General features: G+C 38.2%; 73 protein-coding genes and 2 other annotated features (1 of these 75 cut by a window edge). Of the genes, 5 read left to right on the forward strand and 68 right to left on the reverse strand.

Annotated elements, in window-relative coordinates:
* Positions 1-108 precede the first annotated feature (108 nt).
* Genes CD003_RS16190 through CD003_RS16200 form a run of 3 tightly spaced genes read left to right on the forward strand, consistent with a single transcriptional unit; the run spans position 109 to position 3,335 of the window.
* Entirely contained in the window at positions 109-1,350 is a 1,242-nt protein-coding gene (locus CD003_RS16190) for a site-specific integrase (protein ID WP_096202091.1), read from the forward strand.
* Positions 1,343-2,326: a tyrosine-type recombinase/integrase gene (locus CD003_RS16195; RefSeq protein WP_096202093.1), complete on the forward strand. Its 984-nt coding sequence runs from the start codon at positions 1,343-1,345 to the stop codon at positions 2,324-2,326. Before CD003_RS16190 ends, CD003_RS16195 begins: the two co-directional genes overlap by 8 nt.
* On the forward strand, positions 2,313-3,335 hold the full coding sequence (locus CD003_RS16200) for a site-specific integrase (protein ID WP_096202094.1): 1,023 nt from the start codon (positions 2,313-2,315) through the stop codon (positions 3,333-3,335). Before CD003_RS16195 ends, CD003_RS16200 begins: the two co-directional genes overlap by 14 nt.
* Positions 3,336-3,392: 57 nt before the next feature.
* Here CD003_RS16200 and CD003_RS16205 read toward each other — a convergent pair whose 3' ends face one another.
* From CD003_RS16205 to CD003_RS16220, 4 genes are read right to left on the reverse strand one after another with little or no spacing between them, the layout of a single operon-like run.
* Complete coding sequence (locus CD003_RS16205; RefSeq protein WP_096202096.1) at positions 3,393-3,905, reverse strand: hypothetical protein; 513 nt, start codon at positions 3,903-3,905, stop codon at positions 3,393-3,395.
* Between the two features lie 12 nt (positions 3,906-3,917).
* On the reverse strand, positions 3,918-4,700 hold the full coding sequence (locus tag CD003_RS16210) for a replication protein (RefSeq protein WP_218838256.1): 783 nt from the start codon (positions 4,698-4,700) through the stop codon (positions 3,918-3,920).
* Between the two features lie 31 nt (positions 4,701-4,731).
* Positions 4,732-5,007 (reverse strand): helix-turn-helix domain-containing protein, encoded by a 276-nt coding sequence (locus tag CD003_RS16215; RefSeq protein WP_096202099.1) that lies wholly within the window; start codon positions 5,005-5,007, stop codon positions 4,732-4,734.
* Complete coding sequence (locus CD003_RS16220) at positions 4,994-5,263, reverse strand: helix-turn-helix transcriptional regulator (RefSeq protein ID WP_218838257.1); 270 nt, start codon at positions 5,261-5,263, stop codon at positions 4,994-4,996. Before CD003_RS16220 ends, CD003_RS16215 begins: the two co-directional genes overlap by 14 nt.
* Positions 5,264-5,396: 133 nt before the next feature.
* Here CD003_RS16220 and CD003_RS16225 point away from each other — a divergent pair, with 133 nt between their 5' ends.
* Complete coding sequence (locus CD003_RS16225; RefSeq protein WP_096202100.1) at positions 5,397-5,942, forward strand: helix-turn-helix domain-containing protein; 546 nt, start codon at positions 5,397-5,399, stop codon at positions 5,940-5,942.
* 22 nt (positions 5,943-5,964) lie between these two features.
* The gene (locus tag CD003_RS16230) at positions 5,965-7,116 is read left to right on the forward strand and encodes a tyrosine-type recombinase/integrase (RefSeq protein WP_096202101.1); all 1,152 of its coding nucleotides are present in this window, start codon (positions 5,965-5,967) and stop codon (positions 7,114-7,116) included.
* Positions 7,117-7,233: 117 nt separating this feature from the next.
* Here CD003_RS16230 and rpsI read toward each other — a convergent pair whose 3' ends face one another.
* The 64 genes from rpsI to radA all read right to left on the reverse strand — a co-directional run.
* The gene (gene rpsI, locus CD003_RS16235; RefSeq protein WP_096202102.1) at positions 7,234-7,626 is read right to left on the reverse strand and encodes a 30S ribosomal protein S9; all 393 of its coding nucleotides are present in this window, start codon (positions 7,624-7,626) and stop codon (positions 7,234-7,236) included.
* 20 nt (positions 7,627-7,646) lie between these two features.
* The gene (gene rplM / locus CD003_RS16240) at positions 7,647-8,084 is read right to left on the reverse strand and encodes a 50S ribosomal protein L13 (protein WP_096202103.1); all 438 of its coding nucleotides are present in this window, start codon (positions 8,082-8,084) and stop codon (positions 7,647-7,649) included.
* Positions 8,085-8,288: 204 nt separating this feature from the next.
* Positions 8,289-9,029 (reverse strand): tRNA pseudouridine(38-40) synthase TruA, encoded by a 741-nt coding sequence (gene truA, locus CD003_RS16245; RefSeq protein WP_096202105.1) that lies wholly within the window; start codon positions 9,027-9,029, stop codon positions 8,289-8,291.
* Between the two features lie 13 nt (positions 9,030-9,042).
* Positions 9,043-9,840, reverse strand: a complete 798-nt coding sequence (locus CD003_RS16250; RefSeq protein ID WP_096202106.1) for an energy-coupling factor transporter transmembrane component T family protein — start codon at positions 9,838-9,840, stop codon at positions 9,043-9,045.
* Positions 9,841-9,842: 2 nt separating this feature from the next.
* Complete coding sequence (locus tag CD003_RS16255; RefSeq protein ID WP_096202107.1) at positions 9,843-10,712, reverse strand: energy-coupling factor ABC transporter ATP-binding protein; 870 nt, start codon at positions 10,710-10,712, stop codon at positions 9,843-9,845.
* Positions 10,688-11,518: an energy-coupling factor transporter ATPase gene (locus CD003_RS16260; protein ID WP_306453954.1), complete on the reverse strand. Its 831-nt coding sequence runs from the start codon at positions 11,516-11,518 to the stop codon at positions 10,688-10,690. The genes CD003_RS16255 and CD003_RS16260 overlap by 25 nt, the downstream gene beginning before the upstream one ends.
* Positions 11,519-11,710: 192 nt before the next feature.
* Entirely contained in the window at positions 11,711-12,073 is a 363-nt protein-coding gene (gene rplQ, locus CD003_RS16265) for a 50S ribosomal protein L17 (protein WP_096202110.1), read from the reverse strand.
* Positions 12,074-12,164: 91 nt separating this feature from the next.
* Positions 12,165-13,109: a DNA-directed RNA polymerase subunit alpha gene (locus CD003_RS16270; RefSeq protein WP_096202111.1), complete on the reverse strand. Its 945-nt coding sequence runs from the start codon at positions 13,107-13,109 to the stop codon at positions 12,165-12,167.
* A 196-nt stretch (positions 13,110-13,305) separates the two neighbouring features.
* Positions 13,306-13,698: a 30S ribosomal protein S11 gene (rpsK, locus tag CD003_RS16275; RefSeq protein ID WP_096202113.1), complete on the reverse strand. Its 393-nt coding sequence runs from the start codon at positions 13,696-13,698 to the stop codon at positions 13,306-13,308.
* A 22-nt stretch (positions 13,699-13,720) separates the two neighbouring features.
* Positions 13,721-14,086 (reverse strand): 30S ribosomal protein S13, encoded by a 366-nt coding sequence (gene rpsM, locus CD003_RS16280; RefSeq protein WP_096202114.1) that lies wholly within the window; start codon positions 14,084-14,086, stop codon positions 13,721-13,723.
* 22 nt (positions 14,087-14,108) lie between these two features.
* On the reverse strand, positions 14,109-14,222 hold the full coding sequence (rpmJ, locus tag CD003_RS16285; protein ID WP_003322638.1) for a 50S ribosomal protein L36: 114 nt from the start codon (positions 14,220-14,222) through the stop codon (positions 14,109-14,111).
* 110 nt (positions 14,223-14,332) lie between these two features.
* Positions 14,333-14,551: a translation initiation factor IF-1 gene (gene infA, locus CD003_RS16290; protein WP_010896341.1), complete on the reverse strand. Its 219-nt coding sequence runs from the start codon at positions 14,549-14,551 to the stop codon at positions 14,333-14,335.
* A gap of 3 nt (positions 14,552-14,554) precedes the next feature.
* Positions 14,555-14,863: a KOW domain-containing RNA-binding protein gene (locus CD003_RS16295; protein WP_096202116.1), complete on the reverse strand. Its 309-nt coding sequence runs from the start codon at positions 14,861-14,863 to the stop codon at positions 14,555-14,557.
* 18 nt (positions 14,864-14,881) lie between these two features.
* Positions 14,882-15,628 (reverse strand): type I methionyl aminopeptidase, encoded by a 747-nt coding sequence (gene map / locus CD003_RS16300; RefSeq protein WP_096202117.1) that lies wholly within the window; start codon positions 15,626-15,628, stop codon positions 14,882-14,884.
* The gene (locus CD003_RS16305) at positions 15,625-16,278 is read right to left on the reverse strand and encodes an adenylate kinase (protein ID WP_096202118.1); all 654 of its coding nucleotides are present in this window, start codon (positions 16,276-16,278) and stop codon (positions 15,625-15,627) included. Before CD003_RS16305 ends, map begins: the two co-directional genes overlap by 4 nt.
* 76 nt (positions 16,279-16,354) lie before the next feature.
* Positions 16,355-17,647: a preprotein translocase subunit SecY gene (gene secY / locus CD003_RS16310; RefSeq protein ID WP_096202120.1), complete on the reverse strand. Its 1,293-nt coding sequence runs from the start codon at positions 17,645-17,647 to the stop codon at positions 16,355-16,357.
* Entirely contained in the window at positions 17,647-18,087 is a 441-nt protein-coding gene (rplO, locus tag CD003_RS16315; RefSeq protein WP_096202121.1) for a 50S ribosomal protein L15, read from the reverse strand. Before rplO ends, secY begins: the two co-directional genes overlap by 1 nt.
* 35 nt (positions 18,088-18,122) lie before the next feature.
* A complete protein-coding gene (rpmD, locus tag CD003_RS16320) occupies positions 18,123-18,311 on the reverse strand; it encodes a 50S ribosomal protein L30 (protein ID WP_096202122.1) in 189 nt (62 codons plus the stop codon).
* Positions 18,312-18,324: 13 nt separating this feature from the next.
* The gene (rpsE, locus tag CD003_RS16325) at positions 18,325-18,822 is read right to left on the reverse strand and encodes a 30S ribosomal protein S5 (RefSeq protein WP_096202124.1); all 498 of its coding nucleotides are present in this window, start codon (positions 18,820-18,822) and stop codon (positions 18,325-18,327) included.
* A 21-nt stretch (positions 18,823-18,843) separates the two neighbouring features.
* Positions 18,844-19,206, reverse strand: a complete 363-nt coding sequence (gene rplR / locus CD003_RS16330) for a 50S ribosomal protein L18 (RefSeq protein WP_096202125.1) — start codon at positions 19,204-19,206, stop codon at positions 18,844-18,846.
* A gap of 31 nt (positions 19,207-19,237) precedes the next feature.
* Positions 19,238-19,774, reverse strand: coding sequence for a 50S ribosomal protein L6 (gene rplF / locus CD003_RS16335; protein ID WP_096202127.1), 537 nt, complete (start codon positions 19,772-19,774; stop codon positions 19,238-19,240).
* Between the two features lie 31 nt (positions 19,775-19,805).
* Positions 19,806-20,204 carry a 30S ribosomal protein S8 gene (gene rpsH / locus CD003_RS16340; RefSeq protein WP_096202128.1) on the reverse strand — a complete coding sequence of 133 codons (399 nt, stop codon included), beginning with the start codon at positions 20,202-20,204 and terminating at the stop codon, positions 19,806-19,808.
* Between the two features lie 29 nt (positions 20,205-20,233).
* Positions 20,234-20,419, reverse strand: a complete 186-nt coding sequence (gene rpsN / locus CD003_RS16345) for a 30S ribosomal protein S14 (protein WP_047990173.1) — start codon at positions 20,417-20,419, stop codon at positions 20,234-20,236.
* Positions 20,420-20,450: 31 nt separating this feature from the next.
* Complete coding sequence (gene rplE / locus CD003_RS16350; RefSeq protein WP_096202130.1) at positions 20,451-20,990, reverse strand: 50S ribosomal protein L5; 540 nt, start codon at positions 20,988-20,990, stop codon at positions 20,451-20,453.
* A gap of 26 nt (positions 20,991-21,016) precedes the next feature.
* A complete protein-coding gene (rplX, locus tag CD003_RS16355) occupies positions 21,017-21,328 on the reverse strand; it encodes a 50S ribosomal protein L24 (protein WP_096202378.1) in 312 nt (103 codons plus the stop codon).
* Positions 21,329-21,382: 54 nt separating this feature from the next.
* Positions 21,383-21,751: a 50S ribosomal protein L14 gene (gene rplN / locus CD003_RS16360; RefSeq protein ID WP_096202131.1), complete on the reverse strand. Its 369-nt coding sequence runs from the start codon at positions 21,749-21,751 to the stop codon at positions 21,383-21,385.
* A gap of 37 nt (positions 21,752-21,788) precedes the next feature.
* On the reverse strand, positions 21,789-22,049 hold the full coding sequence (gene rpsQ / locus CD003_RS16365; protein WP_096202132.1) for a 30S ribosomal protein S17: 261 nt from the start codon (positions 22,047-22,049) through the stop codon (positions 21,789-21,791).
* A gap of 22 nt (positions 22,050-22,071) precedes the next feature.
* Positions 22,072-22,275: a 50S ribosomal protein L29 gene (rpmC, locus tag CD003_RS16370; RefSeq protein WP_096202134.1), complete on the reverse strand. Its 204-nt coding sequence runs from the start codon at positions 22,273-22,275 to the stop codon at positions 22,072-22,074.
* Positions 22,265-22,699: a 50S ribosomal protein L16 gene (rplP, locus tag CD003_RS16375; protein WP_096202135.1), complete on the reverse strand. Its 435-nt coding sequence runs from the start codon at positions 22,697-22,699 to the stop codon at positions 22,265-22,267. The genes rpmC and rplP overlap by 11 nt, the downstream gene beginning before the upstream one ends.
* A 2-nt stretch (positions 22,700-22,701) precedes the next feature.
* The gene (rpsC, locus tag CD003_RS16380; protein ID WP_096202137.1) at positions 22,702-23,361 is read right to left on the reverse strand and encodes a 30S ribosomal protein S3; all 660 of its coding nucleotides are present in this window, start codon (positions 23,359-23,361) and stop codon (positions 22,702-22,704) included.
* A gap of 3 nt (positions 23,362-23,364) precedes the next feature.
* The gene (gene rplV / locus CD003_RS16385; RefSeq protein WP_096202138.1) at positions 23,365-23,706 is read right to left on the reverse strand and encodes a 50S ribosomal protein L22; all 342 of its coding nucleotides are present in this window, start codon (positions 23,704-23,706) and stop codon (positions 23,365-23,367) included.
* A gap of 22 nt (positions 23,707-23,728) precedes the next feature.
* Positions 23,729-24,007, reverse strand: a complete 279-nt coding sequence (gene rpsS, locus CD003_RS16390) for a 30S ribosomal protein S19 (protein ID WP_096202139.1) — start codon at positions 24,005-24,007, stop codon at positions 23,729-23,731.
* A gap of 57 nt (positions 24,008-24,064) precedes the next feature.
* The gene (gene rplB / locus CD003_RS16395; RefSeq protein ID WP_096202141.1) at positions 24,065-24,895 is read right to left on the reverse strand and encodes a 50S ribosomal protein L2; all 831 of its coding nucleotides are present in this window, start codon (positions 24,893-24,895) and stop codon (positions 24,065-24,067) included.
* Positions 24,896-24,927: 32 nt separating this feature from the next.
* Positions 24,928-25,218, reverse strand: coding sequence for a 50S ribosomal protein L23 (rplW, locus tag CD003_RS16400; RefSeq protein ID WP_096202142.1), 291 nt, complete (start codon positions 25,216-25,218; stop codon positions 24,928-24,930).
* Positions 25,218-25,841, reverse strand: coding sequence for a 50S ribosomal protein L4 (rplD, locus tag CD003_RS16405; RefSeq protein ID WP_096202143.1), 624 nt, complete (start codon positions 25,839-25,841; stop codon positions 25,218-25,220). The genes rplW and rplD overlap by 1 nt, the downstream gene beginning before the upstream one ends.
* Before the next feature lie 25 nt (positions 25,842-25,866).
* Positions 25,867-26,496 (reverse strand): 50S ribosomal protein L3, encoded by a 630-nt coding sequence (gene rplC / locus CD003_RS16410; RefSeq protein WP_096202145.1) that lies wholly within the window; start codon positions 26,494-26,496, stop codon positions 25,867-25,869.
* A 99-nt stretch (positions 26,497-26,595) separates the two neighbouring features.
* Entirely contained in the window at positions 26,596-26,904 is a 309-nt protein-coding gene (gene rpsJ / locus CD003_RS16415) for a 30S ribosomal protein S10 (protein WP_096202147.1), read from the reverse strand.
* A 508-nt stretch (positions 26,905-27,412) separates the two neighbouring features.
* The gene (tuf, locus tag CD003_RS16420; protein ID WP_096202148.1) at positions 27,413-28,603 is read right to left on the reverse strand and encodes an elongation factor Tu; all 1,191 of its coding nucleotides are present in this window, start codon (positions 28,601-28,603) and stop codon (positions 27,413-27,415) included.
* A 122-nt stretch (positions 28,604-28,725) separates the two neighbouring features.
* Complete coding sequence (gene fusA, locus CD003_RS16425) at positions 28,726-30,804, reverse strand: elongation factor G (protein ID WP_096202150.1); 2,079 nt, start codon at positions 30,802-30,804, stop codon at positions 28,726-28,728.
* A 55-nt stretch (positions 30,805-30,859) separates the two neighbouring features.
* Positions 30,860-31,330, reverse strand: coding sequence for a 30S ribosomal protein S7 (gene rpsG / locus CD003_RS16430; RefSeq protein WP_096202151.1), 471 nt, complete (start codon positions 31,328-31,330; stop codon positions 30,860-30,862).
* A 35-nt stretch (positions 31,331-31,365) separates the two neighbouring features.
* Positions 31,366-31,788 carry a 30S ribosomal protein S12 gene (gene rpsL / locus CD003_RS16435; RefSeq protein ID WP_096202153.1) on the reverse strand — a complete coding sequence of 141 codons (423 nt, stop codon included), beginning with the start codon at positions 31,786-31,788 and terminating at the stop codon, positions 31,366-31,368.
* Between the two features lie 115 nt (positions 31,789-31,903).
* Positions 31,904-32,152 carry a 50S ribosomal protein L7ae-like protein gene (locus CD003_RS16440; protein ID WP_096202154.1) on the reverse strand — a complete coding sequence of 83 codons (249 nt, stop codon included), beginning with the start codon at positions 32,150-32,152 and terminating at the stop codon, positions 31,904-31,906.
* Between the two features lie 88 nt (positions 32,153-32,240).
* The gene (rpoC, locus tag CD003_RS16445) at positions 32,241-35,864 is read right to left on the reverse strand and encodes a DNA-directed RNA polymerase subunit beta' (RefSeq protein ID WP_096202155.1); all 3,624 of its coding nucleotides are present in this window, start codon (positions 35,862-35,864) and stop codon (positions 32,241-32,243) included.
* A gap of 191 nt (positions 35,865-36,055) precedes the next feature.
* Positions 36,056-39,598 (reverse strand): DNA-directed RNA polymerase subunit beta, encoded by a 3,543-nt coding sequence (rpoB, locus tag CD003_RS16450; protein ID WP_096202157.1) that lies wholly within the window; start codon positions 39,596-39,598, stop codon positions 36,056-36,058.
* Between the two features lie 282 nt (positions 39,599-39,880).
* Entirely contained in the window at positions 39,881-40,483 is a 603-nt protein-coding gene (locus tag CD003_RS16455) for a class I SAM-dependent methyltransferase (RefSeq protein WP_096202158.1), read from the reverse strand.
* Between the two features lie 154 nt (positions 40,484-40,637).
* The gene (gene rplL / locus CD003_RS16460; protein ID WP_096202160.1) at positions 40,638-41,000 is read right to left on the reverse strand and encodes a 50S ribosomal protein L7/L12; all 363 of its coding nucleotides are present in this window, start codon (positions 40,998-41,000) and stop codon (positions 40,638-40,640) included.
* Between the two features lie 65 nt (positions 41,001-41,065).
* Positions 41,066-41,563 (reverse strand): 50S ribosomal protein L10, encoded by a 498-nt coding sequence (gene rplJ / locus CD003_RS16465; RefSeq protein WP_096202161.1) that lies wholly within the window; start codon positions 41,561-41,563, stop codon positions 41,066-41,068.
* A 34-nt stretch (positions 41,564-41,597) separates the two neighbouring features.
* Positions 41,598-41,749 (reverse strand) — a sequence feature (ribosomal protein L10 leader region).
* Positions 41,750-41,825: 76 nt separating this feature from the next.
* Positions 41,826-42,521, reverse strand: a complete 696-nt coding sequence (gene rplA, locus CD003_RS16470) for a 50S ribosomal protein L1 (protein WP_096202162.1) — start codon at positions 42,519-42,521, stop codon at positions 41,826-41,828.
* A gap of 124 nt (positions 42,522-42,645) precedes the next feature.
* The gene (gene rplK / locus CD003_RS16475) at positions 42,646-43,071 is read right to left on the reverse strand and encodes a 50S ribosomal protein L11 (protein WP_066159521.1); all 426 of its coding nucleotides are present in this window, start codon (positions 43,069-43,071) and stop codon (positions 42,646-42,648) included.
* 163 nt (positions 43,072-43,234) lie between these two features.
* Entirely contained in the window at positions 43,235-43,768 is a 534-nt protein-coding gene (gene nusG, locus CD003_RS16480) for a transcription termination/antitermination protein NusG (protein ID WP_096202164.1), read from the reverse strand.
* Between the two features lie 63 nt (positions 43,769-43,831).
* Complete coding sequence (secE, locus tag CD003_RS16485) at positions 43,832-44,035, reverse strand: preprotein translocase subunit SecE (protein ID WP_096202165.1); 204 nt, start codon at positions 44,033-44,035, stop codon at positions 43,832-43,834.
* A gap of 116 nt (positions 44,036-44,151) precedes the next feature.
* Positions 44,152-44,301 carry a 50S ribosomal protein L33 gene (gene rpmG, locus CD003_RS16490; protein ID WP_096202166.1) on the reverse strand — a complete coding sequence of 50 codons (150 nt, stop codon included), beginning with the start codon at positions 44,299-44,301 and terminating at the stop codon, positions 44,152-44,154.
* A gap of 255 nt (positions 44,302-44,556) precedes the next feature.
* Entirely contained in the window at positions 44,557-45,207 is a 651-nt protein-coding gene (gene sigH, locus CD003_RS16495) for an RNA polymerase sporulation sigma factor SigH (RefSeq protein ID WP_096202168.1), read from the reverse strand.
* A 76-nt stretch (positions 45,208-45,283) separates the two neighbouring features.
* Positions 45,284-45,796 carry an NYN domain-containing protein gene (locus CD003_RS16500; RefSeq protein ID WP_096202169.1) on the reverse strand — a complete coding sequence of 171 codons (513 nt, stop codon included), beginning with the start codon at positions 45,794-45,796 and terminating at the stop codon, positions 45,284-45,286.
* 1 nt (position 45,797) lies between these two features.
* Complete coding sequence (gene rlmB / locus CD003_RS16505) at positions 45,798-46,547, reverse strand: 23S rRNA (guanosine(2251)-2'-O)-methyltransferase RlmB (protein WP_096202171.1); 750 nt, start codon at positions 46,545-46,547, stop codon at positions 45,798-45,800.
* Entirely contained in the window at positions 46,537-46,962 is a 426-nt protein-coding gene (locus tag CD003_RS16510; RefSeq protein ID WP_096202379.1) for a Mini-ribonuclease 3, read from the reverse strand. The genes rlmB and CD003_RS16510 overlap by 11 nt, the downstream gene beginning before the upstream one ends.
* Positions 46,963-46,964: 2 nt before the next feature.
* Positions 46,965-48,365 carry a cysteine--tRNA ligase gene (gene cysS / locus CD003_RS16515; protein WP_096202380.1) on the reverse strand — a complete coding sequence of 467 codons (1,401 nt, stop codon included), beginning with the start codon at positions 48,363-48,365 and terminating at the stop codon, positions 46,965-46,967.
* A gap of 66 nt (positions 48,366-48,431) precedes the next feature.
* Positions 48,432-49,058: a serine O-acetyltransferase gene (gene cysE / locus CD003_RS16520; RefSeq protein ID WP_096202172.1), complete on the reverse strand. Its 627-nt coding sequence runs from the start codon at positions 49,056-49,058 to the stop codon at positions 48,432-48,434.
* A 94-nt stretch (positions 49,059-49,152) separates the two neighbouring features.
* Positions 49,153-49,368 (reverse strand) — a binding site (T-box leader).
* Positions 49,369-49,371: 3 nt separating this feature from the next.
* The gene (gltX, locus tag CD003_RS16525) at positions 49,372-50,829 is read right to left on the reverse strand and encodes a glutamate--tRNA ligase (RefSeq protein ID WP_096202173.1); all 1,458 of its coding nucleotides are present in this window, start codon (positions 50,827-50,829) and stop codon (positions 49,372-49,374) included.
* A gap of 197 nt (positions 50,830-51,026) precedes the next feature.
* Positions 51,027-51,503, reverse strand: a complete 477-nt coding sequence (gene ispF, locus CD003_RS16530; RefSeq protein WP_096202175.1) for a 2-C-methyl-D-erythritol 2,4-cyclodiphosphate synthase — start codon at positions 51,501-51,503, stop codon at positions 51,027-51,029.
* Positions 51,503-52,195, reverse strand: coding sequence for a 2-C-methyl-D-erythritol 4-phosphate cytidylyltransferase (ispD, locus tag CD003_RS16535; protein WP_096202176.1), 693 nt, complete (start codon positions 52,193-52,195; stop codon positions 51,503-51,505). The genes ispF and ispD overlap by 1 nt, the downstream gene beginning before the upstream one ends.
* Before the next feature lie 122 nt (positions 52,196-52,317).
* Complete coding sequence (locus CD003_RS16540) at positions 52,318-53,421, reverse strand: PIN/TRAM domain-containing protein (RefSeq protein WP_096202178.1); 1,104 nt, start codon at positions 53,419-53,421, stop codon at positions 52,318-52,320.
* Positions 53,422-53,622: 201 nt separating this feature from the next.
* Positions 53,623-54,696 (reverse strand): DNA integrity scanning diadenylate cyclase DisA, encoded by a 1,074-nt coding sequence (gene disA, locus CD003_RS16545; protein ID WP_096202179.1) that lies wholly within the window; start codon positions 54,694-54,696, stop codon positions 53,623-53,625.
* Positions 54,697-54,702: 6 nt separating this feature from the next.
* A protein-coding gene (gene radA / locus CD003_RS16550) for a DNA repair protein RadA (RefSeq protein WP_096202181.1) crosses the window boundary here: on the reverse strand, positions 54,703-55,323 show its final stretch. It continues 750 nt past the right edge of the window; 621 of the gene's 1,371 nt are visible here — the last part of the coding sequence; its start codon lies beyond the right edge, outside the window; it ends in the stop codon at positions 54,703-54,705.

A 55,323-nucleotide genomic window follows, 5' to 3' on the forward strand; every position in this document is an offset into this window, starting at 1 on the left:
TTTGTTTATGGTAAGAAATAAGAGTATATGCCCTATTTAAATTGAAATATACGTTTATTTCTTTCCATAACACCTCAGAATAGATTTATTAAATCTAGGAGGTGCTAAATGCAAAATCGAATACCCATTGAAGAATTAGTTTCAAAAGTTTTATCTGAATTAGAAAGGCTAAATTATTCATATAACACTATTTGTGGATATCGTGCCTTTTACAAGAGAGTTATTGTATTTGCCAAAGAAAAAGATGAGATATATTTTTCTGAAGCATTTGGAAGAGATTTTTTAAAGGAAAAGTATAACTGTACAATCGATTACTATAAGGAGACTATGCCTAGAGGGTTCAGAGAACCCATCAGAAGAATTAGGGTTTTGGGTGACTATCAACTCCATGGTGTAATCATTCGAAGGATTGTGAAAAAACCAGGGTATCTTAAGCCACCACAGTTTGAAAATGAGCTTTCTTCCTATGAAAAGGAATGTGAAAATAACGAATACTCCAAAAGAGGGCTACGAACACGAATTCAACGATTATTCTTTTTTATAGATTACCTTGATTCTAGGAAAGTCCAGAATTCAAACGATATTACACCAGAGATAATATCTGATTATGTAAAGACAATTTACAAGTATCATGAAAAAAGTATTGCAGCCATTTTAACAACGCTTAGGGTATATTTGAGATTTCTCTATTTTAATCAATATACGGATGAGGACCTTTCTTTAAAAGTTCCAAAACAGAATAAATATTATTATCCACCTGTACCTTCTGTCTGGAATAAAGAAGATGTTATACGTATGTTAAACAGTATTGACAGAGGTAACCCGACTGGAAAGAGAGATTATGCAATCCTACTTCTAGTTGCCAAGCTGGGTATAAGAGTTGGAGATATCAAATCTTTGGAGTTATCGGATTTGAATTGGCAATCAAAAACTATAGAGGTAAGACAAAATAAAACAAAGAATAACGTCTCCTATCCCATTTTAAAGGATATAGGATGGGCATTGATTGATTATCTAAAAAATGGACGACCTAAAAGTGATTCTCCCTGTGTTTTTATAAGGTTGAATGCACCCTATGATGCTTTTGGTAAAGATGCTAACCTTCATAATATTATCACGAAATATACTAGACATGCAGGTATTACTTTTTCTAATGGCAAGAGGCAAGGGCTACATTCACTTCGTCATACTCTTGCGAGTACTTTGCTTGAACAAGGAACACCATTGCCAGTAATCTCTGAAATTTTGGGACACTTTAACTCTAAATCAACCAATGTCTATTTGCATATAGAGCTAGATAGTTTAAGGAAATGCGCCATTGATCCAGAGGAGGTGTATAAGAATGACTAAGAGAACTGTTGTGTTTCAAAGCATTCTTGGTGAACTTATTGCTGGATATATTGGAGAAAGGAGAGCTGTCGGTTATAAGTACAACAAAGGCTCTTCTCTATTGAAACAATTTGATACTTTGGTAGCCAATGCAAATTTGTTAGAAATAAACCTTCCAAAGGAAATTGTATTACTTTGGACAGAAAAAAGGGCAAATGAAACAGTCAGTACTAGGAATGGGAGAATCTCAATCATACGTGGATTTGCTTCATATATGGCTCGTCTTGGCCAGGATGCATACATTTTTCCAGCTTCCAATATTTCGATAGATAGGTATTCTTATGTTCCATATATCTTTTCGAAAATAGAGTTAAAAAATATTTTTACCATATGCGATAAATATCCTATATCAGATATATCCCCCAGCAGGCATCTAATTCTCCCTCTTTTGTTTCGTATTTTATATGGTTGTGGCTTACGGATTTCAGAAGCATTAAATTTAAAGCTTAAAGATGTTGACTTACATCAAGGAACTTTATTCATTCGTGATGCGAAATTTGGAAAAGAACGAATAGTTCCAATGGCGGAAACCCTGACAGAACGTTGTCGTGTGTATGTAGAAAAAATTAAACCCTTTGAGTCTGATAATGTTTTTTTCTTCTCATCTCCATACGGTGGTCGTTATAACAAGGGCACAATATATAAATTATTTAGAGGAATTTTGTGGAAGGCTGGTATATCCCATAGTGGAAAGGGCCCAAGATTACATGATCTAAGGCATTCTTTTGCCGTTCATTGCTTAAAAAATTGGGTCTTAAATGAAGAAGATATCACGAATCTCCTTCCCTATCTTTCTGCATTTTTAGGGCATGTTGATTTAAGAGGTACACAACATTACTTAAGGCTGACAGCTGATTTATATCCAAAAATTTTAACTTCGGTAGAACATAGCTTTTCCACTTTAATACCGGAGGTATTGTTTGATGAAACAGACTGATTTTGCCAGAACACTAACACGGTTCCTTTCAGATTATCTTCCTAGCCAGCGTAATGTTAGCACAAATACAATAAAGTCTTATCGGGACACCTTTAAACAAGTGCTAATGTATTTTGATTTAGAACTAAATATTAAGCCAGAGCATCTAACAATTGGAAAAATAAAAAAAGAAAATATTAGAGACTTTCTTCTTTGGCTCGAAAAGCACCGTAAAGTCAGTATTAACACCCGTAACCAAAGACTGGCCGCAATCCATAGTTTTTACCGTTACACGCAATCAGAACATCCCGAGAATATTTTTGAATGCCAGAGAATCCTAGGAATTCCCTTTAAAAAGAGAGAAAAAAAGACGATTGAATTTCTCTCACTGGAATGCCTAAAGTATATATTGGAACAACCAGATACTAGTAAAAAAAGGGGACGGCGTGATTTAACAATAATGGCTACTCTTTATGATACTGGAGCCCGAGTACAGGAATTAATTGATATAAAAACAAGGGATGTTAGACTTACTCAACCTTCAACTATAACATTAACAGGAAAAGGTAATAAAAGAAGAAGCGTTCCTATTATGGAAAAAACACGAGCTTTATTAGAAAATTATATGATAGAAAATCGTTTATCCGATAACGGAAACCAAGATCATCCTCTATTTTATAATAGCAACAGACGGCCATTCACAAGGCCAGGTATAACATATATTTTAGAAAAGTATTTAAAACAGGCTAAGGAAGCTCATTCGGAAATTGTGTTTTCTGAAAGGTTTCATCCCCATATGGTTAGGCATACAAAAGCTATGCATTTATTAGAGGCAGGAGTAAATCTGATTTATATAAGAGATTTATTAGGACATGTAAATGTTACTACTACTGAAATATATTTAAGAGCAAATTCGGAAACAAAAAGAAAAGCATTAGAAGCCGCATATATGGAGGTTGTAACACAAGATACACCTGTGTGGGATGAGGATACTGATCTATTAAAGTGGTTGCAGGATTTTTGTAGATAACAACTTTTAATATTATGGAAAGGTATTTATTATACCAGCTATAAACTTCATATCTGTTTATAAATATCTTTCCATAAACAAAAACTTTCGATAATTACCAGCTCCTGTAGGTCCTATTAAAACAATATTATATCTACTAGTAGGTACCGAATACTCAAACTTTTCAGCATAATCCATTCCTACCATCTTTGCATTATAAACGCTTCTACCGTACTCAACCTTAAATTCTTTAAACCCCTTATTTTTTAAATCCTCTGGCAGAAACCAATATTCCTCTTCAAAGCGCTTAACCAATTGAGTGTGCAATCTTTTATTTTTTTTATGCCATTGTTCATTTAATAATTTTTTATCAACACAAGCTTTACATTCAATAATTTCTCCTAGATTAACCTGTTTCCATTGTTCTTGGCCGTGAATACGGTACTCTGGGATAGTTGCTATACCCTTGCAATCATTACAAGCCTTTTCAACCATCCTTGCGTCATAATCTTCTCGGTCTTTTAATTCCTCGACACAGTGCTTTAAGCCTTTTTTGAATAGCTCATACATAAGTAAATTTGTTTCTAGCATAGAAACCACCTCCTAAAATGGGAGTTTATTCTCCAGTCTTTTCATCTGTTCTATTTCTTCTTCTGTTAATTGGATCTCCTCTCTCTTCTTTTTTTCAAACATTTTAGAAAGAGGGAGAAAATCATTATCATTGCTATGTTTTTTATTTTGAAACGTAGTATTGTATTCTCTTACTGCTTTCAAGGTAAAAAGTCTATTAGCGTGAAGCTTTTTTAGTATGGCTTCAACATATGGTGCCGGATTTTGAGGATTTTTTATTTTTGCTTTTCTAATTGCTTCACATATAATTGCCTCTGGTTCTTTAAATTGACTTTTTTCTATCCAGTAACCAAAGCGTTCAGCCAATTTAGGTGGAAGTGTGCCAAAGTGCTTTTTGTACTCTAAGTAAGGAGTAGAATCTTTTTTTTCTTTAAATTTTTCTTTGTTTATTTCTTGGTTGTCTATTCCACCAAAAGAATTATTGGCACTTTCACCAATGGCAGTTTTACCAATCCAATTATCATGGTCTTTATTGAAAGATATTTTTCTAGTGCTTCCTGACTTTATCTTTTGGAAAATAACCTTTCTACCTTCCAACCTTTTTAACTCGCGTTGTATTTGCCGAGCATCACACCCCGTAGCTCCACTTAGAAAATCCAGTGTCATATTATGTTCTTTTCTGTTAAAGCCATATGTGTATCGCCAGATAACAAATAATAAGCGGTATTGTGTTGGACTAAGCTTAATCTTTGCCAGCTCCTCTAATATTTCATTAGCTAGCTTTGTAAATCCATTTTCAAGTTGAACATTTGCCACATCATCACCTGCTCTAGTAACCAGAAGTTCACTATTTAGGATTATTACGTAACCATTCCTTAACATCGAAACGGTTTAAACGGATTATTTGCCCTCGTTGAAAGTAAGGTATTTCTTGACTAGCAATCATATTTCTAACTGTAGGAACACTTACCTTTAAATAATCAGCAGCTTCTTGTATTGTCATTATCTCCTCCCCCTTTTTACTTGTTTCAACCTCTACTAATAGCTCTTTTAAAGCTACTTTTAAGTCAGCTCGATTAATTAATACTGTTCCTTCAGGTAGCTCTAATTTAAAGTTGTTCATCTTCTATTCCTCCTTTTTCAATACGGGTACAAAGTTGCTCTACCTTTTTATTTAGTGTTTGAGCTATTTGATTTATCGTTGAAAACCTTATTCTTTTTTTTGCACCTTTTTCGATTTCACCAATAGTTTTCCTTGCTACCCCTGACTCATTTGCTAACTTTGTGATTGTCCACCCTCTAGCTACCCGAGCTAATTCCACCTTTTTTCCATCAATCTCCATGTGTTTTTCCTGTTTTATTTTTATTATACAAAGCATTTTTTCACCCCTCTCTATTACTCATTATGAATACAAGTAAATACTAACATGTCGAAATGAGTAAATCAAGTTGATTTCTGTATTCAATACGTGTAATATTAAATTGTAATTACACATTGGAGGTTGATAATTTATGTATGGAGAACGAATTAGAACGTTACGAAAAGAAAGGAATATGACATTAAGGGACTTGGCAGAAAAGTTAAAAATCCCCTTTACAACATTAGGAAATTATGAGCGGGAAGACCGAGAGCCGAATGTTTCAACCTTTTTAGCACTGGCTGACTTTTTCGAGGTAAGTGTTGATTATTTAACTGGTAAACAAGACTCAAAAACTTCGGATCGATATTATTCCGAAAGAGATTTTAACCTACTTGAAAATCAATTAAAGCAAACTACTCCTGATATTAGGCAAAAAGCAGAAGATATTATTAACCAGATGACTATCATCATTGGGGATGATTTAGAAGCACAAGATGTGAGAGAAACTACTAAAACCTTTGAGCATTTATTCCAAGTTGTGAATTTTATTTTTAGTATGAAAATGGGATTTAAATATAACTACGGACAAGATCCTTCAACACCTTATGAATGTATAAAACTATATCTAGACCACAAACCCACATTAGATAAGAACTTAAATGCTTTATGTGAAATTTACGCTAATAAAAAAATATAAATAAATTATAGAGGAGGAAATCATGGCATCATTTCAAAAATACCCAACTAAACAAGGTCAGCTATGGCTTTTTAAAATCGATACAGGTATTAATCCCGAAACTGGGAAGAGACAAACAACCACACGTAGAGGATTTAAAACAAAAAAAGAAGCTCAAGCAGCAGCAAAGAAACTTGAACAAGAAATAACCAATGGTACGTTAATTAACAATAATAACCTTACTTATGAAGATGTTTTTAAGCAATGGTTTGAAGTTCATTGTCAAACCATTAAACCTAGTACAAGGAAAGCAATAGTGTCAAAATTTAATAAACATATCCTTCCCCGCTTTGGAAAGTTAAAAATAAAAGAGATAACCAACTTATACTGCCAGAAGATGATTAATGAAATAGCCGAACAAATTAAATCAGTCAACGATATTAAAATACAAGCTAACCAAGTGTTCAAGTACGCTCTAAAGATGGAGCTTATAAATAAAAATCCTCTTGCACACGTTAGCATCCCCAGAAGCGAAAAGGAGATGCTTAGTGAAGAAGATGAAGCTAGTGAACGTACTTACTGGAGGAAGGATGAGATAAAACAATTTTTAAAAATATGTAAAAATGAACTCACTTTACGCGATTATGTACTGTTTCACCTTTTAATTTATACAGGCGCTCGTAAAGGAGAACTGCTAGCACTTTCATGGAATGATATTGACTTTAAAACCGAAACAATTCGTTTTTCTAAAACACTAACCCATGTTGACGGCAAATTTCTCATTCAAACGCCCAAAACTAAAGTTTCTAAACGTTTAATTAGCCTAGATGGTAAATCCCTCCCTCTTCTAAAAAAGTGGCGTACAACTCAAATAGAAACGAATTTAGCTACAATGAATACGTTTAATGATAACAATATGGTTTTCACACGTGACGATGGCTCTCCAATGCGATTAGCTTATCCTAATGAAAAGCTTGATATATTAATTAAAAAGCACAATCTTCACCGTATTACTATTCATGGGTTACGTCACACTCATGCTTCCCTCTTATTCGAAGCTGGAGCTAATATTAAAGAAGTGCAAGAGCGTCTTGGTCATTCAGATATTCAAATGACGATGAATATTTACACTCACGTAACCGACCACGTTAAAGAGCAAACCGCAGATAAATTTCAAAAGTACCTTGAGCTATAATTGTGGTCACGAGTGGTCAAAAAATATTTCCGTGGTCAAAATGTGGTCAAAACTACTTTTACCTCAAAAAAAAGACCCCCAAACCAAAAGGTTTGAGAGCCTTGAAACGTAGATATATTAACGTTTTGAGAACTGAGGTGCACGACGTGCTGCTTTAAGACCGTATTTTTTACGCTCTTTCATACGAGCATCACGAGTTAAGAAACCAGCACTCTTAAGAGAAGCGCGGTACTCAGGATCTACTTGTAATAACGCACGAGAAACTCCATGACGGATAGCTCCCGCTTGTCCAGTGTATCCTCCACCATTAACGTTTACTAAGACATTGTATTGACCTACAGTATCTGTTTCAACAAGTGGTTGTTTTACGATTAATTTTAATGTTTCTAAACCAAAGTATTCATCTAATTCGCGTCCGTTAATTACGATTTGACCATCGCCTGGTACTAAACGTACACGTGCTACTGAATTCTTACGACGACCAGTACCATAGTATTCTACTTGTGCCAAAATGATACCCTCCTTATTAATTAACCACGAAGCTCGTAAGCTACTGGTTGTTGTGCTTGATGATTATGTTCGCTACCTGCGAAAACATGTAATTTCATACCTTGCTTACGTCCAAGAGTGTTCTTTGGAAGCATCCCTTTGATTGCAAGCTCAAGCATTCTTTCAGGCTTGTTAGCAAGCATATCGCCAGCAGTTGTTTTCTTTAAACCACCAGGGTGATTTGTGTGACGGTAGTAAATTTTATCAGTTAACTTTTTACCAGTTAAATGAATTTTTGAAGCGTTGATAATGATTACGTTGTCTCCTGTATCCACATGTGGAGTAAATGTTGGTTTATTTTTACCACGAAGGATAGAAGCAACTTCACTTGCTAAGCGACCTAAAGTTTGACCTTCAGCGTCTACTACATACCACTTACGTTCAACTTCATTTGGCTTTGCCATATATGTCGTACGCATGAATTTCCCTCCTAAAATACGTTCACTTTCGTTTCGTTTTAAATTATTTTAACAACCATTGTCTTTAGTAACAACTTCCGCAACCCGGGGCTAGTGGGTTTTAGAAATACCGTTTATCATCATACAACAGATAACTCGTGATGTCAATAAATTTGCTACACTAGGATTCGTTGTTTATGATATTTTTTTCGAAATGGGTATCTTTTAGTCCTCGTAGCTCACTTTCCATAGAAAAAGTCCATGTCCTGGTGCGGTTTTCCCCGCGGCCTTTCGATTTTTCACCTCAATGATTTTCAAAATATCGTCAGGTTTTTTTCTTTCATAGCCAACTTCTAATAGAGTCCCTACAATTATACGGACCATATTGTGCAAAAAGCCACTACCGACAATACGAAAAATAAGTTCATCTTGTTCTTCAATTATATCTAATTCGTAAATTGTACGAACTTTATTTTCTTTTGTTGTTTTAGTAGAGCAAAAGGATGTGAAGTCATGTGTACCTATTAAGTGCTTAGAAGCATCTTTCAATGCTACAATATTAACATTATAAGGTACACGGAAGCTATAATGTCTTCGAAATACATCCTTTTCCTTTAACAGAACTCGATAGCGGTATTCTTTTTTAACAGCACTGTAGCGTGCATGAAAATCATCAGAGACAGCTTCGGCCTGTGTAATTGTTACATCGGGAGGTAGTAACGACTCAAACACTCTCGGCCAGCGTTCAGGTGGTATGTCTAGCTCAGTATCAAAGTGAAATACTTGTCCAATAGCATGAACGGATGCATCTGTCCTACCTGAGGCATATATAGGGACTGACTGCCCTTTATGAATTGTTACTAATGCTTTTTCAATTACACCTTGTACAGTTCTAACCTTTGGCTGGGACTGAAATCCACAATAATCAGTTCCATCATATGTTACTTCACATTTTATACGTACCATTACAAGTCCTCACTTACGTTCTAAGAAGATACAGCCCTATACCGAAAACGATAGTTATCGCTACTACCATTGTATCTCTTGTAGTCCATTTTAAAACACGATACTTTGTTCTACCTTCTCCTCCACGGTACCCTCTCGATTCCATTGCTAATGCTAAATCCTCTGCACGTTTAAATGAACTAATAAAAAGAGGGATAAGTAAAGGGATTACTGCTTTAATTCTATCTTTTATCGGACCACTCGTAAAATCGACCCCTCTTGCCATTTGGGCCTTTAAAATTTTTTCAGTCTCCATTAGTATCGTTGGAATAAACCTAAGAGCAATTGACATCATTAACGCAAGCTCGTGAGCAGGTAACCCAAACCGTTTAAAAGGAGATAAAATATATTCTAGACCATCTGTCAAATCAATTGGCGAAGTCGTCAAAGTTAATAAAGAAGTTATCATCACTAAGACAAGCAGACGAATGGAGATATAAGCGCCTTGTGTGACGCCACCTTCATATATAGCAAATATTCCGAATTGATATAACAAAGCTCCGTCTTTATTTAGAAACAAATGTAGTAAAAACGTGATAATTACTAATAAAAAGATTGGCTTCATCCCTTTATAAATAAAACGCAATGGAACTTTTGACAATAGAACAATTAGTAATGCAAACGTCACAAGTACAGAATAGGCCAGCCAATTGTTTGCAAAAAATATGATAATTACTAATAAAAAAATTGCTGCTAACTTTGCTCTTGCATCTGTTTCGTGTAGGATTGATTTCGCTGGGACATATTGTCCAATAATCACATTCCCAAACATAACTAGTTATCCGCCTTTTTAATTAACATTTGTGATAAATACTCTGCAACTTCCTCAACAGTAAACAAGTTTCTAGGCATAGGTTGATTAAACTTTTTTTCTATCTTAAGTAGGAAGTTTACTGTTTCAGGGACATCTAACCCTACTTCCTGTAGCTTCTCAGGATGTTCAAATATAAAATTACGGTCACCTTCCATCAGGACCGAGCCATTGTTCATAACAATAATATGATCCGCGTACCTAGCCGCATCCATCATATGATGAGTTACAAGGATTGTTGTAAGCTTCTTCTCTTGATGTAACTTGTAAAAAACCTCCATGATTTCTCTTCTACCTTGCGGATCAAGTCCAGCTGTTGGTTCGTCTAAGATTAGCACACTAGGTTGCATAGCTAATACACCGGCTATTGCAACACGTCGCATTTGACCTCCACTTAAATCAAAAGGAGAGCGCTCAAGAACATCCTCAGTTAACCCTACTATCGGTAATAATTCTCTAGTGATTTTTTTTGCCTTTTTTTCAGGTACACCAAAGTTAATAGGACCAAAACAAATATCTTTTTCAACAGTTTCTTCAAAAAGCTGGTGCTCTGGATATTGAAAAACGAGACCTACCTTTCGACGAAGCAGCTTCAATTGCTTATTTTTTTTACCTACTTCAATAACAGTTTCACCAATTGATATTTTCCCAGCAGAAGGCTTTAATAGCCCATTTAAATGTTGTATTAATGTTGACTTCCCAGAACCTGTATGGCCAATAATAGCCGTATAAGAACCAGACAGAATGGATAAATTAATTTTTTTTAGTGCCAATTGTTCAAATGGAGTTTTCTCCATGTACCGGTGTTCTAACTCTTCAATTTTAATTTCCATAGTTCATCCACCAATTCATCTTCAGTTATCGCTTCACCTACAAATGACAATCCTGCTTGTAGTAACCTCTGTCTCATCTGGATAGCAAAAGGGATATCAAGACTATATCCTTTAAGTACTTCCTCCTTTGAAAAAACCTCTTTCGGAGTACCTTGGAGTACAACCTCACCCTGATTCATCACAACAATACGATCGGCAAAACTAGCCTCATTCAAGTCATGAGTAATAGAAATAATTGTTTTGCCATCAATTTTATTTAACTGACGGACAGTTTCAATTACTTCTCTTCTACCTATAGGGTCTAGCATAGAGGTAGCTTCATCAAATACCATGATTTTTGGTTCAATTGCTAATATACCAGCAATAGCAATCCGCTGTTTTTGCCCCCCTGATAAACGATGAGGCTCATGATCAATGAATTTCTCCATATGTACTTTTTCTAGACTTTTAACGATTCTATCTTCCATTTCAACTTGAGGAATACCATTATTCTCTAAACCAAAAGCAATGTCATCCCTAACCGTGGTAGCCACTAATTGATTGTCTGGGTTTTGGAACACTAACCCTACTCGACGGCGAATCTCCCAAATAGAATTCTCGTCTTTACTAGAAAACCCCTCCACGATTACTTCACCAACAGTTGGAATAAATAACGCATTTAGAAAACGAGATAGTGTTGATTTACCAGAACCATTATGACCTATAATTGCTACCCACTCTCCACCATGAATAGATAGATCTACGTTTCTTAATGCCATTTGTTCTGCATCAGCATTATATGAATATGAAAGGTTCTTAATTGACACAAGAGGGCACATCTAGTACACCTGCCTTTTTAATTACTAGCAAATGATTTCATTACATATATTGAAACAATATCCCTAATAGAGCCATTCAAAAAAGAATAAACAAAAAGGGCCTCAGAGTCAGAGCTCTCGCTCAAACCCTCATGCCCTTTGTCGTCTTTGTGTTTATTGACTCTATATTCTGTCTGCTTATTACACAAGCTCGATAATAGCCATTGGAGCACCGTCACCACGACGAGGACCAACTTTAAGAATACGAGTGTATCCACCTTGGCGATCTTCGTAACGAGGAGCGATATCTGAGAAAAGCTTTTGAATCGCATCTTCACCAGTCTCTTCGTTTGCTACTTCACGACGAATGAATGCAGCAGCTTGACGACGAGCATGAAGGTCTCCACGCTTACCAAGAGTAATCATTTTTTCAACGATAGAACGAAGCTCTTTTGCTTTTGATTCAGTCGTCTCGATTCTTTCGTTAATAATTAAATCAGTAGCTAAATCACGGAATAATGCTTTACGTCCAGCACTATCACGACCTAATTTTGCGTATGCCATATTCGTTTCCCTCCTTTGTAAATCTTGATGCTAATGGTATGCCCAAAAAGCAATCAATCCTGTTATGTGAAGAAAAGTAATTAAGTACGTTTTAATCTTCTTTACGAAGACCAAGTCCTAGTTCACCAAGCTTCTCTTGAACTTCTTCAAGAGATTTGCGCCCTAAGTTGCGAACTTTCATCATATCTTCTTCAGTTTTGTGAGTAAGTTCTTGGACCGTGTTAATACCTGCACGCTTCAAGCAATTATAAGAACGTACTGAAAGATCTAATTCTTCAATTGTCATTTCCAATACTTTCTCTTTTTGATCTTCTTCTTTTTCAACCATTATTTCGGCATTTTGGGCCTGATCAGTTAGTCCTACAAAGATGTTTAAGTGTTCAGTTAAAATCTTTGCACCAAGAGAAACAGCTTCCTCTGGACGGATACTTCCATCAGTCCAAACATCTAGCGTAAGCTTATCATAGTTTGTTACTTGTCCTACACGTGTATTTTCAACTTGATAGTTTACACGAGAAACCGGTGTGTAAATTGAATCAATCGGTACAACACCAATTGGTTGATCATCTGATTTGTTCCCTTCTGCAGGCACATATCCTCTACCACGTTTAGCAGTTAAACGCATATGTAAACGTGCGCCTTTTGCTAAAGTAGCAATGTGAAGGTCAGGATTAAGAATGTCAACATCACTATCATGCGTTAAATCTCCTGCCGTAACAACACCTTCACCTTGAATATCTATCTCTAATGATTTTTCCTCATCAGAATAAATTTTCAATGCTAACTGTTTTAAGTTCAGAATAATTGTCGTTACATCTTCAACAACACCTTCAATTGTTGAAAACTCATGTAACACACCATCAATTTGAACAGCTGTAACAGCAGCACCTGGTAGTGAAGATAATAGGATACGACGTAAGGAGTTTCCAAGTGTAGTACCATATCCACGTTCTAGTGGTTCAACAACAAACTTCCCATAATTAGCGTCTTCGCTAATTTCAACCGTTTCAATATTTGGCTTTTCTATTTCGATCATTAAACAAACCCTCCTTCAAAACGTCGAACTCCGGCAGACAGTAAGGAAAGCCTAACCGGAATTCCCCATTAGGCAGTTCCCGTACGTATGCAACCTAAACAGTCAATAATTCGTAAGAACCGAACAATAGGGATTACTCGTCTTACCCATTATTGACACTTTCAGGAAATCTATACTTACAACTGATGATTTCTTTTTACACTCTACGACGTTTTGGTGGACGGCAACCATTATGAGGAACAGGAGTAACGTCCTTAATCATGTTGACTTCTAGACCAACTGCTTGAAGTGAACGAATTGCAGCTTCACGACCAGCACCAGGACCTTTTACAGAAACTTCAATAGTTTTCATGCCGTGTTCCATTGCAGCTTTACCAGCAGTTTCAGCAGCCATTTGTGCAGCGAAAGGAGTAGATTTACGAGAACCTTTGAATCCTAAACCACCTGCACTTGCCCATGAAATTGCATTACCTTGTGTATCAGTAATAGTTACAATTGTGTTGTTAAATGTTGAACGAATGTGTGCTACGCCAGTCTCAATATTTTTCTTTTGGCGACGCTTAGTACGTGTGTTAGTTCTTTTTGCCATGCTTTTACGCTACCTCCTTTACTTATTTTTTCTTGTTTGCTACTGTACGACGTGGACCTTTACGTGTACGTGCATTGTTTTTAGAGTTCTGACCACGAACAGGTAAACCACGACGATGGCGGATACCACGGTATGAACCAATCTCAATTAAACGTTTGATGTTTAAAGAGATTTCACGACGAAGGTCACCTTCAGTTGTGTATTTGTCCATAACTTCACGGATTTTACCTAACTCTTCTTCAGTTAAATCACGAACGCGAGTATTTTCAGAAACTCCAGCTTCAGCTAAAACCTTAGCAGCAGTTGTACTTCCGATTCCATAGATGTATGTTAAAGATATTACTACTCGTTTATCACGAGGAATATCGACACCAGCTATACGTGCCATAAAGTATGCACCTCCTTATTGTTTAGCCTTGTTTTTGTTTATGCTTTGGATTTTCGCAAATTACCATAACGGTACCTTTACGACGAATAACTTTACACTTTTCGCAAATAGGTTTGACTGATGGTCTTACCTTCATCTTCATTTACCTCCTTATAATACGGAGTGCCGTCAATTGTATTTAAAAAACTGCAATATGAGCTACGTTTAAAGTCCGTTTGTCATCAATGGTTTGATAACAGAAAGATCTTATTTATATCGATAAGTGATACGTCCACGTGTTAAGTCATACGGTGATAATTCAACTGTTACTTTGTCTCCTGGTAAGATACGAATAAAGTGCATGCGAATTTTACCTGAAACGTGAGCTAGAATTTTATGTCCATTCTCTAGTTCCACACGGAACATAGCGTTTGGCAATGGCTCAATAACAGTACCTTCAACTTCAATTACATCTTCTTTGGCCATGAATTACTCTCCTTCCTTCAGTAAATCAGTTTGAGTATCTATAAACTTTTGAACCGCATAACGTAGTTTACCATTGGTTACACGTCCAGTTTCTTCAATGCTGTTCTTCACTTCTGGAGAAACATGTTCCATTAGCTTAAGGTGACTAAGATTTTTCTTCTTTGCACGGTCTACTTTCCGTAGATCTCCATCAGCTATATAAACAAAACGGTGATCAACAAGTTTAATTATAACATTAAACTTACCAGTATCTCGACCTTTTAGAACTTCAACAACCTGACCGATTTCAGGGCCCGATTCAGGATCCTTCATTCTTTGCATCACCTTCAATTAAGCTTTTGTTAATATTTCAAAACCAGTCTCAGTTATGGCAACAGTATGCTCGAAATGAGCACAGTTCTTTTTATCAGTTGTCACAACAGTCCAATTATCGGCTAATGTGTGAACATAACGACTTCCTGCATTCACCATCGGCTCAACCGCTAAAACCATTCCTGGTTTTAATCTTGGTCCTTTACCTGGTGGACCATAGTGAGGAATTTGTGGATCTTCATGTAAGTCTTGACCAACTCCATGTCCAACATACTCTCTCACGATTGAAAATCCAAACGGTTCCACATACGATTGTATTGCATGGGAGATGTTTGATAACCTCTCACCCGGCTTTGCTTCCTCTAATCCTTTGAATAGAGAAGCTTCCGTAACATCGAGTAATTTTTGGTCTTCTTCAGTAATTTCCCCTACAGCATATGTCCATGCAGAGTCACCGTGATAGCCATTGTATTGTGCACCAACATCAATACTAATGATATCACCTTCATTGAGTACCCGTTTACCTGGAATTCCGTGAACCAATTCCTCATTTACTGAAGCACAGATACTACCTGTAAATCCATTATAGCCTTTAAAAGATGGAATCGCACCATAAGAACGAATCACCTTTTCAGCAATATTATCAAGTTCACCGGTTGTAATGCCAGATTGAATATGTTTCTTCAACTCCAGATGAGTAAGGGCAACAATTTTACCTGCTTCCCGCATGATGTCTAGTTCTCTTTGAGTCTTACATATAATCATGCATTTATCCCTTCCAGAAGTTGTTTAATATCTTCATACACTTTATTAATATCTTGCTCTCCGTTGATATTTCTTAAATAACCTTTTTCAGTATAGAAATCAATTAATGGCTGAGCTTGAGCTACGTTTACTTCAAGACGCTTTTTAACCGTTTCTGGTTTATCGTCATCTCTTTGAATAAGTTCGCTTCCATCTTCATCACATACACCTTCAACCTTAGGTGGATTAAAGATAACATGATACGTTCTTCCTGACGTTGGTGAAACTCGGCGGCCAGTTAAACGATCCATTAAAATTTCCTCTGGTACATCAACATTGATAACAAAATCAATTTTGCGACCTAAAGATGATAGGATTTCCTCTAAAGCTTCTGCTTGAGGAACTGTACGAGGAAAACCATCTAATAGAAAACCTTTTTCACAATCACCTTGACTTAATCTCTCACGTACAATACCGATAGTTACTTCATCAGGTACTAACTCGCCAGCATCCATAAAAGATTTGGCTTTCACACCTAACTCCGTTTGACCTTTGATAGCTGCACGAAACATATCCCCAGTTGAAATATGAGGAATTTGAAAATCATTCACCATTTTTTCAGCCTGAGTACCTTTACCCGCACCAGGAAGACCCATTAAAATAAGATTCATTCTTTTCCCCTCCATCGTACCGATTTAAACAACTAATATGGTTATAAGGGAAGACAGTTTCTTCCCTCTTTCCACTTTACTTAATAAAGCCTTTATAATGACGTTTAATTAATTGACTCTCGATTTGCTTCATCGTGTCTAATGCTACACCAACAACGATCAATAATCCAGTACCACCAATTTGAACTGCAGGTGGTAAACCCATAAGTCGAGTGAAGAATACCGGAATAATTGAAACAACAGCTAAGAAAAGAGCACCAACAAGTGTTAAACGATATAAAATGCGCGTTAAGTAGACTTGAGTTGTTTTACCGGGACGAATACCAGGAATGTATCCACCTTGCTTTTTCAGGTTTTCGGCCATCTGCTCAGGATTAACTTGAATGAATGTATAGAAATACGTAAATCCAATAATCAAACCAGCGTAGATGATCATCCCTAACGGTTCTGTATAATCAAAGGTTCTAACAATCCATGCAGTGAATGCATTGTCTTCCCCAAAGAATCCAGCAATCGTAGGCGGGAATATAAATAGTGATAAAGCAAAAATGACAGGAATAACCCCTGCGGCATTTACTTTTAAAGGTAAATGCGTTGATTGTCCTCCGACGGGATTTCTACCAACTAGGCGCTTTGCATATTGCACTGGAACTTTACGAAGTGCTTGTTGAACAAAAATTACACCGACGATAATTGCTAGCACTGCAAGTACTAGTAATGCTACCGTTACGATATTTAAAAATAATTGTTCACCTGCATCACTTAATTGTGTTTCATAAATCTGGTTAACCCCTCCAGGAATACCAGCAGCTATACCAGCAAAAATAAGAATTGAAATACCGTTTCCTACACCTTTTGCGGTAATTTGTTCACCGAGCCACATTAAGAAAGCTGTTCCCGCAGTAAGTACAGTTGCAATGAAAAGATACATTGAAACACTAGGGTTAGGTATTAAGCCAGGGAAAATTGTATTGAAACCAATTGACATCCCAAGGGCCTGAACAAAACCTAAAACAATCGTTCCATATCGGGTAAACTGAGCTAATTTACGTCGACCAGCCTCTCCTTGCTTTGCCCATTCTGCAAATTTAGGAACTACATCCATTTGTAACAATTGAACAATAATCGATGCTGTAATGTACGGCATAATCCCCATCGCAAAAATCGAAAAGTTCCCTAACGCTCCACCACCAAATGTATCAATTAACCCGAAGGCATTGGCTTGGTCGTAGAAATTCAGTACCTCACGATTCGAACCAGGAACAGGAATGAAACTTCCAATCCTGAAAACAATGAGCATTAGAAGGGTGAAAATGACTTTACGTCGTAAATCACCCACGCGCATAATATTGGAGATCGTCCGGAACATTAAATCACCTCAGTTTTTCCGCCAGCAGCTTCTATTGCTTTTACAGCAGCTTCAGAAAACTTATTAGCTTTAACAGTTAACTTCTGCTCAAGCTGTCCATTTCCGAGGATCTTAATTCCATCCTTTGCATTTTTAACAATACCAGCTTCGATTAATAATTCAGGTGTAACTTCTGTACCTGCATCAAAGCTATTTAACGTATCAAGGTTAACAATCGCATACTCTTTACGAGTTGGATTCGTGAAACCACGTTTTGGTAAACGACGGTAAAGCGGATTTTGTCCACCTTCAAATCCTGGACGTACTCCACCACCAGAACGTGAATTTTGTCCTTTATGACCACGTCCAGCAGTTTTACCATTACCAGAACCGATACCACGACCAACACGATTGCGTACCTTACGAGATCCTTCAGCAGGCTTTAACTCGTGAAGTTTCATGCTGTGACACCTCCTCTTTTTAAAAAATCTTAATATTAAGCTTCTAATTCTTTAACAGTTACTAAATGAGCAACTTTGTTTACCATCCCACGGATAGCAACATTGTCCTCTTGAACAACTGATTGGTGCATTTTACGTAAACCAAGTGTATTCACTGTAGTACGTTGGTCTTGCGGACGACCGATAAGACTACGTGTGAGGGTAATTTCTAATTTCTTAGCCATGTGATTTCCCTCCTTATCCTAACAGTTCTTCTACAGTTTTACCGCGTAATTTAGCCACATCTTCAGCACGCTTCAAGCTACTAAGACCTTGAATAGTTGCACGTACCATATTGATTGGATTGTTAGATCCTAGTGACTTCGATAAAATGTCGCCTACTCCAGCTAAATCAAGTACTGCACGTACAGGTCCACCAGCAATAACTCCTGTACCTTCAGAAGCAGGTTTTAGTAACACTTCACCAGCACCAAAGTGTCCGATAATTTGGTGAGGAATTGTAGTACCTACAACAGGTACTTCAACAAGATTCTTCTTAGCATCTTCGATTCCTTTGCGAATTGCTTCAGGAACTTCTTGAGCCTTACCCATTCCGAAACCTACGTGACCATTTTTGTCACCTACAACAACTAATGCAGCAAAGCGGAAACGACGTCCACCTTTAACAACTTTTGCTACACGATTGACGGCAACAACTTTCTCTTCAAGTTCCAAAGCATTTGGGTCAATACGCATTCGTTTTCCCTCCTTTGTTCTTTAAAATTGTAGACCAGCTTTACGAGCTGAATCTGCAAGTACTTGAACACGTCCATGATAAATGTAACCACCGCGGTCAAATAATATTGTTGAATGTCCTTTTTCAATCGCACGTTTTGCAACTAACTCGCCGACTTTTTGTGCTGCTTCTTTGTTTCCACCGTTTTCTAAATTAAGTTCCTTATCTAAACTTGATGCAGAAACAATTGTAACGCTATTAACGTCATCAATTAATTGTGCATAAATGTGTTTAGATGAACGGAATACATTTAAACGAGGACGCTCTGCAGTACCAGTGATCGTACGACGAACATGTGCATGTCTTTTCTTACGTGCCGTATTTTTACTAGGCTTCGTAATCATCGAACGTCAGTCCTTTCCGTTAACTATTTACTTACTTACCTGTTTTACCTTCTTTACGACGAACATATTCGCCCTCATAACGGATACCTTTACCTTTGTAAGGCTCTGGTAAACGTACTGAACGGATGTTAGAAGCGATTGCTCCTACACGCTCTTTATCAATACCTTTAACAATTACTTTAGTGTTAGATGGTACTTCGATTTCGATACCTTGTTCAGGTACGATTTCAACTGGATGAGAGTATCCAACGTTAAGTACTAATTTTTGTCCTGATTTAGTTGCACGGTAACCTACACCGATAAGCTCAAGAGCTTTTTCGTATCCTTTAGTTACACCTTCAACCATGTTGTTAATAATACTACGAGTTGTACCATGAAGAGCTTTATGGTTCTTATTCTCAGATGGACGTTCAACTGTAATAATATTTTCCTCGATTTTCACGATCATGTCAGGATGAATCTCACGCTTAAGTTCACCTTTAGGTCCTTTAGCAGAGAAAATCGTTCCATCCAAACTAACTGTGACGCCACTTGGGACTTCAACTGGTTTATTACCAATACGAGACATCGACTACACCTCCATTCCTATAAAAAACTTATTACCAAACGTATGCTACAACTTCGCCACCAATTTGTTGTTGACGAGCTTGTTTATCAGTCATTACACCTTTTGATGTAGAAACAATCGCAATTCCTAAACCTCCAAGTACACGTGGAAGTTCTTGTGCATTTGCGTAAACACGTAATCCAGGCTTACTAATTCTTTTCAGACCTGTAATTACACGCTCATTATCTGAACCGTATTTTAAGAAGATACGGATAATCCCTTGTTTACTATCATCAATTACTTCAACGTCACGGATGAAACCTTCACGTTTAAGAATATCAGCAATTTCCTTTTTGATGTTAGATGCAGGTAACTCTAATTTTTCGTGACGAACAGTGTTCGCGTTACGAATACGAGTCAGCATATCTGCAATAGGATCTGTCATGACCATCGTTTTTTACCTCCTTCCCGTACTTGGGCTTACCAGCTAGCTTTTTTAACGCCAGGGATTTGACCTTTATATGCAAGTTCTCTAAAGCAAATTCGGCATAACTTAAACTTACGAATGACAGAATGTGGACGTCCACAACGCTCACAACGAGTATACTCTTGTACTTTGTACTTTTGTGTGCGCTTCTGCTTTGCGATCATCGATTTCTTCGCCAAAGTTTTACCTCCTCTTCGGCCCTTTAGCCAATTATTTTTGGAATGGCATACCCATTTGAGTTAATAACTCACGAGCTTCTTCATCAGTGTTGGCAGTTGTAACGATTACAACGTCCATTCCACGTACTTTATCTACTTTATCATAATCGATTTCTGGGAAAATTAATTGCTCTTTTACGCCAAGAGTATAGTTTCCACGACCATCGAATGCTTTTTTAGAAATACCACGGAAGTCACGTACACGAGGTAATGAAACAGAGACTAATTTCTCTAGGAATTCATACATGCGCTCACCACGAAGTGTTACCTTCGCACCGATTGGCATACCTTCACGTAACTTGAATCCAGCGATTGATTTCTTTGCTTTTGTAATTAAAGGCTTTTGACCAGTAATTGTAGCTAATTCTTCAACAGCTTTATCTAGCGCTTTAGCGTTAGATACTGCATCACCAACACCCATATTAACAACAATCTTCTCAAGCTTTGGAACAGCCATTAATGATGGATAATTGAATTTCTCTACTAGAGATGGCACGATCTCTTTTGAGTATCTTTGTTTTAATGAATTCATACGATTGACCTCCTTTCGTCACCTGACTACTTATCTAATACTTCGCCAGACTTCTTCGCAACACGTACTTTTTTACCGTTTTCTACTTTATATCCTACACGAGTAGGTTCACCTGATTTAGGATCGATAGGCATTACATTTGAAACATGAATAGCCGCTTCTTTGTTCAAGATTCCACCTTGTGGATTGTCTTGTGAAGGTTTTGCGTGTTTCTTAACAACGTTTATGCCTTCAACAAGTACTCGGCTCTGTTTCGGGTACGCTTCTAAAATAACGCCTTGTTTACCTTTATCTTTACCTGAGATTACTTTAACTGTGTCACCTTTTTTAACGTGCATTCTAGTTGACATCGTCGCACCTCCTTACAAGGCTTTTTTTTCTATTACCGTTCATTAAAGCACTTCTGGTGCTAATGAAACAATCTTCATGAATTGCTTCTCACGTAATTCACGTGCTACAGGTCCGAAGATACGTGTCCCACGTGGGCCCTTATCATCACGAACAATAACTGCAGCATTTTCGTCAAACTTGATATATGAACCGTCGTTACGACGAGCGCCAGTCTTTGTACGAACAATAACTGCTCTAACTACGTCACCCTTCTTGACAACGCCACCTGGTGTTGCTTGCTTCACCGAGCAAACAATAATATCACCGATGTTAGCTGTTTTACGACCAGAACCGCCTAACACCTTAATACATAATAACTCACGAGCTCCAGAGTTATCAGCAACTTTTAAACGAGTTTCCTGTTGGATCATTCGAACTTACCTCCCTTCGGATCGACAAGTAAATCTATTAGATAATAACTGATTCTTCTACGACTTCAACTAAGCGGAAACGTTTATCTTTCGATAAAGGACGTGTTTCCATGATTTTAACAATATCGCCCATTTTTGCCGTATTGTTTTCATCATGCGCTTTAAACTTTTTAGAGTACTTTACGCGCTTGCCGTATAGACGGTCTTTCTTATAAGTTTCAACAAGTACAGAAATTGTTTTATCCATCTTGTCTGAAACGACACGTCCAAGGTACACTTTACGTTGATTGCGTTCCATTTAAGCAAACCTCCTTCTCAATTTAGCCGTTGTTGATCCCAAGTTCTCTTTCATGCAAAACAGTTTTTGCACGAGCAATTGCCTTACGAACTTCACGAATGCGGGTTGGATTATCCAACTGGCCAGTCGCTAATTGAAAGCGAAGGTTGAATAATTCTTCTTTAAGTGACTTCGTTTTTTGTTCGATTTCAGCAGTGGTTAAATTACGAAGTTCATTAGCTTTCATTTGACTCACCACCCACTTCTTCGCGTTTTACAAATTTACATTTCACTGGTAATTTATGTGCTGCAAGACGTAGCGCTTCACGAGCTACTTCTTCAGATACACCTGAGATTTCAAACATAACCTTTCCAGGTTTAACAACTGCTACCCATCCTTCTGGAGCACCTTTACCTGAACCCATTCGAACTTCTAGAGGTTTTGCAGTATAAGGCTTAGAAGGGAAAATTTTAATCCAAACTTTACCACCACGTTTCATGTAACGTGTCATAGCAATACGTGCTGATTCAATCTGGCGGTTTGTGATCCACGATGCTTCTTGAGCTTGTAAACCATACTCACCAAAGTGAACAGTTGTGCCACCTTTTGCTTTTCCACGCATCTTTCCGCGGTGTTCACGACGATATTTTACGCGTTTTGGCATCAACATGATTATTTTCCTCCTTCCTCTTTTTTCGTTCCTTTCGTTGGAAGGACTTCACCACGATAAATCCAAATTTTTACACCTAGTTTACCGTATGTTGTATCTGCTTCTGCAGTTCCATAGTCGATATCCGCACGAAGAGTGTGAAGTGGAACAGTTCCTTCACTGTAGTGTTCACCACGAGCAATGTCAGCGCCACCTAGACGACCAGATACTTGAGTTTTAATCCCTTTAGCACCTGCACGCATAGTACGTTGAATAGCTTGTTTCATTGCACGACGGAACGAAATACGATTTTCTAATTGACGAGCAATGTTTTCTGCTACAAGTTTAGCATCTAAATCAGCTTGTTTGATTTCAAAAATGTTGATATGAACACGTTTGCCAGTAAGTTCATTTAAAGCTTTACGTAAAGCTTCAACTTCAGAACCACCTTTACCAATAACCATTCCTGGTTTAGCAGTGTGAACTGTTACATTTACACGATTGGCAGCACGTTCAATTTCGATTTTTGAAACGGATGCGTCTTTTAAACGCTTTTCAATATACTCACGAATTTTAATATCTTCGTGTAGTAAATCAGCATAATCTTTTTCTGCATACCATTTTGACTCCCAGTCACGAATAACGCCTACTCGAAGCCCAATCGGATTGACCTTTTGACCCACGCCTTACCCCTCCTTCTTTTCTGTTACAACTAAAGTAATGTGGCTAGAGCGTTTGTTGATACGGCTTGCACGTCCCATTGCACGTGGACGGAAACGTTTAAGAGTAACCCCTTCATCAACGAAAGCTTCTTTAATATATAAATTATTTGGTTCTAATTCATAGTTATGTTCTGCATTTGCTATAGCAGAATTTAACAGCTTTTCAACAACTGGAGAAGCTGATTTCGGTGTGTGACGTAAAATTGCAATCGCCTCACCTACTTGCTTGCCTCGAATTAAGTCTACTACTAAGCGAACTTTGCGAGGAGCAATACGAACTTGTCTAGCAACAGCTTTTGCTTCCATCGTCTAGGACCTCCTCTCTATATTAACGTCTTGTTTTCTTATCGTCAGCAGCATGACCTTTGTAAGTACGTGTTGGTGAGAATTCACCTAACTTGTGACCAACCATATCTTCAGAGACATAAACTGGTACATGCTTACGACCATCATAAACCGCAATTGTATGCCCGATAAACTCAGGGAATATTGTAGAACGACGAGACCAAGTCTTAATCACTTTTTTATCGTTAGTTTCGTTCATTGCTTCGACTTTCTTCATTAAGTGATCATCGACAAAAGGTCCTTTCTTTAAGCTGCGACCCATGAATAAACCTCCCTTCGCGACTGCGCCACGGTTCGTTTGAACCGTAGGACAATCCCGTTATTTTTTACGACGACGTACGATGTACTTGTCAGATGCTTTGTTTTTCTTACGAGTTTTGTACCCAAGAGTTGGTTTACCCCAAGGAGACATTGGTGATTTACGTCCGATTGGAGAGCGACCTTCACCACCACCGTGTGGGTGGTCATTAGGGTTCATTACAGATCCACGAACAGTTGGACGTTTACCTAACCAACGAGAACGACCTGCTTTACCAATGTTAACTAACTCGTGTTCTAAGTTTCCTACTTGACCGATTGTTGCACGGCATGTAGCAAGGATGTAACGTGTTTCACCAGAGTTTAATCGAACAAGAACGTATTGTCCTTCTTTACCTAGAAGTTGCGCTTCAGTTCCAGCAGAACGAACTAATTGTCCACCACGTCCTGGTTGAAGTTCGATGTTATGAATAACTGTACCAACTGGGATATTTTGAAGTGGTAATGCGTTACCTACTTTAATATCTGCTTCTGAACCAGATTCGATAACAGTTCCAACTTTTAATCCTTTAGGAGCTAAGATGTAACGCTTTTCCCCATCAGCATAATTGATTAACGCAATGTTTGCTGTTCTGTTTGGATCATACTCGATTGTAGCAACGCGTCCTGGAATACCATCTTTGTTACGTTTAAAATCGATAACACGATACTGACGTTTGTGTCCACCACCTTGATGACGAACAGTTAATTTACCTTGATTATTACGGCCACCTTTTTTGTGTAAAGGTGCTAAAAGTGACTTTTCCGGTTTGTCTGTAGTGATTTCAGCAAAATCTAATGAACTCATTCCACGACGACCGGCACTGGTCGGTTTATACTTTTTGATCGGCATTTGGTTTCCCTCCTTCACTTAAGAGTTATTAATTATACACCTTCAAAGAATTCTAATTCTTTGCTCTCTGGTGTTAATTTTACAATGGCTTTCTTACGACGAGCTGTGTAACCCGTGTGACGTCCAAAACGTTTAAATTTCCCTTTGTAGTTCATAGTGTTAACGTTCTCCACTTTCACTCCAAAGATTTCTTCAACCGCATCTTTAATTTGAGTTTTGTTCGCACGAACATCTACTTCAAATGTATATTTCTTGTCTGCCATTAAATCAGTTGAACGTTCCGTAATCACGGGGCGCTTAATGATATCGCGAGCGTTTGTCATTATGCAAGCACCTCCTCTACCTTTTCAACTGCGTCTTTAGTGATAATAAGCTTATCATGCTTTAATACATCTAATACGTTAACCCCGTCAGCAGCTACGAAAGTAACTCCAGGAATGTTACGTAATGATAAAGCTACATTTTCATTATAATCAGCAGTTACAATAAGTGCTTTACCTTCTGCTTGGATAGCAGTTAGTACAGAAGTCATCTCTTTTGTTTTAGGAGCATCAAATGATAGGCTATCTAAAACAATGATTTCACTTGCTTGTACTTTACTAGATAATGCAGATTTAATTGCTAAGCGACGTACCTTTTTAGGTAACTTGAAGCTATAGCTACGTGGTGTTGGTCCAAATACAACTCCACCACCTACCCATTGAGGTGAACGAATGGAACCTTGACGCGCACGTCCTGTTCCTTTTTGACGCCATGGCTTACGACCGCCACCGCGCACTTCTGAACGACCTTTTACTTTGTGGGTACCTTGTCTTAGTGAAGCTTGTTGCATCACAACAGCATCATGTAGTACATGCTCATTTGGTTCAATACCAAATACCGCATCTGATAATTCGATATCACCAACTTGAGAACCTGTTTGGTTGTATAGTGCTACTTTAGGCATGATGAATCCTCCTTTCTTTAGACGTTTATTTTACTTTAACCGCACTTTGAACAGCTACATAGCTCTTTCTAGCACCAGGAATATTTCCTTTAACTAGTAGAAGGTTACGTTCTGTATCAACTTTAACGATTTCTAAGTTTTGAATTGTAATTTGCTCTCCACCCATACGGCCAGGTAGTAATTTACCTTTGAATACACGGTTTGGAGCTACAGGACCCATTGAACCTGGGCGACGGTGGTAACGTGAACCATGAGACATTGGTCCGCGTGATTGGTTGTGACGCTTGATAGCACCTTGGAAACCTTTACCTTTAGATGTTCCAGTTACATCAACGATGTCACCTTCTGCAAATGTATCAACCTTGACTTCTTGACCAACTTCGTAAGCCACTAAATCAACTCCACGAACCTCTTTCATGAAGCGCTTAGGTGTAGTGTTTGCTTTTTCAGCATGACCTTTAGCAGGTTTGTTGCTTTTTGATTCTTTTTGGTCAGCAAAACCGATTTGGATTGCTTCATACCCATCAGAGTCAACTGTTTTCTTTTGAAGTACTACGTTTGGAGTAGCTTCAATTACAGTTACTGGTACTACATCTCCGTTTTCTGCGAAAACTTGAGTCATACCAATTTTTCTACCTAAGATTCCTTTGGTCATAAGTCACACCTCCTATAAATATCTAAGTAATTTATTTGCCATTTTTTTGTTGTAGTCATAACAAGTGAATTTAATCGTATATATTAGTTATAAGATAACTTATAGTTTGATTTCAATGTCCACACCAGATGGTAAATCAAGACGCATTAACGCATCTACTGTTTGTGGTGTTGGGTTCACAATATCGATTAAGCGTTTGTGTGTACGCATTTCAAATTGCTCACGAGAATCTTTATACTTATGCACAGCACGTAGGATTGTATATACTGACTTCTCCGTTGGAAGTGGGATTGGTCCAGATACGTTTGCTCCTGAACGTTTAGCCGTGTTAACAATCTTTTCAGCTGATTGATCTAGAATTCTGTGATCATATGCTTTTAAACGAATGCGAATCTTTTGCTTTGCCATTGTAGCCCCTCCTTTATTCGTCCATTTTTAAAATAGACATGCTCCGTGAAAATTTCCTTGCACCCTGCCATGGCAAAGGGGCCGGGTGTGTCAGCAACCTTCCACATCATCACTGTCAATGACCAACGCTCTCTATTATATAATATTATACATAGAGATTGCAAGAAAAACTTTTTTCTAAACGTCGATCACACTTTTACTATTATAAATACTATATTCACTAATTGCAAGCATAGAATAAAATTTCTTTTTCATAACTATTAAATAGTGATATAGAAGTCAACAACTTTAGCTTCAAAGATTTGTTTTTAAATATTGAGCTAAGAGAACAACATAAACTAGAGTATCTTATTTCTTGGAACAAAGCAATTAAAAAAAGATTGCAGTTAAGAAAATATTTAACAATCTTTCTTACTCGCATTTATATATGATGAAACTCACTTTCAAAAAATCTACAAAAAAAGAACACCCTGACATGCAGAGTGTTCTTTATATAATGTAATTAAAATTACTTTTGGATTGTAGCTACAACACCAGCGCCTACTGTACGTCCACCTTCACGAATAGAGAACTTAGTTCCTTCTTCGATAGCGATTGGAGCGATAAGTTCAACAGTCATTTCGATGTTGTCACCAGGCATTACCATTTCAACGCCTTCCGGAAGTTGAATGATACCTGTTACGTCAGTTGTACGGAAGTAAAACTGAGGACGGTAGTTTGAGAAGAATGGAGTGTGACGTCCACCTTCTTCTTTAGATAATACATAAACTTCAGCTTTGAACAGTGTGTGTGGAGTGATTGTACCTGGCTTAGCAAGTACTTGACCACGTTGTACTTCATCACGAGAAACCCCACGAAGAAGTGCACCAATGTTATCTCCAGCTTCAGCATAATCAAGAAGCTTACGGAACATTTCTACTCCAGTACAAGTAGTTTGTTTTGGCTCTTCAGTTAAACCGATGATGTCGATAACGTCACCAACGTTTAATTGACCACGCTCAACACGTCCAGTAGCAACTGTTCCACGTCCAGTGATTGAGAATACATCCTCAACTGGCATCATGAATGGTTTTTCTTTATCACGCTCTGGAGTTGGGATGTAATCATCTACAGCAGCCATAAGCTCGATGATTTTCTCTTCGTAGCCTGCATCTCCTTCTAAAGCTTTAAGAGCAGAACCTTGGATAACTGGTACATCGTCACCAGGGAAATCGTATTCAGAAAGAAGGTCACGTACTTCCATCTCTACTAATTCTAATAGTTCTTCGTCATCTACCATGTCACATTTGTTTAAGAATACAACTAGGTAAGGTACACCTACTTGACGAGAAAGAAGGATGTGCTCACGAGTTTGTGGCATTGGACCATCAGCAGCAGATACTACTAAGATACCACCATCCATTTGTGCAGCACCAGTGATCATGTTTTTAACATAGTCAGCATGTCCTGGGCAGTCAACGTGTGCATAGTGACGGTTGTCAGTTTCGTACTCAACGTGTGCAGTTGAGATTGTGATACCACGTTCGCGCTCTTCTGGAGCACCATCGATAGCATCATATGCCATAGCTGTACCTTTACCAGATTTCTTAGCTAATACTGTTGTGATAGCAGCAGTTAAAGTTGTTTTACCATGGTCAACGTGTCCAATTGTACCGATGTTAGCATGGGTCTTGGAACGATCAAATTTTTCTTTTCCCATTTTTCTTTTCCTCCCTTAAATAACAATAAAAATTTTATGGATAAGAAAGGTGTCATATCCCTTTGATAATCACCTTTCCTAGCTTACAATAATTTTTTCTGAGAAACAACTTTTAAACGATATTATTCGCCAGTTTGTTTCTTAATGATTTCTTCAGTAATACTCTTTGGTGTATCTTCATAATGATCGAATGTCATTGTGTATGTTCCACGTCCTTGTGTACGAGAACGAAGAGATGTTGCATATCCGAACATTTCAGCAAGAGGAACCATAGCACGAACTACTTGTGCGTTTCCACGAGCTTCCATACCTTCTACGCGGCCACGACGAGCTGTAACGTCTCCCATTACATCTCCCATGTACTCTTCTGGTACAACAACTTCAACCTTCATAATTGGCTCTAGAAGAACTGGGCTACATTTTGATTTAGCATTTTTTAACGCCATTGAACCAGCGATTTTAAATGCCATTTCATTTGAGTCAACATCATGGTATGAACCATCGAAAAGTCTTGCTTTGATATCAATAACTGGATATCCAGCAATCATTCCATTCTGAAGAGCTTCTTTAATACCAGCTTCTACTGAACCGATGTATTCACGAGGAACAACCCCACCAACAACGCCATTCTCAAATTCATATCCTGCTCCTTCTTCATTAGGAGAGAACTCAACCCAAACGTGTCCATATTGTCCACGTCCACCAGATTGACGTACGAATTTACCTTCAACTTTTGCAGCTGAACGAATTGTCTCACGATATGATACCTGAGGAGCACCTACGTTAGCCTCTACTTTAAACTCACGTTTCATACGGTCAACAATAATGTCTAGGTGAAGTTCACCCATACCTGAGATAATTGTTTGACCAGTTTCTTCGTTTGTTTCAGTACGGAATGTTGGATCTTCTTCTGCAAGTTTAGCTAAAGCCATACCCATTTTATCTTGGTCTGCTTTTGACTTAGGCTCAACAGATAAAGAAATTACTGGTTCCGGGAATTCCATAGATTCTAAGATAACTTCGTTCTTTTCATCACAAAGAGTATCTCCAGTAGTTGTATCTTTAAGACCAACTGCCGCCGCAATATCTCCAGCATATACTTCACCAATCTCTTCACGAGAGTTAGCGTGCATTTGTAAGATACGTCCTACACGCTCACGCTTACCTTTTGAAGAGTTCTTTACGTATGAACCAGAGCTTAAGACACCAGAATATACACGGAAGAAAGTTAATTTTCCTACGTATGGATCTGTCATTACCTTAAACGCTAATGCAGAGAATGGTGCTTCATCACTTGATTCACGTGTTACCTCTTCTTCAGAATCAGGTAAAGTACCTTTAATTGAAGGTACATCTAGTGGTGATGGTAAGTAGTCTAGTACTGCGTCTAGCATTAATTGAACACCTTTGTTCTTAAATGCAGAACCACAGATAACAGGGTAGAACTCAACGTTACAAGTACCTTTACGGATTGCTCCTTTTAGTTCTTCTTTCGTAAGTTCTTCACCTTCTAAGTATTTCATCGTTAACTCTTCATCTAACTCAGCTGCAGCTTCTACTAATTTTTCATGGTACTCTTGAGCAAGCTCTTTGTACTCATCTGGAATCTCTTTAGCATCTGTACGAGTACCAAGATCATCCTCATAGAAATATGCAACCATGTCGATAAGGTCAATGATACCTTCGAATTCATCTTCAGCACCAATTGGTAACTGGATTGGATGAGCATTCGCTTGTAAACGTTCATGCATTGTCTTAACAGAGTACAAGAAATCTGCACCTGTCTTGTCCATTTTATTTACGAATACAACACGAGGAACACCGTAAGTTGTAGCTTGACGCCATACTGTCTCAGTTTGCGGTTCTACTCCTGATTGAGCATCTAATACCGCAACTGCTCCGTCTAATACACGTAAAGAACGTTCTACTTCAACTGTAAAATCTACGTGACCCGGTGTATCGATAATATTGATACGGTGACCTTTCCAAGCAGCTGTTGTCGCAGCAGATGTGATAGTAATACCACGTTCTTGCTCTTGCGCCATCCAGTCCATTTGAGAAGCACCTTCATGTGTTTCACCGATTTTATGAATACGACCAGTGTAGAATAATACACGTTCTGTAGTTGTTGTTTTACCGGCATCAATGTGAGCCATGATGCCGATATTACGCGTATCTTTTAAGGAGAATTCTCTTGCCATAGGGTATTTCTCCTTCCTTCAATAAAAAGATAGTTGTTTTTTTATAGAATAAATCCTACCAACGATAGTGAGCAAACGCTTTGTTTGCTTCTGCCATTTTATGCGTATCTTCACGCTTCTTAACAGCTGCACCAGTATTGTTAGCAGCGTCTAAAATTTCATAAGCTAAACGCTCTTCCATCGTTTTTTCTCCACGATTACGAGCATAGCTTACTAACCAACGAAGTCCTAGTGTAGTACGACGCTCTGGTTTAACTTCAATCGGCACTTGATAGTTAGCACCACCAACACGGCGAGCTTTAACCTCAAGTACAGGCATGATGTTCTTAAGAGCTTGATCAAATACTTCCATAGGGTCGTTTCCACTGCGCTCTTTTACTAATTCAAACGCATTATATAATATCGTTTGAGCTACCCCACGCTTACCATCTACCATGATACGGTTGATTAAACGTGTTACTAGCTTTGACTTATAAATTGGATCTGGTAATACATCACGACGAGTTACAGGTCCTTTACGAGGCATTGTTTCCCCTCCTTTCATCTATTAAACATGTTTTATTATTTCTTTGCTTCTTTCGGACGTTTTGTTCCATATTTAGAACGACCTTGCATACGGTTTTGAACACCTGCAGTATCAAGAGCACCACGAACGATGTGGTAACGTACCCCTGGTAAGTCTTTTACACGTCCACCTCTGATAAGTACTACACTATGCTCCTGAAGATTGTGACCAATCCCTGGAATATATGCAGTTACCTCGATTCCGTTAGTTAAACGTACACGAGCATATTTACGAAGTGCTGAGTTCGGCTTCTTCGGTGTCATTGTACCAACACGAGTACATACCCCACGTTTTTGTGGTGAAGACTGGTTAGTTTGTGACTTGATAAAGCTGTTATAGCCTTTATTTAAAGCTGGTGAATCAGACTTCTGAGTTTTCGCCTTACGTCCTTTACGGATAAGTTGATTAATAGTAGGCATGATATTTCCTCCTTTCCTCTATGAATATTTAAGACCACTGATCCTGGTGGTTCATAAATTTACAAAAGTAAAGTTTTTGCCAAGCAAGTTCGCATCGCGTTGGCAAAAACGTCATTTACTTTGTTAACGTAACAGTGGTTGCTCCTACATCAATTCCTGCAGCTTTTCCAAGCTTCTTCATAGAATCAACGATTGTAATTGGAACGCCTTTTTTCTTAGCAAGGTTTTCAACTTTCAGGATAATCCTTTTGTCTGCATCACTTGCTATAAATACCTCTTTGGCCATTCCATTATCTAGAGCTTTTAATGTTTGCTTTGTACCAATTATAAGGTTCGTAACCTGTGACACTTTTTCATAAGACATTAAGTAATCCTCCAAAGTAACAGGTTTCTCTCAGGCACACTTCGTAATATTATCACCACGAGCAAGTGATGTCAACCTTTTTAAAATATTATTCTTGAGTGACCACATCTTCAATTGTTTCTTCGACGTCTTGCTCTGGTACTTCTTCATCATATTTTGATTTGATATCAATATTACGGTAGCGTTGCATACCTGTTCCTGCTGGTACAAGCTTACCGATGATAACATTTTCTTTAAGTCCAAGCAACTCATCTCTTTTACCTTTAATGGCAGCATCTGTAAGAACTCTTGTTGTCTCTTGGAACGAAGCTGCTGATAGGAACGAGTCTGTTTCTAGAGAAGCCTTCGTAATACCTAGAAGTACTGGACGACCTAATGCTGGATGTTCCCCTTTAACCAATACTTTATGGTTCGCATCATTAAATTGTTGGATCTCGATAAGTGAACCAGGAAGTACGTCTGTTTCACCAGCATCGATAACACGAATTTTACGAAGCATTTGTCTTACCATAACCTCAACGTGTTTATCTCCAATTTCTACCCCTTGCATACGGTATACTTTTTGTACTTCACGAAGCAAGTATTCTTGAACACCATGGATTCCTGTAATACCAAGTAATTCTTTTGGATCGATAGAACCTTCAGTAATCTCTTGTCCTGGGATTACTTCATCATCTAAAACTACTTTTATACGCGCACCGTAAGGGATGGCATACGTCTTCGTTTCCATTTCCCCTTGTACAGTAACTTCACGCTTATCTGCTTCATTGATATTAATGATTTTACCTTCAATTTCAGAAATTACAGCCTGACCTTTTGGATTACGCGCTTCAAATAGTTCCTGGATACGCGGTAACCCTTGAGTAATATCGTCTCCAGCTACACCACCCGTATGGAATGTACGCATCGTTAACTGTGTACCTGGCTCACCAATTGATTGAGCGGCGATAATACCTACAGCTTCCCCTACTTCTACATCGCTTCCTGTAGCAAGGTTTCGACCATAACATTGTTTACAAACTCCATGGCGAGTATCACACGTAAAGACAGAACGAATTGTTACTTCTTCAATTCCAGCTTCAACGATCACTTTCGCTATATCTTCATCTATTAATTCATTTTTCTCAACGATTGTCTCATTTGTTTCTGGGTGACGAATTGTTTTGAACGCAACACGCCCTGTTAGGCGGTCGTATAGATTTTCAATAACTTCTGTTCCCTCTTTAATAGCTGCTACTTCTAGACCACGATCCGTTCCACAATCATCATCACGAACGATAACATCTTGTGCTACGTCAACTAGACGACGAGTTAGGTAGCCAGAATCGGCAGTCTTAAGAGCTGTATCAGCAAGACCTTTACGGGCACCATGCGTAGAGATAAAGTACTCTAATACTGTTAACCCTTCACGGAAACTTGATTTAATTGGAAGCTCGATAATACGTCCAGATGGGTTGGCCATCAGACCACGCATACCAGCTAACTGTGTAAAGTTAGATGCGTTACCACGGGCACCAGAGTCACTCATCATAAAGATTGGGTTTAATTTGTTTAATGAACCCATTAATTTATTTTGAATAACATCCTTTGCTTCACTCCATATAGAGATAACACGGTCATACCGCTCTTCCTCTGTAATTAAACCACGTCTGAACTGTTTTAAGACACGTTCAACCTTCTCTTCTGCCCCTTTGATGATCTCTTTCTTTTCAGCAAGTACTACGATATCAGAAACACCAACTGTGATACCCGCCTTCGTAGAATATCTAAATCCAAGATCTTTCATTCGGTCTAGCATTTTTGAAGTTTCCGTAATTTTGAATTTCTTAAATACTTCCGCAATGACATTTCCTAAGAAGCCTTTTTTGAACGGATTAACTACTTCACGCTCTGCAAAAAGTTCTTTTACATTCGTTGTATTTTCAACAATATATCTTTCTGGTGTTGCTACTTGTAAATTATATGTTGTAGGTTCATTCATGTAAGGGAATGATTCAGGTAAAATTTCGTTAAAAATCAACTTACCTACAGTCGTTAATAACAATTTATCAGACTCTTCTTCAGAGAATGTTGTCTTTCCTAACGACCTAACTGGGATCGCGACTCGGCTATGTAAGTGTACATAACCATTTTGGTATGCAATAAGAGCTTCATTCGTATCTTTAAAGATAGCTCCTTCACCCTTTGCATTTTCACGCTCTAATGTTAGGTAGTAGTTTCCTAATACCATATCCTGTGACGGTGTAACTACAGGCTTACCATCCTTAGGGTTTAAGATATTTTGAGCAGCTAGCATTAAAATGCGAGCCTCTGCTTGAGCCTCGGCTGATAACGGTACGTGAACAGCCATTTGGTCTCCATCAAAGTCAGCGTTATATGCTGTACATACTAATGGATGCAGCTTAATTGCACGACCTTCAACAAGAGTTGGTTCGAATGCTTGGATACCTAGCCTATGAAGAGTCGGTGCACGGTTCAGTAGAACTGGATGCTCTCTAATAACCTCTTCTAGTACGTCCCATACTTCAGGTTGTACACGCTCAACTTTACGCTTCGCACTCTTAATATTGTGTGCTAAGCCTTTACTAACAAGCTCTTTCATAACAAAAGGCTTAAATAGCTCTAACGCCATTTCTTTAGGAAGTCCACACTGATACATCTTCAGTTGAGGTCCTACTACGATAACGGAACGTCCAGAGTAGTCAACACGCTTACCAAGTAAGTTCTGACGGAAACGACCTTGCTTACCTTTTAGCATGTGAGATAACGATTTTAAAGGACGGTTACCCGGACCTGTAACCGGACGACCACGACGACCATTATCAATAAGAGCATCGACAGCTTCCTGTAGCATACGCTTTTCATTTTGAACAATGATATTAGGAGCGCCTAGATCTAATAACCTCTTTAAACGGTTATTACGGTTAATAACACGACGATATAGGTCATTTAAGTCAGACGTCGCAAAACGACCACCATCTAGCTGTACCATCGGACGTAACTCAGGTGGAATAACCGGAAGTACATCAAGAATCATCCACGGTGGCTCATTTCCAGAGTTACGGAACGCTTCAAGCACTTCTAATCGCTTAATCGCACGAGTTCTTCTTTGACCCTGAGCTGTAGTAAGCTCTTCTTTTAATGCCTCTACTTCTTTTTCAAGGTTAATATCTGCTAGAAGCTTCTTAATTGCTTCTGCACCCATCTCTGCTGTGAATGAACGGCCATACTTTTCACGGTATGAACGATATTCTTTTTCAGAAAGAAGCTGTTTCTTCTCTAATGGTGTATCACCTTGATCTGTTACTACGTAAGAAGCAAAATAAATTACTTCCTCTAGTGAACGAGGTGACATATCTAGTACAAGACCCATTCGACTTGGAATTCCTTTGAAATACCAAATGTGAGAAACAGGAGCTGCTAGTTCAATATGACCCATACGCTCACGACGAACTTTGGCTCTCGTTACTTCAACACCACAACGGTCACAAACAACACCTTTATAACGAACACGTTTATACTTTCCGCAATGACATTCCCAGTCCTTCGTTGGACCAAAGATTCTCTCACAGAATAAACCGTCTTTTTCCGGCTTTAATGTACGATAGTTTATCGTTTCTGGTTTCTTAACTTCTCCCCGTGACCATGAACGAATTTTGTTTGGCGATGCAAGGCCAATCTTCATATATTCAAAGTTATTGACATCTATCAAGGGGCTAACCTCCCTTTCGATCTTCAGGTTCTAGAGGGTGCAATAAAAGTAAGGTTGGTAATTATCTAATAAATAAAGATATCTCTTTTTACCCTTCAAGTAACCGATTCCTTACTTTTAAAACACAACATTCTAAGGCTTTCAATAGGATAGTCAGGGAATACCCTGACTACTACTTCATTGATTGTTCCTTATCCATTTATCTCATTTGATTCAACATTTAAATTCAACTTATCATTTGACTGTTCATCTTCATCATCAAGTTCTCTCATCTCGATCTCTTCCTCGTTACTAGAGAGCATCTTAACGTCCATACCAAGACTTTGAAGCTCTTTAATTAGAACTTTAAATGACTCAGGAACACCTGGTTCTGGAACATTTTCACCTTTAACAATTGCTTCATATGTCTTCACACGTCCAACGACGTCATCTGACTTAACAGTAAGGATTTCTTGTAACGTGTATGCTGCACCATAAGCTTCAAGTGCCCAAACCTCCATCTCACCGAAACGCTGCCCACCAAATTGTGCTTTACCACCTAGTGGCTGTTGCGTTACTAATGAGTATGGTCCAGTTGAACGAGCATGTAGCTTATCATCAACCATGTGAGCTAGTTTGATCATGTACATAATCCCAACAGAAACACGGTTATCGAATGGTTCACCTGTACGTCCATCATATAATACGGTTTTCCCGTCTCTAGCCATACCAGCTTCATCTAACGTACCCCATACATCTTCCTCACGTGCTCCATCAAATACCGGTGATGCTACATGAATACCTAGCTTTCTTGCAGCCATACCTAAGTGAAGCTCTAGTACCTGACCGATGTTCATACGAGAAGGCACCCCTAATGGGTTTAACATGATATCAATTGGTGTACCATCCGGTAAGAATGGCATATCTTCTTCTGGCATAATACGAGAAATTACACCTTTGTTACCATGACGACCAGCCATTTTATCGCCTTCATGAATTTTACGTTTTTGTACGATATACACACGTACAAGTTGATTTACACCTGGTGGTAATTCGTCACCGTCTTCTCGGTTGAAGATTTTTACATCAAGAACGATACCGTCTCCACCATGAGGTGCTCTTAATGACGTATCACGTACTTCACGAGCCTTTTCACCGAAAATTGCATGTAAAAGACGTTCTTCTGCTGTTAGTTCCGTAACCCCTTTTGGTGTTACTTTACCAACTAGAATGTCTCCATCTTTTACTTCCGCACCAGTGCGAATGATTCCACGTTCATCTAAATTCTTTAACGCATCTTCCCCAACGTTCGGGATATCACGAGTGATTTCTTCTGGCCCAAGCTTCGTATCACGTGCTTCAGATTCATATTCTTCAATATGAATAGATGTATACACGTCATCCTTTACAAGACGCTCACTAAGAATAATCGCATCCTCGTAGTTATACCCTTCCCATGTCATGAAGCCAACAAGGACGTTACGGCCAAGAGCCATTTCCCCTTGCTCCATTGATGGCCCATCAGCAAGAATTTCACGTTTTTCAACAATGTCACCTTCTGCTACGATCGGACGTTGATTATAACTCGTACCTTGGTTAGAACGAATAAACTTTTGAAGCTTATATTTATCTAAATCACCTTTAACTTCTTTACCATCTACTTCTTCAATACGGCGAACCCATACCTCTCTCGCTGTAACACGTTCAACAACACCAGGATGCTTAGATACAATCGCTGCACCTGAGTCTTTCGCTGAAACATGCTCCATACCAGTACCAACAAGTGGTGCTTCTGGAACAAGAAGAGGAACTGCTTGACGTTGCATGTTCGCTCCCATTAACGCACGGTTCGAGTCATCATTCTCTAAGAACGGGATACACGACGTTGCCGCTGATACAACTTGCTTAGGAGATACGTCCATATAGTCAAGTCGCTCACGTGGAACAACAATGTTCTCCCCTTTGAAACGAGAAATGATGTTCTCATTAACAAATGACCCATCTTCATTAAGTAAGGCATTCGCTTGGGCTACTACATAGTTATCCTCTTCATCTGCAGTTAAGTAATCAATTTGAGCTGTTACTCTTCCTGTTTCAGGGTCAACCCGACGATACGGAGTTTCCATAAAGCCAAATTCATTTACTTTCGCATAAGAAGATAATGAGTTAATTAACCCAATGTTCGGACCCTCTGGCGTTTCAATCGGACACATACGACCATAGTGAGAGTAGTGAACGTCACGTACTTCAAAGCCCGCACGCTCACGAGTCAGACCACCAGGTCCTAATGCCGATAGACGTCGCTTATGAGTTAACTCAGCTAATGGATTTGTTTGGTCCATGAACTGAGAAAGCTGAGAACTACCAAAGAACTCTTTAATAGAAGCAATTACCGGACGAATATTGATTAACGCTTGAGGTGTAATCATATTCGGATCTTGAATTGACATTCTCTCTCGAACAACACGTTCCATTCTCGAAAGCCCAATACGGAATTGGTTTTGAAGCAATTCTCCAACTGAACGAAGGCGACGGTTTCCTAAATGGTCAATATCATCTGTGTCACCGACACCATGAAGTAAATTAAAGAAATAGTTAATCGAAGCAAGGATATCTGAAGGTGTAATATGCTTTACACTTTTTTCGATCAATCCATTACCGATTACTTTAATCGTACGCTCTCCTTCTTGGTCATCAGGAGAATAGATTTCGAATGACTGCATTTCAATATCAGCATCTTCTACTACTCCACCTGATACTCTAGCAGTACGGAATCCAACATCCTTCTCTAAGCTAGGAAGGATACGATCTAGAGTACGACGATCTAAGAGTGTTCCTGATTCTGCAATGATCTCCCCTGTTTCAGGGTCAACAAGAGTTTCTGCTAATCGTTGATTAAATAGACGATTTTTGATATGAAGCTTCTTGTTAATTTTGTAACGACCAACATTTGCTAAGTCATAACGTTTCGGATCAAAGAAACGAGACTCTAATAAACTTTTTGCATTATCTACTGTTGGAGGTTCTCCTGGACGTAGACGCTCATAGATTTCTAATAGCGCTTTATCAGTACCATCTGTATTATCCTTCTCTAGCGTGTTACGCAAGTACTCATCTTCACCAAGAAGATCAACGATTTCTTGGTCCGAACCGAACCCAAGCGCACGCAAAAGAACCGTAACAGGTATCTTCCTAGTACGATCTATTCTCACATAAACGATATCTTTGGCATCTGTTTCCAGCTCTAGCCAAGCCCCACGGTTAGGAATTACAGTTGCTGTAAAACCTTTTTTACCATTTTTGTCAATCTTTTGACTATAGTACACACTTGGTGAACGTACAAGCTGTGAAACAATAACGCGCTCAGCACCATTGATGACGAACGTACCTGTTTCTGTCATTAATGGGAAATCACCCATAAATACTTCTTGCTCTTTCACTTCACCCGTTTCTTTGTTAATTAAACGGACTTTAACACGTAGCGGTGCTGCATATGTAACATCTCGCTCTTTAGATTCATCAACCGAATATTTCGGTTCGCCTAAACTGTAATCAATAAATTCCAATACTAAGTTTCCCGTGAAATCCTGAATCGGGGAAATATCTTGAAACATCTCTCGTAAACCCTCATCAAGAAACCATTGATAAGAAGCAGTCTGAATTTCGATCAAATTAGGAAGTTCAAGAACTTCATTAATTCGAGCGTAGCTTCTTCTTTGGCGGTGGCGTCCATACTGAACTAGTTGACCTGTCAACTGATTCACCCCTCAAACTAGCGATTTATTATATCCATTAAAAGAAAAATCTCACAGCTCATAGATAGTGACTCTTTCGAGAACCCGTCCATGGCTATATAAAAGAAAAAATGGTTTCCAATTTAATAAAAACCATATTTCTCTTACTCTCAATTCGATTATACCAGTATAACCATTTAAATCCATTTTATACAATGAACGACTATTGAATAATTTTAAAATAGTCAGCTAAAATATATAGTTATACGCATTAAATAACAGTACCACAAACACATTGCCGAGTCAATATTTTTTTGCCTTAATTATAAAATAGCCTTTTTTCTTCTCTACTACTTCTACTTCCTGAAACATAGTCTCTAACTTTTCAATTGTTGATGGAGCTCCTTGTTTCTTTTGTATGACAACCCATAACTCTCCTTCAATTTTCAGATGCTCATACGCTTGCTCATAGAGCTCATGAACAACTTGCTTCCCTGCTCGTATCGGTGGGTTTGTCACAATACTTGTAAAGTCATTTTTAGTTATGTTAGAAAGTAAATCACTTTTTTCAATAACTATATTTGTAACCTGATTTGCAGATGCATTTTTCTTCGAGAGCTGTAAAGCTCTTTCATTCACATCGATCATCCACACTGTTCGTTCTTTATCTTCATTCGCTAAAGATATTCCAATTGGACCATAACCACAACCTACATCTAGGATATCTCCTTCTCTTTCAGGAAACGTAAATTTTTCAATCAATAATTTACTCCCAAAGTCTATTTCCTTTTTAGAAAATACACCACTATCAGATGTGAACATAAAGCGTTTACCTCTTAATTCAAAAGGAAATGTATGTTCATTACTTTCCACTGTAGGCTTATCCGTATAATAATGTTCTGACATTCTTCTTCTCCTTCGCTATGCACCTTGTAAGGTAATTCTTTCCTTCATATTGTACATGAATCATCTTTTCGAATCCAATTGCTACTATAATCAAGCTTTTTGAACACAAAAAAAGCTGAATGCAGTTTCCCACATTCAGCTTTATTATATGAAATTACTTAACTTCTACAGAAGCTCCAGCTTCTTCAAGTTTAGCTTTCATTTCTTCAGCTTCGTCTTTAGATACGCCTTCTTTAATTGGAGCAGGAGCGCCATCAACTAAAGCTTTAGCTTCTTTTAAGCCTAGACCCGTGATTTCACGAACCACTTTGATTACGTTGATTTTTGAACCGCCAGCAGACTCAAGAACTACGTCGAATTCAGTTTGCTCAGCAGCACCTGCATCAGCAGCTCCACCAGCAACAGCTACAGGAGCAGCAGCACTTACGCCAAACTCTTCCTCGATAGCTTTTACTAAGTCGTTTAATTCTAAAACTGTCATTTCTTTAACCGCTTCAATGATTTGATCTTTAGTCATTTTAAAATCCTCCTATTTAACTTTAATTAGTTTTTTGTTTGATGTATTACTAAAAAACGAGACGATTATGCACCTTGTTCTTCTTTTTGCTCAGCAACAGCTTTTGTAACCAATGCAAGTCCACGAACTGGAGCTTGAAGTACGTTAGCAAGCATAGAAAGAAGTCCTTCACGTGAAGGAAGCTCAGCTAATGCTTTCACTTCTTCAAGTGATGCTACTTGTCCTTCGATAACACCTGCTTTAATTTCTAAAGCTTCATGCTTCTTAGCAAACTCGTTGATGATTTTCGCTGGCGCGATAACATCATCATTACTGAAAGCAATAGCAGTAGGACCTACTAATTGCTCATTAAGAGCAGATAAATCCGCTTCTTCAGTCGCACGGCGAGTAAGTGAGTTTTTGTATACTTTGAATTCTACTCCTGCTTCACGTAATTGTTTACGAAGCTCAGTCACTTCAGAAACAGTAAGTCCACGGTAGTCTACAACTACAGTAGATTTACTATCACGTAATTTAACAGCGATATCAGAAACAACCTGTTTTTTCTGTTCTAGTACGCTCATTCTAACACCTCCTGTAAGATTATGCATACCGTATCACACCATATAAAAAGCCTCTATGCGAGACATAGAGGCATGAATGTACAAATCCTTCGTGTGTAGTTAACTACAACACTTGAGACGACAAACCTCGGTAGGGAATTAAGCAAATCATGCACCTACTGTCTACGGTATGAGATGGTCTATATATAACTATGCTCTAGAAAAAAACTTCTCTTAAGCACTAATATAGTTTACAATGTTTAGTTTTAAAAGTCAACTACTATTATTTAGAAACGCTAGCAGCGTTAACTTTTACACCAGGTCCCATAGTAGATGAAACAGCTACATTCTTCATGTAAGTACCTTTTGCTGCTGCAGGCTTAACTTTAACTAAAGTTTCGATAATAGTTGTTAAGTTCTCAACAAGTTTGTTTGAATCGAAAGAAACTTTACCGATAGGAGCGTGGATGTTACCAGCTTTATCAACACGGTATTCAACTTTACCAGCCTTAATTTCGTTAACAGCTTTTGTTACTTCAAATGTAACAGTACCAGTTTTAGGGTTAGGCATTAATCCTTTAGGTCCTAATACACGTCCTAATTTACCAACAGAACCCATCATGTCAGGTGTAGCAACGATTACGTCAAAGTCAAACCAACCTTGGCTAATTTTGTTAATGTAATCCTCGTCACCTACATAGTCAGCTCCAGCAGCTTCTGCTTCTTTTGCTTTTTCTCCTTTAGCGAAAACTAGCACACGTTGTGTTTTACCAGTTCCGTTTGGAAGAACAACAGCACCACGAATCTGTTGGTCTGCTTTCTTAGGGTCTACACCTAAACGAACAGCAACTTCTACAGTTTCATCGAACTTTGCAGTAGCTGTCTTTTTAACTAACTCAATCGCTTCTTCAGCTGTATATACAGTTTCACGATTAACTAATTTAATAGCGTCTTGATATTTCTTACCTTTTTTAGCCACTTTCTTTTCCTCCTCAATTGTGGTTTTAGCGGTAGTACCTCCCACTAATAAAGGTTGCGAATCTAAGCGAACTTAGATTAAGGAATAACTCCTTATCTCGCAACCTCCAAACAAAAACTAACGATTAGTCTTCGATAACAATACCCATACTTCTTGCTGTTCCTTCAACCATACGCATTGCAGATTCAACATTAGCAGCGTTTAAGTCAGGCATTTTTGTTTCAGCAATCTCACGTACTTTATCACGCTTAACTGTAGCCACTTTCTTAACGTTAGGCTCACCAGATCCGCTCTCAATACCTGCTGCTTTCTTAAGTAAAACAGCAGCAGGTGGAGTTTTAGTGATAAATGTAAATGAACGGTCTTCAAAAACCGTAATTTCAACTGGGATAATAAGACCAGCTTGGTCTGAAGTACGAGCGTTAAATTCTTTACAGAAACCCATAATATTAACACCAGCTTGTCCTAGTGCAGGCCCAACCGGCGGTGCTGGATTAGCTTTCCCAGCAGGGATTTGTAATTTAACCATTTTAATAACCTTTTTAGCCACGCGACACACCTCCTTAGTCCGTGATGTGGTAACCGGGTAAAAAACCCTCCCACTCAACTCCATGCTATAAATTTTTCATAGCCTGGTCGGTTTACTATATAAACCTTTATCAAACATGAAGATTTTATCACTTTCGAAACCGGATATCAAGTTTTTTTCAAAACTAAATCTTTTCTACTTGTGTAAACTCCAATTCTACAGGCGTTTCACGACCAAACATATTTACATGTACCTTGATCTTACGCTTGTCCATTTGGATCTCTTCAATCGTACCAATGAAGTTAGCAAACGGCCCTTCTGTTACCTTAACAGACTCTTTAATTTCAAAGTCAATGTCAGTTCTAGGCTCGTCAACACCCATTTGTTTCAGAATAGATTCAACTTCTTCTGGTAATAAAGCAGTTGGTTTTGAACCAGCACCAGCTGAACCAACAAATCCAGTCACACCTGGTGTGTTCCTAACAACATACCATGAATCGTCCGTCATAACCATTTCAACTATTACATAACCAGGGAATACTTTCCTTGATACAGTTTTTGACTTACCATTCTTTACTTCAGTTTCTTCTTCTACAGGTACTAAAACACGAAAGATTTTATCCAACATGTCCATAGACTCTACCCTTTTTTCAAGGTTCGCCTTCACTTTATTCTCGTACCCCGAATACGTGTGCACTACATACCAGTTTTTCTCCATACCGATTAGGACTCTACTCGTCCTTCCCTCCTCTATGGATAGACTCTACTTCTATCACTAGATTTAACCTAATAATAGTCGCACCAACCATGAAATTCCATAATCAGCTACTGCAAAAAAGACAGCAATAAAGAAGACTGTCCCAAGTACTACCCATGTATATTTTGTCAACTCTTTACGTGTTGGCCATGAAACTCGCTTCATCTCTTGGACAACTTCTCGTAGGAATTGCCCAATACCTTTTTTTTCATTTTCGCCGCTAGCCATTATTGACACCTCCAGCACCATAAATCTATTGTATTAAGTCTTGTATAAGAAAACAGTTCTTCTCTATACTTGTCCAGTTAAGACAATAAAAGAATAAAAAAAAGAACCGCAACATGTTATTTTGTTTCTTGATGAAGAGTGTGCTTATTACATGTTTTACAAAACTTCTTCGTTTCAATGCGGTCTGAGTCATTTTGGCTATTCTTTTCTGTTGTGTAGTTACGCGACTTACACTCTAGACATGCAAGCACTACTTTCTTCCGCATTGAGCACCTCCAATAATAGGAAAACTTCCACTTACACACCTATTAAATTTATCATAGCGGCTATAGCATGTCAACAAAGGCTTAGACATGTCAACTATTTTCACCTGTTTTTTCTTTTTTTAAACCTAAAGAAGATTCATATATGAAAAAATAGCTCAAAAGTTACTAACTATCCATGCAGCTATAATAGATTATAATTACGTACAATCTATCTTTCGCTAATCAAGATAATTAGACACTTTTGAGCTATCTCTTTTAGATACTTACTCCTTTAAGCTCAACGTAACGCTCAAGCTTTCTCTTCACTCGTTGGAGTGCATTATCGATCGACTTAACGTGGCGATTTAAATCAGCTGAAATTTCTTGATACGAACGTCCGTCTAAATAAAGCATTAACACCTTTTGCTCTAAGTCGCTTAAAATCTCACCCATCTTTAGTTCGATATCATCAAACTCTTCCTGGTTAATAATTAGATCCTCTGGATTTGTCACTTTCGTTCCACAAATAACATCGAGTAATGTTCGATCAGATTCTTCATCATACAGAGGCTTGTCAAGCGAGACATAAGAATTTAATGGAATATGCTTTTGTCTAGTAGCTGTCTTAATCGCAGTAATAATCTGTCTAGTAATACAAAGCTCCGCAAAAGCCTTAAAAGAAGAAAGCTTGTCCCCTTTAAAATCACGAATTGCTTTATAGAGCCCTATCATGCCTTCTTGAACAATGTCTTCATGGTCTGCTCCAATAAGGAAATACGATCTTGATTTAGCACGTACAAAGTTTTTGTATTTGTTAATTAAGTATTCTAGTGCCAAACTCTCTCCTTCACGAACCATTTCTACTAACTTTTCATCTTCTATTTCTCCAAAATTTATTTGAACCGTCTCCTTGAGGTCTATGCTCACGAAAAATCCCTCCGACCTTCACTTTTGTATAATTCTAACAATATTATATAGCACAATTTTTACAAGCGTCAACCGGTCAATGCTCGCCTCGACGCCATCTTTCAAAAGTTTCAGCAATTTCTTTCGTGAGCACTAATTTTGTCGAATTTCTCTTTTTTTTCGTCTTTTCGACAACTTTCGCAATTCCTTTTTTTGTTCCAGAGAGCTCAATCAAAAGCTCCCTCGCAGACTTTCTTAAAGCCCCACTCCCAAAGATTACAGACTGTTCCGCAAAGTCTGATGTAGCGACATGAATTTGTCTATCAATTCTTTTCAATTCAAGAACAAGCTTTTCAATTCTCTCATCTGCTGTCTCGTTCTCTCTTGTATAGATGACTTCAATTCGATGGTTCTTATATTTCTTCCCCACACCAACAACCATATGAGCATCAAAAACGACGTACACCTTGTATCCTGTAAAAGCTTGATACTCTGCTAATTTCTCAACCAATATGTCTCTAGCAAGGGCAAGGTCTTTGTCTTTTAACGCACTCAGATCAGGCCATGCGCCAATAATATTGTAACCGTCAACGAGCAGAATTTCCTTCATATTAGTCGCGTCCTAGTTCATTACGTCTGCGATACACTTCATACATCAGAAGACTTGCTGCAACTGAAGCATTTAAGGACGTAACTTGTCCAACCATTGGGATACGAATTAAGAAATCACATTTTTCCTTTACTAAGCGGCTAATTCCCTTACCTTCACTCCCGATAACAAGCCCTATCGCCATATCAAAAGCAGCTTGACGGTAATCTTGCTTCCCTTTTGCATCAGTACCAGCAAACCACATTCCTTGTTTCTTAAGGTCGTCCATCGTACGAGCGATATTTGTTACTCGAACAACTGGGATGTACTCAATTGCACCGGTAGAGGCTTTCGCTACAGCTTGGGTTAAGCCTACCGCACGACGCTTCGGTATAATTACTCCATGCGCTCCAACGGCATCAGCTGTACGAAGAATCGACCCGAGATTATGAGGGTCTTCAATTTCATCTAAAATAAGGAAAAATGGTTCTTCATTACGATCTCTAGCACGAGTGAATAAGTCTTCCATCTCAGCATATTCATAAGCTGCAATAGAAGCGACAACTCCTTGATGATTATTTGAATCTACTAGCTGATCTAGCTTCTTTTTAGGTACATGCTGAATAAGGACACCATTTTCCTTAGCAAGTTGCGTCACCTTTGTCATTTGCCCCTTTTGCGAACCCTCTGCAATCCATATTTTATTAATGGCATGACCTGACTTTAACGCTTCAATAATGGGGTTTTTCCCTAAAATAAATTCACTGCTCATTTGTCTCCCCCCTTTCTTCAATAATTTCGAACATCTTACGTATGATTTCGTCTACTCTCTCGTATTTATTAGTCAAGTATAGATAACCTAGAATCGCTTCATACGCCGTACTATGACGGTACGTATTATGGTCTGTGTTTTTCGGTATTGTCCCAGACTTTGCATTCCGTCCTCTTAAGATGACGCTTTGTTCCTCATTAGAAAAAAACTCTTCTTCGAGCATCGTTCTTAATACTCGTGCTTGTGCCTTTGCTGACACATAGCGAGTTGCTTCTTGATGAAGCTTTTGAGGTCTAACCTTCCCTAAGGCAATTAGATGATAACGTACATAGGTGTCAAGAATTGAGTCACCCATGTACGCTAATGCAAGCGCATTTAGCTGCGTTACATCTAAATTTGGTTGCTCTAACTTCATCATCATTTTTCCCTCTTCCAACGGACGCCCTGTGGTGTATCCTCTAGGATAATCCCTTGTTCTTTTAACTCATCTCTAATTTGGTCCGCACGTGCAAAATTTCTCTCTTTTCTCGCTTCATTTCGTTCTTCAATAAGAGCATCAATTTCTTCGTCTAATAGCTCTACATCCTCAGTTACTGTGATTCCAAGTACCTCTGCAAACTCATTAAATAAGATAATTAATCCTTCTAATACTTCAGTAGAAGTTTGGCCTTCTCTTAAGTAAACATTCGCCTCTTTTGCCATATCAAACATAATTGCGATTGCATTAGCAGAGTTAAAGTCATCGTTCATTTCAGTGATAAATCCGTTCTTGAATTCCTCTAGCTTCTCGCTCCATTCAGCCTTTGAACCCAGGTTCGCACTTTCATTTAGGCGGTGCTGTAAATTAGAAACTGTTGTTTTTAATCGGTCTAGACCACTCTTGGCACTTTCCAACAACTCAGCATTAAAGTTTATCGGGCTACGGTAGTGAGCCATTAGCATAAAAAATCGTACAACTTCTGCCGGATGTTGTTGAATAATGTCATGTACCAAAACAAAGTTTCCGAGCGATTTCGACATTTTTTCGTTGTCTATTTTAATATAGCCATTATGGAGCCAATAATTAGCCATTTTTTTACCTGTTAACGCTTCTGATTGAGCAATTTCATTTTCATGATGTGGGAACGCCAGGTCTTGACCACCAGCATGAATGTCAATTGTATCTCCTAAATATTTTTTTACCATCGCTGAACATTCAATATGCCAACCTGGTCTTCCTTGGCCCCAAGGACTATCCCAAGAAATTTCTCCTTCTTTAGCTGCTTTCCAAAGAACAAAATCAAGAGGGTCTTCTTTTTTCTGTCCCACTTCGATTCTAGCTCCTAGCTGTAAATCATCAATTGATTGGTCAGATAACTGTCCGTAAGTAGGAAACGCTCTTGTTTTGAAATACACATCGCCATTTGATTCATAAGCAAAGCCTTTTTCTATTAGCTTTTCTACAAATTCAATAATTTCCGGCATCGTTTCTGTTACCCTTGGATGATGATCCGCTTTTTTTACACCTAGTGCACATGTGTCTTCGTGGTATGCATGAATAAAGCGTTCAGCAATTGTAGGAACATCTTCTCCCAATTCTTTAGCTGCTTTAATAAGTTTGTCATCAACATCTGTAAAATTAGAAATAAACGTAACATCATAGCCACGGTATTCTAAATAACGACGAACCATATCAAACACGATTGCAGGGCGTGCATTCCCTATATGAATGTAGTTATATACTGTTGGACCACATACATATATTTTTACTTTTCCTTCTTCGATCGGTGTAAAAGGTTCTTTTTTTCTTGAGAGAGTATTATATAAGTGGATTGCCATAGACATTTCCAACTCCTTTATATCATCATATTAATTAATCTATTCTATTCTTCCTTACTGTTGACATCAATTGCTACGTTCTTCTCGAAGCTTTTCAATTTCTTTTTCTAACTCACGGAATTTATCCGAAATAGGGTCAGGCAGAGTGTGATGGTCAAGACTCCCTTTCACTTTCACCCCATCTTGCATTACAATTTTCCCTGGTATACCAACTACTGTTGAGTTCGCTGGCACTGGCTTTAATACGACCGAGTTTGCACCGATACGAGAATTCTCTCCAATTGTAAAAGAACCTAACACTTTAGCACCTGATGCAATTAATACATTATCCTCTATTGTGGGATGACGCTTTCCTTTTTCTTTTCCTGTTCCCCCTAAAGTTACACCTTGATAAATCGTTACATTATCACCAATCTCACATGTTTCTCCAATAACTACACCCATACCGTGGTCAATAAATAAACGTTGACCAATTTTCGCACCTGGATGTATTTCAATTCCAGTAAAAAATCGACTAATTTGTGAGATTGCCCGGGCAAAAAAATAAAGTTTCATTTTCCAAAACCAGTGTGCTAATCTGTGATTCCAAATCGCATGAACACCCGAATATGTAAATACCACCTCGACACGACTTCTCGCAGCTGGGTCTTGATCAAATACTACATCAATATCGTTCAATAATGTCTTCCACATCGTTGTCACAACCTCTCCCATCTAATCTAGAAGCAATGTTTAAGTCATTGCCTTTCTTGAATATAACGCAAAAACGCCCCTGTGCCATTTATAGCACAGAGACGTTTTTAACGCGGTTCCACTCTGTTTAAGAAAACATACTCGTTTTCTTCTCTCAAACTGGGTAACGGACCTAACCGCTCTTACCTACTACTATTTCAATAAGAGGCTCCAAGGGGCAATTTCAAAGACGTTTCTTAAATCACTCTCAGCCTAGGTGATTCTCTCTTTGAAGAAACTGTCATCTACTTTTCCTTGTCAACGCTTTTTCTATTTAATTTATCAATGATTGAACACGACTTAGTACCGCTTCCTTACCTAGTAGCTCTAATGTATCTGGTAAGTCGCGACCATGAGTTTGGCCTGTTGTTGCTACACGTATTGGCATAAATAACTTTTTACCTTTATGTCCTGTTGCTTTTTGTGTTGCTTTCATTGCTTGCTTAAGGGCGTCTGCCTTAAACCCTTCTAGTTGCTCAACTTCTGTTAAAAAGTGGGCAAGAACTTCTGACACTTGCTCTTCAGCAAGAACGTCCTTTGCTTCCCCATTATACTCAATTGTATCCTTAAAAAACAACTCTGATAACTCAACTATTTCAGCACCATATTGCATTTGCTCTTGATATAAACCAATTAGCTTTTTCGCCCACTCTTTTTGTTCCTCATTCATATCTTCAGGTAGTTTACCTGCTTTGACAAGGTGAGGAAGAGCTAAGTTTACGACGATATCTAAATCGGCTTCTTTTATATATTGATTGTTCATCCAAGCTAGCTTTTCTGTATCAAAAACGGCTGGTGCTTTTGCTACTCTCTCGAGGTTAAATTGTTCTTCTAGCTGTTGTAAAGAGAAAATCTCTTCCTCTCCAACCGGAGACCAACCAAGTAACGCTAGAAAATTAACAATCGCCTCTGGCATGTACCCAAGATCTTTATACTGCTCAACAAACTGAATAATAGATTCATCACGCTTACTCATCTTTTGACGGTCAGGGTTAAGAATTAGCGATGCATGAGCAAACTTTGGTACGTCCCAGCCAAAAGCTTTATACAACAATGCTTGTCGAGGAGTATTTGATAAATGCTCTTCTCCGCGGATAACATGAGAAATTTTCATTAAGTGATCATCCACAACTACTGCAAAATTGTACATTGGAATTCCATCTTTTCTTGCTATAACAAAATCACCAATGCCATCAGTTTCAAAAGTAACTGTACCTCGAACAGCATCATCAATAACAACATTTTGTCCTTCTTCTACCAAGAATCGAACAACCGGCTTTAAACCTTTTGCTTCGTATTCTTTTCTCTGCTCTTCCGTTAAATTGCGGTCTCTTCCACTATACTTAGGCGTTTCCCCACGTGCCATTTGCGCTTCACGCTCTGCCTCAAGCTCACTTTCAGTCATGTAGCAATAGTAAGCTTTTCCACTATCAATCAACTGTTGAAGATATTCCTTGTATATTTCAAGACGCTCCATACAGCTATAAGGGCCATACTCTCCACCAATATCAGTGCTCTCGTCCCAATTAAAGCCTAGCCATTTCATGCTATCCATTAATTTTTCCTGTGCAGTTTCAACATTGCGGGCTTGGTCTGTATCTTCAATACGTAAAATGAACTTTCCACCTTGATTACGTGCAAATAAATAATTAAAAAGGGCAGAACGAGCCCCGCCAATATGTAAATGTCCTGTTGGACTAGGTGCAAAACGAACTCTTACTTCATTTGACATCTAGTGACACCTTCCATTCTATAATTTTATTTTTGCGTTCCAAATGTACTGCTACTATTTTAGCACCAGGGAGGGAAAATGCAATTATGAATTCATAATTATGAGTTATGGATGAAAAGCTAATAATAATTGTTAATTCTGGTTAACTCATTAACCATTTTTTCTAAGATTTAAATTTATAAATCATAATTCATAACTTATAATTTTTCTAAAAGAACCACTGCTTGCGACGCAATTCCTTCTTGTCTGCCTGTAAAGCCAAGCTTTTCTGTCGTTGTTGCTTTTACATTTACTTGTTCTACAGATGCTTCTAAAAGCTCGGCAATTCTTTTTCTCATTGGCTCAATATGCGGAGCCATTTTCGGCTTTTGGGCAATAATTGTACAATCGATATTTCCTAGCTTATACCCTTTCTTCTTTACGATTTCCCATACATGAGTAAGAAGCTTGGCTGAATCAGCATCTTTAAATGCTGGGTCCGTATCGGGGAAGTGCTTTCCTATATCACCTTCACCGATAGCACCAAGACAAGCATCTGCAATTGTATGTAGTAATACATCTGCATCAGAGTGTCCTAATAACCCTTTCTCATAATCAATTTCAATCCCACCTATTATTAACGGCCTGTCCTCCACTAATTGGTGAACATCAAATCCTTGTCCAATTCTTATCATTAGGTTTCTCCCCATTTCGATTGTAATATGGCTTCGGCAAACAAGAGATCCTCCGGCGTTGTCAGTTTCATATTTAAGTAATCACCCTGTACGATTGACACCTTCTTACCCATTCGCTCCACTAAACTAGCATCATCAGTTCCTAAATAGTTCTCTTCCATTGCTTCTTTATGTGCTTGTTTCACTAGAGATAATTGAAAAGCCTGTGGTGTTTGAACTGCCCATAGACTTGAACGATCAACTGTATTAACCACCTGTTTATCTTTCCCTAGCTTTACTGTATCTTTTACTGGTACGGCGATAATTGCTGCACCGTCCTTACTAGTTACTTGAACTAATTCATGAATATGCTCTTTGCGAATAAAAGGTCTTGCTCCATCATGAATAAGGACGATTTCGTCTTCGTCTGTTAAAGCACTCAATCCTTTAGACACACTAAATTGACGCTCTGATCCTCCAGATACTATTGAGTCGATTTTTGTTAAGCAATGTTTTTCAACTAACTCTTTCATAACTTCAACCTCATCACTATTTGCTACAAGTACCACTTTACTACACAATGGATCCTCTTCAAAAACTAATAGTGTATGTATAATCACAGGCTTCCCTGCAAGGCTAATAAATTGTTTGTTCTTTCCTGCTTTCATCCTCTTCCCCTGGCCTGCAGCAGGGATAACAACCGAATACAGCATGATATCACCATTTTCAATTTCATAATCAAAAGGCTACCACCAACCTCAATGAAGTTGAGATTGGTACCAGCCTTTGGTACTTACTTATTATAGAAAACTCTTTACCGGCATGCAATGTTCACTTATAATGCCTTTTCTAAAAGCTTAGGTTTAGCAAAAATCATTCGACCTGCACTCGTTTGAAGTACACTAGTAACAATGACATCAATTGTCTTTCCGATATAATCTCGACCACCTTCAACAACGATCATTGTTCCATCATCTAAATAAGCAACACCTTGATTATGCTCCTTACCATCTTTAATTACTTGGATATTAAGCTCTTCCCCGGGTAATACAACCGGTTTTACGGCATTTGCTAAATCATTAATATTTAGAACCGGAACACCTTGTAATTCACATACTTTGTTAAGGTTAAAGTCATTTGTCACAACAACACCTATAATAACTTTTGCGAGTTTTACTAGCTTACTATCGACTTCTTGTATTTCTTCAAAGTCACCTTCATAAATTTCAACTTTAATCGGTAACTCCTTTTGGATTTTATTCAAAATATCTAAGCCTCTACGACCACGATTTCTCTTTAGAACATCAGAAGAATCTGCTATATGTTGAAGTTCTTCAAGGACGAACTCTGGAATAATTAACGTACCTTCTAAAAATCCTGTCTTACAAATATCTGCAATACGCCCATCAATAATAACACTCGTATCTAAAATTTTGTTTCGAACACCTTGCTTCAGCAGCATATCCATTTCAGCATCAGTTTCTTTTTTCTTACCAAGTCGATTTGTAATAGAAAATAAATTAATTAGTTCATCACGCTTTTTAAAGCCAATTTGGAAACCAAAGTATCCTAAAAAGAATGTAATGAAAATTGGTAGGACTGAACTTACAACAGGTATATTTATCGTATTTAGAGGAATCCCTATTAAGAAAGCGACGATAAGACCAAATATTAGCCCCATTGTACCGAAAAGAACATCTGTGACAGGTGCCTTAACAATTGCTTCCTCCAATAACCGCATCGCACCGACGATATAGTCAGCCAGCCAAAAAGTAGTAAGATATAAGATAATTGCACCATAAACTGCTCCCGCATATGAATTTGTGAGCCATGCAGGTATTTGACCCATATTTAGTAGATGAATAAGGTCTGGTATAAATATAAATCCAAGGGTTCCACCAACTAAGATAAAAAACAGTTGAACGATCCGTTTCAGCATCTACTTGTCACCTCCTTTTATTTATTATAGACAATTCTCCTTATTTGAAACCTAGCAAACTAAATTTCACATAAAATCACAAAATTAACACTATTGCTATGATCTAAACGTAACAAAAATGTTCGCTTTTGTCAATTAACAAAACATTCAATTCTACATTATATATAACAATAAAGTCAAGAAGTTATTTTTATAAACCAATTAAATATGTCGGTCAATAAATAATTGCTCTTGAATTCGGTTTAAGCCTTCTTTAATCATCTTTGCTCTCGCTTCCCCTATTCCATCTACTTCATCTAACTCTCCAATAGAAGCAACCATAATTTTACTTAAATCCCCATATTCTTTGATTAAATTTTCAATTACGATAGGTGGCAATCGTGGGATTTTATGCAATATTCGGTACCCCTTTGGACTAACTGTATACTCCTGAACATTAATGGTCTTTGAATACCCAAGTAGCTTCACAATGACATTATCATCTAATAGTGCCTCATTTGACAGCTTAGTTAGCTCTCGTAATGTCTCAAAACCATCCTGTTCCTTATTTTTTACATAGTCTTTAATTAATAGAGCAGCATCCTTCTCTACATTAGATACTAGTTCATTTAACTGCATCGTAATCAAGCGCCCTTCACTACCTAGCTCATTGACATAGTTAAGAATTTCATTTTTTATTCGTAACACCATTTGTATACGATGAATTACTTGTGAAACTTCATGGAAAGTCACCAGTTCCTCAAATTCTAATGCCCCTAAGTTGGTAATTCCTTGGTCTAGAACTGATTTATATTTTTCTAACGTTTGAATTGCTTGATTTGCTTTTGTTAAAATGACCCCAATATCCTTTAATGAGTACCGATGTTCCCCTTGATATAATGTAATAACATGGCGTCTTTGAGATATTGAAATAACTAAATTTCTCGTCTGTTTTGCTACCCGCTCTGCTGTCCGGTGGCGAATTCCTGTCTCATTCGACTCAATAAAATTGTTAGGTACAAGCTGAGTATTTGCATATAAAATACGCTTTCCATCCTCACTTAAGATAATTGCACCATCCATCTTTGCTAACTCATATAAGTAGGCGGGTGAGAACTCACAATTGATGAAGAAGCCACCGTCTACGATGTTCATCATTTCATTATTGTAACCAAGTACGATTAGACCACCTGTTTTTGCTCTTAGAACATTGTCTATACCATCACGCAATGGTGTACCAGGCGCAACTAGTTGTAACACTTCTGATATAAAAGAATTTTGATTTCGGTCTTCCATCGTTACCTATCCCCCTAATACAACATCTAGCGCATCCTCAACTGAAGAAACACCAACAACCTTAATTCCCTTAGGAACCGTCCAGCCACCTATATTTTTCTCAGGTAGGATGACACGTTTAAATCCTAACTTTGCTGCTTCATTAACTCTTTGTTCAATTCTAGACACCCGACGCACTTCTCCTGTTAACCCAATCTCACCTATGACCACATCAGTAGGGTTTGTCATTTGGTTTCGGAAGCTCGATGCAATGCTAATAGCGATAGCTAAATCAATTGCAGGCTCATCAAGGCGAACACCACCTGCTACATTAAGATATGCATCTTGTGTTTGTAGCAATAATCCAACGCGCTTTTCTAATACCGCCATTAATAAAGAAACACGATTATGATCTACTCCCGTTGCCATTCGTCTCGGGTTCCCAAAACTCGTCGGTGATACTAATGCTTGGAGCTCTACTAGAACTGGCCTAGTTCCTTCCATAGACGCAACGACAATTGAACCTGCCACACCTTGTGACCTTTCTTCTAAGAAAATTTCAGATGGATTTGTTACTTCTTCTAGTCCAACCTCTTTCATCTCAAAAATACCGATTTCATTAGTCGAACCAAAACGATTTTTTACCGC

Origin of the sequence: Bacillus sp. FJAT-45350, from assembly GCF_002335805.1 — a bacterium.
GTDB lineage: Bacteria > Bacillota > Bacilli > Bacillales > NISU01 > FJAT-45350.

Excerpts from the sequence above, each read along its gene's own strand:
- rplB (WP_096202141.1), bottom strand. The coding sequence starts at position 24,895 with ATGCCGATCAAAAAGTATAAACCGACCAGTGCCGGTCGTCGTGGAATG.
- rplQ (WP_096202110.1), bottom strand. The coding sequence starts at position 12,073 with ATGGCATACGCAAAATTAGGTCGTGATAGTGCTGGACGTAAAGCATTA.
- cysS (WP_096202380.1), bottom strand. The coding sequence starts at position 48,365 with ATGGCAATCCACTTATATAATACTCTCTCAAGAAAAAAAGAACCTTTT.
- rpmC (WP_096202134.1), bottom strand. The coding sequence starts at position 22,275 with ATGAAAGCTAATGAACTTCGTAATTTAACCACTGCTGAAATCGAACAA.
- rplO (WP_096202121.1), bottom strand. The coding sequence starts at position 18,087 with ATGAAACTTCACGAGTTAAAGCCTGCTGAAGGATCTCGTAAGGTACGC.
- CD003_RS16200 (WP_096202094.1), top strand. The coding sequence starts at position 2,313 with ATGAAACAGACTGATTTTGCCAGAACACTAACACGGTTCCTTTCAGAT.
- rplM (WP_096202103.1), bottom strand. The coding sequence starts at position 8,084 with ATGCGTACGACATATATGGCAAAGCCAAATGAAGTTGAACGTAAGTGG.
- rplP (WP_096202135.1), bottom strand. The coding sequence starts at position 22,699 with ATGTTGATGCCAAAACGCGTAAAATATCGTCGTGAACACCGCGGAAAG.
- rplN (WP_096202131.1), bottom strand. The coding sequence starts at position 21,751 with ATGATCCAACAGGAAACTCGTTTAAAAGTTGCTGATAACTCTGGAGCT.
- rpsJ (WP_096202147.1), bottom strand. The coding sequence starts at position 26,904 with ATGGCAAAGCAAAAGATTCGCATTCGTTTAAAAGCATATGATCACAGA.
- rpmJ (WP_003322638.1), bottom strand. The coding sequence starts at position 14,222 with ATGAAGGTAAGACCATCAGTCAAACCTATTTGCGAAAAGTGTAAAGTT.
- CD003_RS16225 (WP_096202100.1), top strand. The coding sequence starts at position 5,397 with ATGTATGGAGAACGAATTAGAACGTTACGAAAAGAAAGGAATATGACA.
- rplF (WP_096202127.1), bottom strand. The coding sequence starts at position 19,774 with ATGTCTCGTATTGGTAATAAACCAGTTGAAGTCCCAAGTGGCGTCACA.
- rpsE (WP_096202124.1), bottom strand. The coding sequence starts at position 18,822 with ATGCGTATTGACCCAAATGCTTTGGAACTTGAAGAGAAAGTTGTTGCC.
- CD003_RS16195 (WP_096202093.1), top strand. The coding sequence starts at position 1,343 with ATGACTAAGAGAACTGTTGTGTTTCAAAGCATTCTTGGTGAACTTATT.
- rpsK (WP_096202113.1), bottom strand. The coding sequence starts at position 13,698 with ATGGCAAAAAGAACTAACACACGTACTAAGCGTCGCCAAAAGAAAAAT.
- CD003_RS16220 (WP_218838257.1), bottom strand. The coding sequence starts at position 5,263 with ATGCTTTGTATAATAAAAATAAAACAGGAAAAACACATGGAGATTGAT.
- CD003_RS16190 (WP_096202091.1), top strand. The coding sequence starts at position 109 with ATGCAAAATCGAATACCCATTGAAGAATTAGTTTCAAAAGTTTTATCT.
- CD003_RS16230 (WP_096202101.1), top strand. The coding sequence starts at position 5,965 with ATGGCATCATTTCAAAAATACCCAACTAAACAAGGTCAGCTATGGCTT.
- rplW (WP_096202142.1), bottom strand. The coding sequence starts at position 25,218 with ATGACAAACGCTCGCGATATCATTAAGCGCCCCGTGATTACGGAACGT.
- rpmG (WP_096202166.1), bottom strand. The coding sequence starts at position 44,301 with ATGCGGAAGAAAGTAGTGCTTGCATGTCTAGAGTGTAAGTCGCGTAAC.
- rpsG (WP_096202151.1), bottom strand. The coding sequence starts at position 31,330 with ATGCCTCGTAAAGGACCTGTAACTCGTCGTGATGTATTACCAGATCCA.
- map (WP_096202117.1), bottom strand. The coding sequence starts at position 15,628 with ATGATTATATGTAAGACTCAAAGAGAACTAGACATCATGCGGGAAGCA.
- CD003_RS16455 (WP_096202158.1), bottom strand. The coding sequence starts at position 40,483 with ATGTCAGAACATTATTATACGGATAAGCCTACAGTGGAAAGTAATGAA.
- rplX (WP_096202378.1), bottom strand. The coding sequence starts at position 21,328 with ATGCACGTTAAAAAAGGTGACACAGTTAAAGTAATCTCAGGTAAAGAT.
- rplR (WP_096202125.1), bottom strand. The coding sequence starts at position 19,206 with ATGATTACGAAGCCTAGTAAAAATACGGCACGTAAGAAAAGACATGCA.
- rplL (WP_096202160.1), bottom strand. The coding sequence starts at position 41,000 with ATGACTAAAGATCAAATCATTGAAGCGGTTAAAGAAATGACAGTTTTA.
- tuf (WP_096202148.1), bottom strand. The coding sequence starts at position 28,603 with ATGGGAAAAGAAAAATTTGATCGTTCCAAGACCCATGCTAACATCGGT.
- fusA (WP_096202150.1), bottom strand. The coding sequence starts at position 30,804 with ATGGCAAGAGAATTCTCCTTAAAAGATACGCGTAATATCGGCATCATG.
- CD003_RS16255 (WP_096202107.1), bottom strand. The coding sequence starts at position 10,712 with ATGGAAATTAAAATTGAAGAGTTAGAACACCGGTACATGGAGAAAACT.
- rplC (WP_096202145.1), bottom strand. The coding sequence starts at position 26,496 with ATGACCAAAGGAATCTTAGGTAGAAAAATTGGTATGACTCAAGTTTTC.
- CD003_RS16510 (WP_096202379.1), bottom strand. The coding sequence starts at position 46,962 with ATGAAGTTAGAGCAACCAAATTTAGATGTAACGCAGCTAAATGCGCTT.
- truA (WP_096202105.1), bottom strand. The coding sequence starts at position 9,029 with ATGGTACGTATAAAATGTGAAGTAACATATGATGGAACTGATTATTGT.
- rpsS (WP_096202139.1), bottom strand. The coding sequence starts at position 24,007 with ATGGGTCGCAGCTTAAAGAAAGGACCTTTTGTCGATGATCACTTAATG.
- rplV (WP_096202138.1), bottom strand. The coding sequence starts at position 23,706 with ATGGAAGCAAAAGCTGTTGCTAGACAAGTTCGTATTGCTCCTCGCAAA.
- rpsL (WP_096202153.1), bottom strand. The coding sequence starts at position 31,788 with ATGCCTACTATTAATCAACTTATCCGTAAAGGACGTAAGGCGAAAACT.
- rpmD (WP_096202122.1), bottom strand. The coding sequence starts at position 18,311 with ATGGCTAAGAAATTAGAAATTACCCTCACACGTAGTCTTATCGGTCGT.
- gltX (WP_096202173.1), bottom strand. The coding sequence starts at position 50,829 with ATGTCAAATGAAGTAAGAGTTCGTTTTGCACCTAGTCCAACAGGACAT.
- rpsQ (WP_096202132.1), bottom strand. The coding sequence starts at position 22,049 with ATGGAACGCAATCAACGTAAAGTGTACCTTGGACGTGTCGTTTCAGAC.
- ispD (WP_096202176.1), bottom strand. The coding sequence starts at position 52,195 with ATGCTGTATTCGGTTGTTATCCCTGCTGCAGGCCAGGGGAAGAGGATG.
- infA (WP_010896341.1), bottom strand. The coding sequence starts at position 14,551 with ATGGCCAAAGAAGATGTAATTGAAGTTGAAGGTACTGTTATTGAGCCA.
- CD003_RS16270 (WP_096202111.1), bottom strand. The coding sequence starts at position 13,109 with ATGATCGAAATAGAAAAGCCAAATATTGAAACGGTTGAAATTAGCGAA.
- CD003_RS16295 (WP_096202116.1), bottom strand. The coding sequence starts at position 14,863 with ATGAAGGATCCTGAATCGGGCCCTGAAATCGGTCAGGTTGTTGAAGTT.
- rplD (WP_096202143.1), bottom strand. The coding sequence starts at position 25,841 with ATGCCTAAAGTAGCACTATACAACCAAACAGGTTCTCAAGTTGGTGAT.
- ispF (WP_096202175.1), bottom strand. The coding sequence starts at position 51,503 with ATGATAAGAATTGGACAAGGATTTGATGTTCACCAATTAGTGGAGGAC.
- rplJ (WP_096202161.1), bottom strand. The coding sequence starts at position 41,563 with ATGAGCGTACTAGAACAGAAAAAACAGGTTGTTTCTGATATCGCTGTT.
- disA (WP_096202179.1), bottom strand. The coding sequence starts at position 54,696 with ATGGAAGACCGAAATCAAAATTCTTTTATATCAGAAGTGTTACAACTA.
- CD003_RS16215 (WP_096202099.1), bottom strand. The coding sequence starts at position 5,007 with ATGAACAACTTTAAATTAGAGCTACCTGAAGGAACAGTATTAATTAAT.
- secE (WP_096202165.1), bottom strand. The coding sequence starts at position 44,035 with ATGGCTAGCGGCGAAAATGAAAAAAAAGGTATTGGGCAATTCCTACGA.
- rlmB (WP_096202171.1), bottom strand. The coding sequence starts at position 46,547 with ATGAGCAGTGAATTTATTTTAGGGAAAAACCCCATTATTGAAGCGTTA.
- rpsH (WP_096202128.1), bottom strand. The coding sequence starts at position 20,204 with ATGGTCATGACAGATCCTATTGCAGATATGCTGACTCGTATTCGTAAC.
- CD003_RS16440 (WP_096202154.1), bottom strand. The coding sequence starts at position 32,152 with ATGTCTTATGAAAAAGTGTCACAGGTTACGAACCTTATAATTGGTACA.
- rplE (WP_096202130.1), bottom strand. The coding sequence starts at position 20,990 with ATGAATTCATTAAAACAAAGATACTCAAAAGAGATCGTGCCATCTCTA.
- nusG (WP_096202164.1), bottom strand. The coding sequence starts at position 43,768 with ATGGAGAAAAACTGGTATGTAGTGCACACGTATTCGGGGTACGAGAAT.
- CD003_RS16305 (WP_096202118.1), bottom strand. The coding sequence starts at position 16,278 with ATGAATCTTATTTTAATGGGTCTTCCTGGTGCGGGTAAAGGTACTCAG.
- CD003_RS16500 (WP_096202169.1), bottom strand. The coding sequence starts at position 45,796 with ATGAAGGAAATTCTGCTCGTTGACGGTTACAATATTATTGGCGCATGG.
- CD003_RS16205 (WP_096202096.1), bottom strand. The coding sequence starts at position 3,905 with ATGCTAGAAACAAATTTACTTATGTATGAGCTATTCAAAAAAGGCTTA.
- secY (WP_096202120.1), bottom strand. The coding sequence starts at position 17,647 with ATGTTCCGGACGATCTCCAATATTATGCGCGTGGGTGATTTACGACGT.
- CD003_RS16250 (WP_096202106.1), bottom strand. The coding sequence starts at position 9,840 with ATGTTTGGGAATGTGATTATTGGACAATATGTCCCAGCGAAATCAATC.
- rpsM (WP_096202114.1), bottom strand. The coding sequence starts at position 14,086 with ATGGCACGTATAGCTGGTGTCGATATTCCTCGTGATAAACGAGTAGTA.
- CD003_RS16540 (WP_096202178.1), bottom strand. The coding sequence starts at position 53,421 with ATGCTGAAACGGATCGTTCAACTGTTTTTTATCTTAGTTGGTGGAACC.
- cysE (WP_096202172.1), bottom strand. The coding sequence starts at position 49,058 with ATGTGGAAGACATTATTGAACGATATTGATGTAGTATTTGATCAAGAC.